Below are 52,275 nucleotides of genomic sequence, written 5' to 3'. Positions count from 1 at the left end.
TGTGTTAGGCCTGCCGCCAGCGTTCAATCTGAGCCATGATCAAACTCTTCAATTTAAGTTTGATGCTCGTGAATTAAACTTCGTAATGAATTACGTATGTTCACTCAGAGACTTGGTATTCATTTTTCGTCCGAGGACGTTAAGAATCCATGTCACTTTGAGTGCCCACACAGATTGTCTGATAAATTGTTAAAGAGCAGTTGCGACGCGCTTTAGCGCTCTGTCGCGAGGTCCCGTATAATACGTTTTCCTCATTCAGAGTCAAGCGCTTATTTTGCTTTTCTCTGTCGGCTTTCAACGTCGATTTCCGTCGTTAAATCCTCCTGACCCGGCGGTTTGTTTGCCGTTGTTCCGTGTCAGTGGAGGCGCATTATAGGGAGTAATTCTGAAGTGACAAGGATAAATTCAAAAAAAGAATTCAACCGCTCACTTTTCAACCAAACCAGGTGTTGAGCTTTAATTCTTGCCTGGTTTTTAAACAAAAACGAGCCCGTTGGGCCCGTTTTTGTCGTTTTGTGATTTACTGCACTGCCACAATACGGTCGTCTTTCACCACCAGCTCGACAGCTTTCCCCGGAACCAGCTCACCGGAAAGGATCTGCTGGGCTAACGGGTTCTCAATCTGCTGCTGAATAGCGCGTTTCAGTGGCCGCGCGCCGTATACCGGATCGTAACCGTTGGCGCTCAGCAACTTCAGCGCCTCATCGGACATCCGCACTTCATACCCACGCTCTTCCAGGCGTTTATACAAACGCTGCAGCTGGATCTGGGCAATAGAAGCAATGTGTTTCTCACCCAGAGGATGGAAGACCACCACTTCGTCGATACGGTTAATAAACTCCGGACGGAAGTTCTGGCTTACCACTCCCAGTACCAGATCCTTCATATGACCGTAGTCCAGTTCGCCAAACCGTTCCTGAATCAGATCGGAACCGAGGTTCGAGGTCATGATGACCACCGTATTACGGAAGTCGACCGTTCTCCCCTGCCCGTCGGTCAGACGCCCGTCGTCGAGTACCTGCAGCAGAATGTTGAACACATCCGGGTGCGCTTTTTCCACTTCATCCAGCAGAATGACGGAATAAGGACGACGACGCACCGCCTCGGTCAGGTAACCGCCCTCTTCATAGCCGACGTATCCCGGAGGCGCACCGACCAGACGCGAGACGGAGTGTTTCTCCATAAACTCGGACATATCGATACGCACCATCGCGTCGTCGCTGTCGAACATAAAGTTAGCCAGCGTTTTACACAGCTCGGTTTTACCGACCCCGGTTGGACCGAGGAACAGGAACGAACCAATCGGCCGGTTCGGATCGGATAGCCCAGCGCGGCTACGGCGAATGGCGTTCGATACCGCTTCAACCGCCTCATCCTGGCCAATCACCCGATGATGCAGCTCCTGCTCCATACGCAGCAGTTTGTCGCGCTCGCTTTCCATCATCCGGGAGACAGGGATACCGGTCCAGCGGGCCAGCACTTCGGCGATCTCAGCATCCGTCACTTTATTACGCAGCAGACGCATGGTTTTCCCTTCGGACTGAGTGGCAGCCGCCAGCTGTTTCTCCAGTTCCGGAATTTTGCCGTACTGCAGCTCGGACATCCGCGCCAGATCGCCGACGCGACGCGCCTGTTCGATAGCGATTTTCGCCTGTTCCAGCTCGGCTTTAATAGTCTGGGTGCCGGAGAGAGAGGCTTTTTCCGCTTTCCACTCTTCTTCAAGTACCGAGTACTGACGCTCTTTATCCGCCAGCTCCTCGTTGAGCATATCGAGACGTTTCAGGCTCGCTTCATCAGACTCTTTCTTCAGCGCCTGCTGTTCCAGTTTCAGCTGGATAATACGTCTATCGAGACGGTCCAGCTCTTCCGGCTTGGAGTCGATCTGCATACGAATGCTGGACGCCGCCTCATCGATAAGGTCGATGGCTTTATCCGGCAGCTGACGGTCGGCAATATAGCGATGCGACAAGGTCGCCGCCGCGACAATCGCCGGGTCAGTGATCTGCACGTGGTGGTGCAGCTCGTAACGTTCTTTCAGGCCACGCAGAATAGCGATGGTATCTTCTACCGTCGGCTCGGCGACGAACACTTTCTGGAAGCGACGTTCCAGCGCGGCGTCTTTTTCGATGTACTGACGGTATTCATCAAGCGTTGTCGCCCCGACGCAGTGCAGTTCACCACGCGCCAGCGCCGGCTTCAGCATGTTACCCGCATCCATCGCGCCGTCGGCTTTACCAGCGCCCACCATGGTATGCAGTTCGTCGATAAACAGAATGACGTTGCCTTCCTGTTTTGACAGGTCAGTCAGCACGCCTTTCAGACGCTCTTCAAACTCACCGCGGTATTTCGCCCCGGCCACCAGCGCCCCCATATCCAGCGCCAATACCCGACGGCCTTTCAACCCTTCTGGTACTTCGCCGTTGACGATACGCTGCGCCAGTCCTTCGACGATTGCCGTTTTACCCACCCCGGGTTCACCAATCAGTACCGGGTTGTTTTTGGTACGACGCTGCAGTACCTGGATGGTACGGCGAATCTCTTCATCACGGCCGATCACCGGATCCAGCTTGCCCTGCTCGGCTCGCTCGGTCAGATCGACGGTAAATTTCTTCAATGCCTGACGTTGGTCTTCGGCACCCTGATCGTTCACGCTTTCACCTCCGCGCATTTGTTCAATCGCCTGAGTCACGTTGGCGGTTGTTGCTCCGGCGGATTTTAAAAGGTCGGTCAGCGTACCGCGCGATTCAAGCGCCGCCAGAACGAACAGTTCCGACGAAATAAAGTTGTCCTTTTTCTTTTGCGCCAGCTTGTCGCAAAGGTTCAGGATCCGCACTAAATCCTGAGAAGGTTGTACATCGCCGCCGGTGCCTTCCACCTGCGGTAAACGGCTCAAGGCCTGCTCGATGTCAGTGCGTAGTTTCCCGGCATTGACGCCCGCCGAGGTTAATAAAGGACGTACCGATCCCCCTTCCTGATTCAGTAAGGCGCTCATTAAATGAAGAGGTTCGATGAATTGGTTGTCGTGCCCGAGTGCGAGTGACTGGGCATCGGCAAGAGCAAGCTGGAATTTATTGGTAAGACGATCCAGACGCATAACTCCTCCCATAAACAGGTCAAATTTGCTACTGGAGATTAAATGAGGTCATCCCTCAATTATTCAAGGTTAAAGACCTGAACTATGCGAAAAATAAGTTTGCCTTCTGGATCGTCTTGATTCTCTAGGTTATATCAGCCAAATGAAACTTGCCATACGACCGGTGGTCTTGTCGCGCCGGTAAGAGAAAAAATCATCCTTTTCGCTTAGCGTGCAGCGATCGCCGCCGAAAATCTGCTCAACGCCGACGTTTGCCAGACGCTGCCGAGCCAGTTGATAGATATCAGCAAAATATTTCTCGCCTGCCGGACGAAAAGCCCGGTGCGCGTTCTCGTCTTTCGCCATAAAGGCATCCCGGACTTCCGGCCCCACCTCAAATGCCTGCGGACCAATGGCCGGGCCCAGCCACGCCATCATGTTTTCGGCTTTATCGGCGAAACGGGCAACCGTCTCTTCCAGAACCCCTTCGCATAAGCCGCGCCATCCCGCATGCGCCGCGGCGACTTCGGTGCCGTCGCGGTTACAGAACAGGACCGGCAGGCAGTCGGCGGTCATCACCGCACAGACGGTGCCTGGCGTACGACTATAAGAAGCATCTGCGCGTTTCGATGGATAGGGTCCGCCGTCCAGCGTCAGAACATCGGTGCCATGAACCTGCTCCAGCCAAACCGGGTAAGACGGCAAGCCACCGGCAGCAAACATCCGCCGCCGGTTTTCTTCAACATGCTGCAGATTGTCTCCGCAATGGGCGCCCAGGTTGAGCGAGTCATAGGGCGGCAGACTCACGCCGCCAATGCGGGTCGAACTACAGGCCGCCACGCTGCGGGGCATCGGCCACTGCGGTACAATCAGTTTAGTCATAACCAGTCAATATCGTCCTTATGGGCTTCAAAATCGGCACGCATCGCCTCGATGAGCTCGACCATATCCTGTGGGATGGGCGCATGCCACTCCATTTCAATGCCGGTGATCGGGTGATACAGACGCAACATGGTGGCGTGCAGCGCCTGACGGTCGAATTTACGCAGCGCGGTGATGAACTCCTCCGACGCGCCCTTCGGCGGACGCGGCCGGCCGCCATATACCTGGTCACCCACCAGCGGATGGGTGATATGCGACATATGCACACGGATCTGGTGCGTACGACCGGTTTCCAGGCGCAGGCGCAGGCGGGTATGGATGCGGAAATGTTCCATAATGCGGTAGTGGGTCACCGCCGGTTTGCCCATCGGATGCACCGCCATATGGGTACGTTTCGTCGGGTGACGACTGATCGGCTCTTCCACTGTGCCACCGGAAGTCATATGACCGATGGCCACCGCTTCATACTCGCGAGTGATCTCGCGCAGCTGCAACGACTCCACCAGCCGGGTTTGTGCCGGAATGGTTTTCGCCACCACCATCAGACCGGTGGTGTCCTTATCCAGACGGTGCACGATCCCCGCGCGCGGCACATCGGCGATCGGCGGATAGTAGTGCAGCAGCGCATTCAGCACAGTACCGTCAGGGTTGCCCGCGCCAGGATGCACAACCAGATCGCGCGGTTTGTTAATCACGAGGATGTCATCATCTTCGTAAACGATATTGAGCGGAATATCCTGCGGCTGGAAGCGCGCCTCTTCTTCGATTTCGACATCGATAGCGATGTGCTCTCCCCCCAGCACTTTTTCTTTCGGCTTATCGCCAATGCTGCCATTGACTAATACGCGTTGGTCCAGGATCCATTCTTTTATCCGCGATCGCGAATAATCAGGGAACAATTCGGCCAAAGCCTGATCTAAGCGTTGACCGAGTTGATTTTCGGTCACCGTTGCGGTGAGTTGTACTCGTTGTGCCATATACAGCTTCTTCGTTTAACGTTGGGTTTTACGGCTTTGCCGTTTAATATAGTGTGCTATTGTAGCTGGTCTTAATCGGGAGCAGGAACAGAGATTCTCCCGCATAAACATTTTGAGGAAGTCAAAACGTCATGACGCGCATGAAATACCTGGTGGCAGCCGCCACACTGAGCCTGGCTTTGGTGGGTTGCTCCGGCTCTAAGGAAGAGGTGCCTGATAATCCGCCGAATGAAATCTACGCGACCGCCCAGCAAAAACTGCAGGACGGTAACTGGAAACAGGCGATAACGCAACTGGAAGCGTTGGATAACCGTTATCCATTCGGCCCTTATTCCCAACAGGTACAGCTGGATCTGATTTATGCGTATTACAAAAACGCCGATCTGCCGCTGGCTCAGGCGGCCATCGATCGCTTCATGCGTTTGAACCCCACCCACCCGAATATCGATTACGTCATCTATATGCGCGGCCTGACCAACATGGCCCTGGATGACAGCGCCCTGCAGGGCTTCTTTGGTGTCGATCGCTCTGACCGCGATCCACAGCACGCGCGCGATGCCTTCAATGACTTCTCCAAACTGGTGCGTGGTTACCCGAACAGCCAGTACGCCACTGACGCCTATAAACGTATGGTGTTCCTGAAAGATCGCCTGGCCAAATATGAGCTGTCGGTCGTGGATTACTACACCGACCGTGGCGCATGGGTTGCCGTCGTAAACCGCGTGGAAGGTATGATGCGTAACTATCCGGATACCCAGGCCACCCGCGATGCCCTGCCGAAGATGGAAAACGCCTATCGTCAGATGCAAATGAACGCCCAGGCGGACAAAGTCGCGAAGATAATCGCCGCGAACAGCAAGAACACCTGAGTCTGATTCATGGATCGCAAACGGCAGCCAGTGGCTGCCGTTTTTTTATACTTTATCCCGTCAAGCTGAAGCGGTTTAGCGCCGGGTTAACTCATCAAATATGGCCTGCTTTACCGGGTTCGACAAGTAAAATCTCACTTCTTCCTGCCCTGTCTCACAAAATGAATTCGTTGACAAAAAGTGACAATAAAATGTGATTTAGATCACGCTTTTTGACATTGGGAAAGGTATGCTGGATTCACCAAGACGGGAAAGACAAGAGGTAAAATTTATGACAATGAACATTACCAGTAAACAAATGGAAATTACTCCGGCAATCCGCCAGCATGTCGCAGACCGTCTCGCCAAACTGGATAAGTGGCAAACTCATTTAATCAACCCGCACATCATTCTGTCTAAGGAGCCGCAGGGTTTTATCGCTGATGCAACCATCAATACGCCAAACGGTCATCTGGTTGCCAGTGCGCGTCATGAAGATATGTACGCCGCCATTAACGAATTGATCAACAAGCTGGAACGGCAGCTGAATAAAGTGCAACACAAAGGGGAAGCCCGCCGCGCCGCAACATCGGTGAAAGAGGCAGGCTTTGTGGAAGAAGAAGAGTAATCCTTAACTTAAGTTGTGTCATGCCACGCGCCTTCGGGCGCGTTTTTTATTGACAGAGTGAAAACAGTACAGGTACTGTAATCCCCACTACCTCAAGGAATTTACCATGAAACGTGTCCCGTTCTTCTTCGCATTCTTTTTTACCTTCCCCTGACCGGGAGGCAATTCGTCGTATAAGAAAGAATGCGAAGACGAACAATAAGGCCTCCCACCCGGGAGGCCTTTTTTATTTGATAACAACAAAGGCAACATCTATGACCGAGGAAAACCCATTACTGGCGCTGCGCGATAAGATAAGCGCACTGGACGAGAAACTGCTTGCTCTGCTGGCGGAGCGCCGCGGGCTGGCTGTTGAGGTTGGTAAAGCCAAACTGGCCTCTCACCGTCCAGTGCGTGATATTGACCGCGAACGCGATCTGCTGGAGCGTCTGATGACCATCGGCAAGCGCCATAATCTGGATGCGCACTACATCACCCGCCTGTTCCAGCTGATCATCGAAGACTCCGTCCTGACCCAACAAACCCTGCTGCAGCAGCATCTGAATAAAATTAATCCGCATTCGGCCCGCGTGGCCTTCCTTGGCCCTAAAGGCTCTTATTCGCATCTGGCGGCGCGTCAGTACGCCGCTCGCCATTTTGAGCAGTTTATTGAGAGCGGCTGCGCGAAGTTCGCCGATATTTTTAATCAGGTAGAGACCGGCCAGGCCGATTACGCCGTGGTGCCGATTGAAAACACCAGCTCTGGCGGGATCAACGACGTCTACGATCTGCTGCAGCACACCAGCCTGTCGATCGTTGGCGAGCTGACGATCCCTATCGATCATTGCGTGCTGGTTAGCACCTCGACGGATGCCGATAAAATTCAGACCGTCTACAGCCATCCGCAGCCGTTCCAGCAGTGCAGCCAGTATCTGAGCCGCTACCCGCACTGGAAGATTGAATATACCGAGAGCACCTCGGCGGCAATGGAAAAAGTGGCGCAGGCGAACTCCCCGGCCGTTGCGGCACTGGGCAGCGAAGCGGGTGGCGCCCTGTATAGCCTGCAGGTGCTGGAGCACTGCCAGGCCAACCAGACGCAGAACATCACGCGCTTCCTCGTCCTGGCGCGCAAAGCGGTGAACGTCTCCGATCAGGTTCCGGCCAAGACCACGCTGTTAATGGCGACCGGTCAGCAGGCGGGCGCCCTGGTGGAAGCCCTGCTGGTGCTGCGCAACCACAATCTGATCATGACCAAACTGGAATCTCGCCCGATCCACGGCAATCCCTGGGAAGAGATGTTTTATCTCGATATTCAGGCCAACCTGGACTCGCTGCCCATGCGCAAGGCATTAAAGGAGCTGGCGGAAATCACCCGCTCCATGAAGGTCCTCGGTTGCTACCCCAGCGAAAACGTGGTGCCAGTGGATCCGGTTTAACGTTCGCGGAACGGTAATTTCTTCATCCCTGCCACCGCAACCGGCAGGGTGAAGATGGCGCCTGACAGCGGGTACTTCGCCAGCTCATCGTCCTCCATGTTTTCCCGGGTTGTGGTGATATAGAGCGTTTTCATATCCGCCCCACCGAAGCAGACCATTGTCGGACAACGAACCGGCATCGGGTAAGTCTCCAGCTCCTCGCCCTGCGGCGAGAAACGAGCAATCCGCCAGCCGTCAAACATCGCGCTCCAGTAACAGCCCTCCACATCGATCGCCGCCCCGTCAGGGATGCCTTCGCCCGGCTGGAAACGGCGAAACACCTCGCGTCGTCCAGGCTCACCCTGTTCATCCAGCGGCGTACGGTAGATCACGGCGTTCGGCGTATCAGAGGTATACATCCAGCGCTGGTCGGCGCTAAACGCCAGACCGTTGGCGCCATGGATATCACACTGGATCACTTTCGGCTTCAGGTCATTATCGACTCGCATCAGCAGCGCGCCGTTGTAATCCCCCGGCCCCCAGAAGGTGCCGGCATAAAAACGCCCCTCGCGATCGGTCCCACCATCGTTAAACCGCGCCAGCTCCGGATTGCTCGGATTATCACAGACTTTCCGCCGCAGCAGGCCGTGGGCGTCGGTCAGCCAGATGCCACTGCGTAATGCAACGATAAATCCGCCCTTCTCACGCAGGGAGAAACAGCCGACCTCCTCCGGAAACTGCAGCACCTGGTGTTCGCCGCTGCGGGTATCGTAGCGGTGGATTTCACACTCCATGATATCGGCCCAGTAGAGGGCCTGTTCAGCCTCGCTCCAGGTCGGGCATTCCGGCAGGTATCCGGTGTAGTCAAACAGCGGTTGTGGTTCAGCCATCGTTGTCATCCCTATAAAAAAAGCCAGCGGTCGCTGGCTTTATTGTATACATCTTTTTCGCTTTACTGCCGATTATCGTTCGCCTGACGCAGCAGCGTGCGGCTCTCGCTCTGGAAACGCTGAGCGTAATCGCCAAACCAATGTTCGACTTTACGGAAGCTGTCGATAAACGCCTGCTTATCGCCCTGCTCCAGCAGGCCAATCGCTTCGCCGAAACGCTGGTAATAGCGCTTAATCAGCGCCAGGTTATTTTCCGATGACATAATAATGTCGGCGTACAGCTGCGGATCCTGGGCAAACAGGCGCCCCACCATCGCCAGCTCCAGCCGGTAAATAGGTGACGAAAGCGCCAGCAGTTGCTCAAGACGCACATTCTCTTCTGCCAGGTGCAGGCCATAGGCGAAGGTGGCAAAGTGGCGCAGCGCCTGAATAAACGCCATGTTCTGATCGTGCTCAACGGCGCTGATGCGGTGCAGCCGCGCGCCCCAAACCTGAATTTGTTCGAGGAACCACTGATAGGCCTCCGGCTGGCGGCCATCACAATAGACCACCACCTGCTTCGCCAGGCTGCCGCTGTCCGGACCGAACATCGGGTGCAGGCCAAGAACCGGGCCCTGATGCGCTGCCAGCATCGCCTGCAGCGGCTCCGCTTTCACCGAGGCAAGGTCTACCAGAATGCAATCCGCCGGCAGCGGCGGCAGCCTGCCGATCGTCTCCACGGTGGTGTGAATCGGTACGCTGACGATGACCATGCCGGCATCGGCGACGATATCCGCCGCCCGGGCCCAATCGTCTTTTTCCAGAATACGCACCTGGTAGCCGGACAGCGTTAACATCTTCTCAAACAGACGCCCCATCTGCCCGCCGCCGCCGACGATGACCACCGGCCGCAGATTCGGGTGCAGGGTTTTGAAGCCTTTGTCGTTTTCGCTGGAATAGGATTCCCGCATCACGCGACGCAGAACATCCTCGATCAGATCCGGCGGTACGCCGAGCGCAGCCGCCTCTTCACGCCGGGAGGCGAGCATCGCCGCCTCGCGCTCCGGGACGTAAATCGGCAGACCATACTGGCTCTTCACCTCGCCGACTTCGGCCACCAGTTCCAGACGCTTAGCCAGCAGGCTAAGCAACGCTTTATCCACTTCATCAATTTGATCGCGTAACGCGGTCAGTTCAGCAACCATACTTTCCTCTTACACCAAACGGGCCGCCAGATGGCCGCGGAGATCCTTATCCAGTTCACGCAGCAGCGCATCGGTGGTTTCCCAGCTGATGCAGGCATCCGTCACCGAAACGCCGTATTTCATCGTCTCACGCGGCTGTTCAGAGGACTGATTGCCTTCGTGGATATTACTCTCGATCATCAGGCCGATAATGGAGCGGTTGCCATCTTTGATCTGTGCGACAACGGATTCAGCCACGGCTGGCTGGCGGCGGAAATCTTTATTGGAGTTCCCATGACTGCAATCTACCATCAGCGACGGTTTCAGTCCCGCCTGCGCCATCTCTTTTTCGCATTTCGCCACATCTTCCGGACCGTAGTTCGGCGCCTTACCGCCGCGCAGGATCACATGGCCGTTCGGATTACCCTGCGTTTGCAGCAGGCAGACCTGCCCGGCCTGGTTGATGCCGACGAAACGATGCGGCATCGCCGCGGCGCGCATGGCGTTGATGGCCGTCGCCAGACTACCGTCGGTACCGTTTTTAAAGCCGACCGGCATCGACAGGCCAGAGGCCATTTCGCGGTGCGTTTGTGATTCCGTGGTACGTGCGCCGATAGCAGACCAGCTGAACAGATCGCCAAGGTATTGCGGGCTGTTCGGATCCAACGCTTCCGTCGCCAGCGGCAGTCCCATATTGACGAGCTCGACCAGCAGACGACGCGCAATCTTCAGGCCGCCTTCAACATCAAACGAACCATCCATGTGCGGATCGTTAATCAGCCCCTTCCAGCCGACAGTGGTACGGGGTTTTTCAAAGTAGACGCGCATCACCAGGTAGAGGCTATCGCTGACCTCTGCGGCAAGAGCTTTAAATCGACGAGCATATTCAATCGCGGCTTCCGGATCGTGGATCGAGCAAGGGCCGCAAACCACCAGCAGGCGCGGATCGCGGCCGGCGATAATATCGGAGATAGTCTCACGGGCATGCGCAATCTGCGCTTCCTGTTCAACGCTTAGCGGGAATTCCGCCTTCAGTTGCTCCGGGGTCATTAACACCTGTTCGTCGGTAATATGTACGTTATTCAGCGCGTCTTTTTGCATGATTGCGATCCTGTGTAGCTCGTTTGCGATAAAGGGTGCCTCAGCGGGCATGGCGTAACGATACCACACAAAGTAAAGAATTCAATCCATATTCCGTAAATTTTAATTTACACAAACAAATTAATTGCCACTTAACTCAACAAAATTCGTACAAAAATGTTTACACAACCAAAATTCACAGCAAACTTGCGCGCTATCGCGATCGCGATTACGAAAAATCCTGGTGAGATTTGTCCCAAAGCAAAGGGCGCATGTAATGACGGGTTTTGTTAACAGTGGTATTCTGCGCCGGGCATCGGCAGCGGCTTTTCCCGCGCTATGGCGAATTTGACGGAAGCGTTAATGACAGTATTACACCGTCTTTTATTGACTGTATTTTTTCTCATCGCGGTATCTCCTGTTTTTGCTGCCGGACCTTCAGAACATGTTCGCGCTATTGTTTCCGGGATCGTGACCTACACCCGTTGGCCGGCATTAACAGGGGCGCCGAAGCTGTGCATTTTTGCCTCATCACGCTTCACCCATAGCCTGGCTCATGAAGATCCGGATGCCTTGCCCTATCAACCGGTGATAGTACGTAATAGTGAAGAAGCGTTAAAAACAACCTGCGATGGTTTTTATTTTGGCAGCGAATCGCCGACCCAACAGTCGGAATTAACTCGCCGCTATGGCCCGAAGCCGCTTTTACTCATCGCAGAACAAAATACGGATTGCTCCATTGGTAGCGCGTTTTGCCTGATCATCAACGACGACAGGGTCCGCTTCTCCGTTAATCTGGACGTTCTGACGCACAGCGGGGTCCGGGTTAACCCGGACGTCCTGATGCTTGCCCGGAAAAAACCACATGAATAAGGACTTTTCACAGACCGCGCGCCCGACATTTAAACGCGCGCTTCGTCGAATTAGCGTGATAAGCGTGGTGATCTCCATGACGCTGGTCTGGCTGCTGCTAAGCACAGCCTCAATCTTCACGCTCAAGCAGTACGCGCAGAAAAATCTAGAGCTCACTGCCGCGACCATGGGTCGCAGCCTCGAAGCCGCCCTGGTGTTTGGCGATAGCGCGGCGGCGGAGGAGACCCTTGCTTCGCTGGGGAAGCAAGGGCAGATTTCCCAGGCGATTGTGCTCAACGGCCAGAAGCAGCACTTCGCCGCATGGCGCCATGAACCGCTGGCCAACAAAGAACAAGTGAGCGGCCTTATCAGTCAATGGCTGTTTCCGGAGCCCACGGTGCAGCCCATCTGGCACCAGGGCAAACAAATCGGCGAGCTGCGACTGACCGCGCTTGATGAACTGATCAGCCACTTTCTCGGTATCTCGATTCTGGTACTGACCGGCAGCATTCTGCTCGCCTCATTCATCGCCCTGCTGCTGACCCACTCCCTGCACCGGGGGATCGTCACCGCCCTGCAGAGCATTACCGAGGTTGTGCACGATATTCGTGAAAACCGTCATTTCTCACGTCGGGTGCCCGAGGAGCGTATTGAGGAATTCCATCTTTTCGCCCAGGACTTTAACAGCCTGCTGGGGGAGATGGAGGACTGGCAGCGCCAGCTGCAGGCCAAGAATGCCCAGCTGTTGCGTAGCTCGCTTCATGACCCGCTGACCGGCCTGGCTAACCGCGCCGCCTTTCGCAACGCGCTCGCCGAACTGATGAAGAACGAGGTGGATCACCAGACCTCGGCATTACTGTTTCTTGACGGCGATAACTTCAAGCTGATCAATGACAACTGGGGGCACGCGGCAGGCGATAAAGTGCTGACGGAGGTCGCCAGCCGCCTGATGGCCTTCGCCGGAAAACGCCATCTGGCATGGCGTCTCGGCGGCGATGAGTTTGCCGTTCTGCTGCGTGAGGTGCGCTCGGAAGCCGAAGTGCAGGCTCTGTGCCAGGCGCTGTCGGAACAATTTCTTCCGCCATTCAACCTGCACAATGGCCATAGCGCCACGCTCTCGCTGAGCGTCGGTTATGCCCTGGCGTGGGAGCACGCCACCGCGGAATCACTGCAAGAACTTGCCGATCAGAATATGTATCGCATGAAAAACCAACGTATCCAGCAGACGCTGAAATAATAAAGGACTCATTATGCTCAGAAAATATTTCGTCCCCGCCCTGATGGCAGCGGCGCTTTTGACAGGTTGCCAGGCTCCTCAGGGAAAATTTACCCCCGAGCAGGTGGCGGCGATGAAATCTTACGGCTTCACTGAAAGCAATGGCGATTGGTCCCTGGGCTTATCCGATAGCATCCTGTTTGACAAGAATGACTACCGACTACGTCCCGACAGCCGCCAGCAGATCACCACGATGGCCTCGCGGCTGGCGGCGACCGGGATCACCCATAGCCGCCTTGAAGGCCACACCGATAATTACGGTGAGGATAGCTATAACGAAGCCCTGTCGCTTAAGCGCGCCAATAGCGTAGCCGATGCCTGGGCGGAAGGCGCCCATGTCCCGCGCAGTCATTTAGTCACCCGCGGCCTTGGCAAGAAATACCCGATCGCCAGCAACGACACGGCGGCCGGGCGCGCTGAAAACCGCCGGGTCACGGTGGTCATCAGCACGCCGTAAGCCTTCGCTTAATCGCTGGACTTCGCCATCCTCATTGCCGTTGCCGCGCGCCAGCGCAGGTAGTCAACGGCAATGAACAGCACCAGACTTGCCCCCATCAATGGCATGGCCAGACCCAGGGCTGACGCTATCCCCAGTACCAGCCCACGGGCAGGCCAGGCGAGCGACAGCCATGCCTGCAGCAGCGAATGCGCCGGATCCCAGACCGCCTGAGGCGGACGGCGGATCCACCACAGCCGGTAGCCCACGCCGATGGTGACGCACAGCGCGCAGCCGAACCCTACCAGCAGCAACTGATTCACCAGACCAAAGAGGACCCCCATGTGGAAATCGACGCCCCAGCGGGTGAGCTTCGCCATCAGCGGGAAGTCGGCGAACCGGGTGCGATCCACCACCTGCATCGTGGCGCCATCGATCGCCACCGCGTCCACCTGCGTCGGCCAGCGGCGGTCGATCTCATTTACCGTCCAGGCACGTTCCTTCGAAACCGGCGGACGGATCTCCAGCCGGCTGGCGTTCAGCCCCGCCTGACGGGCCACCGCCAGTACCAGGTCAAACTGCGCTGGCTGCAGCACTGACTGATGCTGCATGGCCATCCCGTCCATATGATGCCCGGCGTGGGGATCGTGCGCCATCGGCGCCTCACCGTGCAGCAGGGTATTCACCTGCGGCGTCCACCAGCCGAAAGCCGCCCGCATTTTATCCACATTACCGCCAGCCCATTGCGACCAGGTCAGGCCGGTGGCGGAGAAGAGCAGCATGCCCAGCAGGAAGCCCCAGCCCAGCGTCACGTGCAACCGACGATGATTCTGCAGGACGTTATTGATCCGCCGTTTTGGACGTGTCATCGCCCACAGGGCAATGCCACCCAGCGCGGCAACCCACATCCATGAGGCAGCCAGTTCGCTGTATAACCTCCCGCTGTCGCCCAGCAGTAGCGAACGATGCGCATAATCAATCCACTGGCGCAGCGGCAGGATGCCGCTGGTACCGTAGACCGTCATATCGCCCTTCACCCGCAGCGAGATCGGATCGACGAAAATGGCCCGGGATTCTGACTCGCCCAGGCTCGGGTCAACAAACATAATCCGGGTGGTCTCCCCCATCGCGGGGGCCGGCCGCACCGCCAGTAGCCGAAGATTACCCTGGGTCGCTTCTTCCGCCACTGCAATCTGGGCGCTGAGCGGCTGCGGGGTCCCGTCGGCAAGGCCATGCAGCGCGTCGTGATAGAGCCAGTTTTCCAGCTGCGGCGTCGCCACGTACAGCGTGCCGGTCAGGGCAGCGACAAAGATAAACGGTCCGATAAACAGTCCGATGTAGAAATGGAGGCGACGCAGCAGGTTTAACCATGCCGCGCGCGAGGTGCAGGTTGTCATACTCTTCCTTTTTTAAAGCAAAAGAGGTTATTGCGCCGTGCGCAGATTGATTTTTATTAAAGGGAAAAAGCAGACAGCCGCGGCGGGGCGCGGGTTTCAGGGTAGAGCCAGGGGAAGTAGTGCCAGTGTTTTAATACCGGGCGAGAAGCCGGCAGGCGAATACGCCGCAGGAGCATGGCGACGAACAGCGCCAGCGCGAAAAGCAGCCCCGGGACATGGGCTAACAGCACGCAATAGCCACACGCTTCGGCATGGTCCAGCGGCAGTTCGTGTCCGGTATGCATGGCGCCGTCTGTGCTATGCATCATCGCCATCTCGTGGTCGGGCATTTGCGCCATGCTCGCGGACGAGCTGTCCATCATCATGGCGTGGTGCATGCCGGGCATGGCGCTCATGGGGTCTTTTTGCAGGGAGATGGAGATCAGGGGGGCCACGACGATCAACAGGATCGCCAACAGTGCCAGCCAGGCGGCTCGCCGTTTAGGTGTCGTTTGCTGGAAACTGTTGCTGACCACCGCCCCTCCGAATAGAGGGCGTATTGTAAATGATTTACATCACGATGGTTACAACAAAGATAAAAAAAGGGCCAGCCATCTGGCCAGCCCTTCTGTCAGGATGTCGCGAAAGCGAATCTTAGTTAAGACGCTCTTTGATACGAGCAGACTTACCAGTACGCTCACGCAGGTAGTACAGTTTAGCTTTACGTACAGCACCACGACGTTTAACAGCAATGCTGTCAACTACCGGAGAGTGAGTCTGGAAGACACGCTCAACGCCTTCGCCGTTGGAAATTTTGCGAACAGTGAATGCAGAGTGCAGACCGCGGTTACGAATAGCGATAACCACGCCCTCGAATGCCTGCAGACGTTTTTTGGAACCTTCAACAACCCATACTTTCACTTCCACGGTATCACCCGGACGGAAGGAAGGTACGTCCTGCTTCATCTGTTCTTGTTCAAGTTGCTTAATAATGTTGCTCATAATTTAATCTCTTATCCTGGGTAAACTGATATTGGGGGCTCACGCCTGCCCATCATGTTTATGCTGCTGTTGCGCGTGTTCGCTTTTGAACTGCGCCAGCAACTTTGCTTGCTCTTCAGTCAGAGCCAGGTTTTCCAGAAGTTCAGGTCTTCTAAGCCAGGTGCGGCCCAGCGACTGCTTCAGACGCCAGCGACGTATCTCAGCATGGTTTCCCGACAGCAATACTGGCGGTACTTCCATCTCTTCTAACACTTCAGGACGGGTATAGTGCGGGCAATCCAGCAACCCATCAGCAAAGGAATCTTCCGTTGCCGAAGCTTCATGGCCCAGTACTCCCGGAATGAACCGGGAAACGGAGTCAATCAGCGTCATTGCCGGTAACTCACCACCGCTGAGAACGTAATCGCCGATTGACCATTCTTCGTCAATTTCGGTTTGGATTACGCGCTCGTCTATCCCTTCGTAGCGACCGCACACCAGAATCAGTTTCTGATTCGTTGCCAGTTCGCTGACGCCCGCTTGATCAAGCTTGCGTCCCTGAGGTGACAGATAAATCACCTTCGCGCCTTCACCTGCCGCGGCTTTTGCTGCATGAATAGCATCCCGTAAAGGTTGCACCATCATTAGCATCCCCGGTCCGCCGCCGTAAGGACGATCGTCCACGGTACGGTGCCGGTCATGAGCGAAGTCGCGAGGACTCCAGCTTTCGATGCTCAGCAGGCCATTTTTTACTGCCCGGCCAGTTACCCCGTAATCGGTAATTGCGCGGAACATTTCAGGAAACAGGCTAATTATGCCAATCCACATAGCGCCGTCTTTTACCGTTTATCCGGAGAATTTAAAAACCAGGATCCCAATCTACTTCGATAGTACGCGTAGTGAGATCGACTTTCTTGATAACCTGCCCATCGAGGAACGGAACCAACCGCTCCTTGATGCCAAATGCATCTTTCAGGTTTGCCTTGATGACGAGTACGTCATTAGACCCGGTTTCCATCATATCAATGACTTTACCGAGGCTATAGCCTTCCGTTGTCACTACCTGGCAGCCCATCAGGTCTTTCCAGTAGTAGTCACCCTCTTCCAGCTCCGGCAACTGCGATGAATCCACGATAATTTCGCAATTAGTCAGTAGATTCGCGGCATCACGATCGTCAACGCCTTTCAGCTTGATGATGATGTCCTGATTGTGGTGGCGCCAGCCTTCCAGCTCAACAACCTGCCACTGACCCGCCTTCTGGATTAACCAGGGCTGATAGTCAAAAATGCTTTCGGCGTCTTCGGTGGAGGAAAACACTCTGAGCCAACCACGGATACCGTAGGAAGAACCCATTTTCCCCAATACGATCGGATCAACAGGTGCTTGTGCGGTGTGTTGCTTGCTCATCATGACCACCGTGACAGATTAAGCTGCTTTGTTAGCGGCTTTGATCAGCGCGGCAACGCGATCGGAAACAGTAGCGCCCAGGCCAACCCAGTGAGCGATACGATCCAGATCCAGGCGAGTTTCTTCTTCCGCGCCGCTAGCGATCGGGTTGAAGAAACCAACGCGCTCGATGAAGCGACCGTTGCGTGCATTACGGCTGTCGGTGACAACAACCTGGTAGAACGGACGCTTTTTAGCGCCGTGACGTGCTAAACGAATAGTTACCATAACATCCTCTTGTGTGAATAAAACAACCGGGCCCCATCGAGGAACGGAGCCCGGTGTCATATTAAAAGCCCGAAAATTTTACTGATTTCTGTGCAAAAATCAATTCAAAACTATATACGCTAAATAATTCGAGTTGCAGGAAGGCGGCAAGTGAGTAAATCCCCGGGAGCGTACACAAGTACGTGACCGGGGTGAACGAACGCAGCCAACGCATCTGCGGCTTGAATTATGACGCGTATTAGCGGCCCGGGAAGCCTGGCGGCATCATCCCTTTCATCCCGCGCATCATCTTCATCATGCCGCCTTTCGACTTCATCTTCTTCATCATGCGCTGCATGTCGTCGAACTGCTTGAGCAGACGGTTCACATCCTGCACCTGCATCCCGCAGCCGGCGGCGATACGGCGCTTACGTGAACCTTTGATGATTTCCGGTTTGGCGCGCTCTTTCAGGGTCATCGAGTTGATGATGGCTTCCATACGCACCAGCACTTTGTCGTCCATCTGCGCTTTCACGTTGTCCGGGATCTGGCCCATACCCGGCAGCTTGCCCATCAGGCTGGCCATGCCGCCCATGTTTTTCATCTGACGCAGCTGCTCAAGGAAGTCGGTGAGATCGAAACCGTCGCCTTTCTTCAGTTTGGAGGCCAGCTTCTCGGCCTGCGCGCGGTCAACTTTGCTCTCGATATCTTCGATCAGCGACAGCACGTCGCCCATGCCGAGGATGCGGGAAGCGACGCGGTCCGGATGGAACGGCTCCAGCGCTTCGGTTTTCTCGCCGACGCCGAGGAATTTAATCGGCTTGCCGGTAATATGGCGAATCGACAGCGCCGCGCCGCCGCGGGCGTCGCCGTCCACTTTGGTCAGCACCACGCCGGTCAGCGGCAGCGCTTCGTTAAAGGCCTTCGCGGTATTCGCCGCATCCTGACCGGTCATCGCATCGACGACGAACAGGGTTTCAACCGGGTTAATGGCGGCGTGGACGTGCTTGATTTCGTCCATCATCGCTTCGTCAACGTGCAGACGACCGGCGGTATCCACCAGCAGCACGTCGTAGAATTTGAGTTTCGCTTCTTTCAGCGCCGCATTGACGATATCCACCGGCTTCTGGCCGACGTCAGACGGGAAGAAATCGACGCCGACCTGCTCAGCAAGGGTTTCCAGCTGTTTGATCGCCGCCGGGCGGTAAACGTCCGCGGAAACGACCAGCACTTTCTTCTTGTGCTTCTCGCGCAGGAATTTCCCCAGCTTACCGACGCTGGTCGTTTTACCGGCACCCTGCAGACCCGCCATCAGCACCACGGCCGGCGGCTGCGCGGCCAGGTCGAGCGTCTGGTTCTCTTCGCCCATCGCCGCCACCAGCTCGTTGCGGACGATTTTGACGAACTCCTGACCCGGGGTCAGGCTTTTATTGACTTCATGGCCGACCGCGCTCTCTTTCACGCGGCTGATGAAATCACGAACCACCGGAAGCGCAACGTCCGCTTCCAGCAGCGCCATGCGCACTTCGCGCAGGGTGTCTTTAATATTGTCTTCTGTAAGGCGTCCGCGGCCGCTAATGTTGCGCAGCGTACGCGACAAACGATCGGTTAAATTATCAAACATTGTCTCTCGCCTGAGGTGGAAACGGTCGGTCGCCGCAGCGACACGCAAAACGAATGTGGCGGAGTATAACACGACATCAATCTGAATGTGCTGCAACGGTTGGAGCAGAGGCCTGCTGACGTTATACTGCTTCTCTTTCTTATTTAGCCAACAGCCGACACCTATGCCTGTTTTTGCTCTACTCGCCCTTGTCGCCTACTCCGTCAGCCTCGCGCTGATTATCCCCGGCTTGCTGCAAAAAAACAGCAGCTGGCGGCGAATGGCGATTTTATCTGCGACTATCGCGTTGATCTGCCATGCTTTTGCGCTGGAAGCACGGATATTCCCCGGCGGCGAGAGCGGGCAAAACCTCAGCTTACTGAACGTCGGGTCGCTGGTCAGCCTGATGATCTGTACGGTGATGACTATCGTGGCCTCGCGCAATCGCGGCTGGCTGCTGCTGCCTATCGTCTATGCCTTCGCGCTGATCAATCTGGCCTTCGCCACTTTCGTGCCTAACGAATATATCACCCACCTGGAAACCACCCCGGGGATGCTGGTGCATATCGGCCTGTCGCTCTTCTCGTACGCCACGCTGATCATCGCCGCGCTGTATGCGCTGCAGCTGGCGTGGATCGACTACCAGTTAAAGAATAAAAAGCTGGCCTTCAGCAGCGAAATGCCGCCGCTGATGAGCATCGAGCGCAAAATGTTCCACATCACTCAGGTCGGCGTGGTGCTACTGACCCTGACGCTGTGCAGCGGCCTGTTCTATATGCACAATCTGTTCAGCAGCGAAAACATTGATAAAGCGGTGCTGTCGATTATTGCGTGGTTCGTCTATATCGTTCTGCTGTGGGGCCACTATCATGAAGGGTGGCGCGGACGTCGCGTGGTCTGGTTCAGCGTCGCTGGCGCCGGTCTGCTGACGCTGGCCTATTTTGGTAGCCGCGTGCTGCAGCAGTTCGTGAGCTAAGTCTTTTAAGGAATCCTACGTGGAACATATCTCCACCACCACGCTGATCATAACGCTGATCGTCATGGTGATTATCTCTGCCTATTTCTCCGGCTCCGAAACCGGCATGATGACGCTGAACCGCTATCGGCTGCGTCATATGGCGAAACAAGGCAACCGCCCCGCCAAGCGCGTGGAGAAGCTGCTGCGCAAGCCGGACCGCCTGATTAGCCTCGTGCTCATCGGCAATAACCTCGTCAACATTCTCGCCTCGGCGCTGGGCACCATCGTCGGCATGCGCCTGTACGGCGACGCCGGCGTCGCGATCGCCACTGGCGTGCTCACCTTTGTGGTACTGGTATTTGCCGAGGTGCTGCCGAAGACCATCGCCGCGCTCTATCCGGAAAAGGTCGCCTACCCCAGCAGCTTCCTGCTGGCGCCCCTGCAGGTGCTGATGATGCCGCTGGTGTGGCTGCTGAATACCATCACCCGCATGCTGATGCGCATGATGGGCATTCGCACCGATACCGTCATCAGCAGCGCTTTGAGCAAAGATGAACTGCGCACGATTGTGAATGAATCCCGTTCACAAATCTCCCGGCGCAACCAGGATATGCTGCTGTCGGTCCTGGATCTGGAAAAAGTCAGCGTTAACGACATCATGGTGCCGCGCAATGAGATTGTCGGCATCGACATCAATGATGACTGGAAATCTATCGTCCGCCAGCTGACCCACTCGCCACATGGCCGCATCGTGCTCTACCGCGATTCACTGGACGATGCCATCAGCATGCTGCGCGTTCGCGAAGCCTACCGTCTGATGACGGAGAAGAAAGAATTCACAAAAGAGATCATGCTGCGGGCGGCAGATGAGATCTACTTTGTTCCGGAAGGGACGCCGCTCAGCACCCAGCTGGTGAAATTTCAGCGCAATAAAAAGAAAGTGGGTCTGGTGGTCGATGAATACGGCGATATTCAGGGGCTGGTCACCGTCGAAGATATTCTTGAAGAGATTGTCGGCGACTTCACCACCTCCATGTCACCCACCCTGGCGGAGGAAGTGACCCCTCTTAACGACGGCACGGTGATTATCGACGGCAGCGCCAACGTTCGCGAAATCAACAAAGCGTTTAACTGGCACCTGCCGGAAGATGAAGCGCGCACCGTCAACGGTATCATCCTCGAAGCGCTGGAAGAGATCCCGGTCCCGGGCACCCGCGTGCGCATTGAGCAGTACGATATAGATATCCTCGACGTGCAAGACAACATGATCAAACAGGTGAAAGTGATGCCGGTGAAATCATTACGCGAGAGCGTCGCGGAGTAGCGCGAGCGAAGGAATTAACATCACGGTGGGCTGCGGCCCGCCGTTTTTTTATCTCGCGCCGGGAGCGGTGGCATAAAAAAACGGCCGCCCGCGGGCAGCCGTTGAGCAATGCAGCAGACGTTATTTCGCTTTCGCTACCGTCACCATCGCGGCGCGAATAGTACGGCCGTTCAGGGTATAACCTTTCTGCATCACGGCCAGCACGTTGCCCGCCGCCACGTCTTCAGATTCGACCATCGCAATGGCCTGGTGGACGTTCGGATCCAGCGGAACGTTGGTGTCGGCGATCACTTCCACGCCGAACTTACGCACCACGTCCAGCATGGATTTCAGGGTCAGTTCGATCCCTTCCACCATCGGCGCCAGGTCCGGATTAGCCTTGTCGGCCACTTCCAGCGCGCGGTCCAGGCTGTCGATCACCGGCAGCAGTTCATTGACGAATTTTTCCAGCGCGAATTTGTGCGCTTTCTCGATATCCTGCTCGGTACGGCGACGCAGGTTATCTTCGTCGGCTTTGGCACGCAGCATCACTTCACGTTCACGTTTCTGCGCTTCAGCCAGCTGGGCTTCCAGATTCGCAATTTTTTCATCGCGCGGATCCACCTGCTCAGCCGAAACTTCAGGCTCTACTGCCTCAACGTCGTCGTGCTGCTCCGTGATAATTTCTTCCGGGGCTTGCCCCTCAGGCGTTTTCTGTTCTTTACTACTCATGAATTTCTCCGCGTTTTTTTCGCATTCATCTCGCTAACTTCGCTTATTATGGGGATCAGTTTCCGGGTTTCAAGGGAAGCGGACAGATTGTCACTATTTCATTTAACGCAAGGACATCCAGATCATGAAGAACCATTTCAAGTGTATCGGCATTGTGGGACATCCTCGTCACCCCACCGCCCTGACCACACATGAAATGCTCTGGCGCTGGCTGTGCAGCAAAGGGTATGAAGTGCTGGTTGAACAGCAGATCGCCCATGAACTTCAGCTCAGCAACGTGAAAACCGGCACGCTGGCGGAGATTGGCCAACAGGCCGACCTCGCGGTGGTGGTGGGCGGCGACGGCAATATGCTCGGCGCGGCGCGGACCCTGGCCCGTTACGACATTAACGTCATCGGCATTAACCGCGGCAACCTCGGCTTTCTCACCGACCTTGACCCGGACAACGCCCTGCAGCAGCTCGCCGACGTGCTGGAAGGCCACTACATCGCCGAGAAACGCTTTCTGCTGGAGGCCCAGGTGTGCCAGCAGGATTGCCAGAAACGCATCAGCACCGCCATCAACGAAGTGGTGCTGCACCCCGGCAAAGTGGCGCATATGATTGAGTTCGAAGTCTATATCGACGAAGTCTTTGCGTTCTCTCAGCGCTCTGATGGCCTGATAATCTCCACCCCGACCGGCTCCACCGCCTATTCGCTGTCGGCTGGCGGCCCGATCCTCACCCCGTCGCTGGACGCCATCACCCTGGTGCCGATGTTTCCGCACACCCTCTCGGCGCGACCGCTGGTGATCAACGGCGACAGCACCATCCGCCTGCGCTTCTCTCATCGCTGCAGCGATCTGGAGATCAGCTGCGACAGCCAGATTGCCCTGCCGATCCAGGATGGCGAAGACGTTCTCATTCGCCGCTGTGATTATCACCTCAATCTGATTCACCCGAAAGATTACAGCTATTTCAATACATTAAGCACCAAGCTCGGCTGGTCGAAAAAATTGTTCTGATTTACATCGCTGCCTCTTTACTGGATAAAAAACCAGTCTATACTGTACGAAAACACAGTATTGGTTTTTCATACAGGAAGGCAGCTATGTTGGCGCAACTCACCATCAGTAATTTTGCTATCGTTCGTGAACTGGAAATTGATTTCCACAGCGGTATGACCGCCATCACCGGGGAAACCGGCGCCGGGAAATCCATTGCCATCGATGCGCTGGGGCTGTGCCTCGGCGGCAGAGCGGAAGCCGACATGGTGCGTCGCGGCGCCACCCGCGCCGACCTGTGCGCGCGCTTCGCGCTGAAAGATACTCCGGCCGCCCAGCGCTGGCTGGAAGAGAACCAGCTGGAGAGCGGACGTGAGTGTTTACTTCGTCGGGTGATCAGCGCTGACGGCCGCTCTCGCGGCTTTATCAACGGCACCGCCGTCCCGCTCTCGCAGCTGCGCGAGCTGGGCCAGCTGCTGATCCAGATCCACGGCCAGCATGCGCACCAGCTGTTGACCAAACCCGAACACCAGAAAACGCTGCTCGACGGCTATACCGGTGAGTATGCGCTCACTCAGCGCATGGCCGAGCATTACCGCCAGTGGCACCAGAGTTGCCGCGAGCTGGCCCTGCACCAGCAGCAGAGCCAGGAGCGCGCCGCCCGCGCCGATCTGCTGCAGTATCAGCTTAAAGAGCTGAACGAATTTAACCCGCTGCCGGGAGAATTCGAGCAGATTGACGAAGAGTACAAGCGCCTGGCCAACAGCGGCCAGCTGCTCAGCACCTGCCAGCACGCCCTGACGGTACTGGCGGACGGCGAAGAGGCCAATCTGCAGAGCCAGCTTTATACCGCGAAGCAGCTGGTCAGCGAGCTGGTGGGTATGGACAGCAAGCTTTCCGGCGTGCTGGATATGCTGGAAGAGGCGGCCATTCAGCTCAGCGAGGCCAGCGACGAGCTGCGCCACTATCACGACCGTCTGGATCTCGATCCGAACCGTCTGTTCGAACTTGAGCAGCGGATTTCCCGGCAAATCGCGCTGGCGCGTAAACACCAGGTAATGCCGGAAGAGCTGCCGGCGGTTTATCAGGCGATGCTGGAAGAGCAGCGCCTGCTGGACGATAGCGCCGGCTCGCTGGAATCCCTCAGCCAGCAGGTAGTCGAACATCATCAGCTGGCGCTGGAGACCGCACGTCAGCTGCACGCCCTGCGCCAGGCCAGCGCCGACGAGCTGACCCAGCTTATCACCGAGAGTATGCACTCACTTTCGATGCCCCACGGGATCTTCGCGATTGAGGTCGCTTTCGATGAACGCCATCTCACCGCCGACGGCGCCGATCATATTGAGTTCCGCGTCACCACTAACCCCGGTCAGCCGCTGCAGCCGATCGCGAAAGTGGCCTCCGGCGGCGAACTGTCGCGTATTGCGCTGGCGATTCAGGTGATCACCGCGCGTAAAATGGAAACCCCGGCGCTGATCTTCGACGAAGTGGACGTCGGCATCAGCGGCCCGACCGCCGCCGTGGTCGGCAAGCTGCTGCGCCAGCTGGGCGAGTCCACGCAGGTGATGTGCGTGACCCACCTGCCGCAGGTTGCGGGCTGCGGCCACCATCATTTCTTTGTCTGCAAAGAGACCGATGGCGAGATGACCGAAACCCATATGCAGCCGCTGGATAAGCGCGCTCGTCTGCAGGAGCTGGCTCGTCTGCTGGGCGGCAGCGAGGTCACGCGCAACACCCTGGCGAACGCGAAAGAGTTGCTTGCGGCGTAAACTTTTTGATTTTCACAGGGTCATAGTGAACAGCAAATTGCCTGCTGACCTGCAGCCGGAGGTTTCCATCGGCGCGAAGGTCTATTATTATCGGCATATTACAGATGAGCCACGTACTGCTCGGGCCCAAAAAGGAATCAAATCACTATGCGCTGTAAAACGCTGACTGCTGCCGCAGCGGTTCTTCTTATGTTGACCGCAGGCTGTTCCACTCTGGAACGAGTGGTTTACCGTCCTGACATCAACCAGGGTAACTATCTGGCACCTAACGATGTAGCAAAAATTCGTGTCGGTATGACGCAACAGCAGGTTGCTTATGCTCTCGGAACGCCAATGATGTCGGATCCGTTCGGCACCAACACCTGGTTCTATGTATTCCGTCAGGAGCCGGGCCACGAGAAAGTGACTCAGCAGACCCTGACCCTGACGTTCAACAGCGGTGGCGTGTTAACCAACATTGATAACAAGCCTGCGCTGACCAGTCAGTAAGGCCCGGAAAAGCAAAAAGCGCTCAGTGAGCGCTTTTTTTATGGCTGATAGCCGGTCTGCTGCTGTGGGTTACTTCGCAGCGCTTTTCTCTGCCCGCTGGCGACGCAGCTCTTTCGGGTCTGCGATCAGCGGGCGATAGATTTCGACCCGATCGCCGTCGTGAACTTCGTCATGCAGCTTAACCGGACGACTGTAGATCCCCAGCTTGTTCTTCGCCAGATCGATATCATCACGCAAGGCCAACAGCCCGCTGGCGATAATCGCCTGCTCGACCGTCGCTCCCTCATCCAGGGTGACTCGCTGCAAATACTGCTTTTCAGGCAGCGCGTAGGCGACTTCAACACGAATATTAGCTGGCACTGTAGACCTCTTTGGCGCGCGAAGTGAACGCCTGCACCATGTTGGCGGCCAGCTCTTTGAAGACCCGGCCAAAGGCCATCTCAATCAGCTTATTGGTAAACTCAAAATCGAGATGGAACTCGATTTTGCACGCCTCGGGGCTCAGCGGAATAAACTTCCAGCCGCCAATCAGTTTCTTGAACGGGCCATCCACCAGGCTCATCAAAATGCTCTGGTTGCTGGTCAGTGTATTCCGGGTCGTGAAGGTCTTACTGATGCCGGCTTTGGACACATCAACCGCCGCCGTCATTTGCGTCGGCCCGAATTCCAGCACGCGGCTACCGGTGCAGCCTGGCAGAAAATCAGGATAGGACTTCACATCGTTTACCAGTTGATACATCTGTTCCGCGCTGAAAGGCACCAGCGCAGTACGGCTAATCTGAGGCATAGCAGGTTCCACATTTAAACACAGTGCAAATAATATCATTTATCTGCTGCTAAAAAAAACGCTGTGCCGCAACTCGTGCTAAGATGCGCAGTACACCTCGCAGGATGCGATCGAGGTAACTGTGTATAAGACGATGACTTCAGGACATTATGACTAAGAAAAAAGCCCACAAACCTGGATCAGCCACCATTGCGCTGAATAAACGCGCCCGTCACGAATACTTTATCGAAGATGAATACGAGGCTGGTCTCGCCCTGCAGGGCTGGGAAGTCAAATCCCTGCGTGCAGGCAAAGCCAACATCGGCGATAGCTATGTCATCCTGAAGGATGGCGAAGCCTTCCTGTTCGGCGCCAACTTTACGCCCATGGCCGTGGCTTCCACCCACTATGTGTGCGACCCGACGCGCACTCGTAAGCTGCTGCTTAACCAGCGCGAACTCGACACGCTGTACGGCCGCATTAACCGCGAAGGTTATACCGTTGTCGCCCTGTCGCTGTACTGGAAGAACGCCTGGTGCAAAGTGAAAATCGGCGTCGCCAAAGGTAAGAAACAGCACGACAAGCGTACCGACCTGAAGGATCGTGAATGGGCGCTGGATAAGGCGCGGATTATGAAGCACGCCGGACGCTAACCCCCTCCCCTGAGGGCCAGCTCTCGCTGGCCCTTACGCTATATCCTTGTTGATGCTGCTTTTTCATCCACCCCGTTGAAACAATCCTGCGTAATGGGGCTGGTAACGACATTCATAAATCTGTTATACTTGACCTACACATTGGGGCTGATTCTGGATTCGACGGGATTTGCGAAACCCAAGGTGCATGCCGAGGGGCGGTTGGCCTCGTAAAAAGCCGCAAAAAATAGTCGCAAACGACGAAAACTACGCTTTAGCAGCTTAATAACCTGCTCTGAGCCCTCTCTCCCTAGCTTCCGCTCTTAAGACGGGGATCAAAGAGAGGTCAAACCCAAAAGAGATCGCGTGGATGCCCTGCCTGGGGTTGAAGCGTTAAATCTAATCAGGCTAGTTTGTTAGTGGCGTGTCTGTCCGCAGCTGGCAAGCGAATGTAAAGACTGACTAAGCATGTAGTGCCGAGGATGTAGGAATTTCGGACGCGGGTTCAACTCCCGCCAGCTCCACCAAAATTCTCCATCGGTGATTACCAGAGTCATCCGATGAAGTCCTGAAAGCCCGTACGGCGCAAGCCCTGCGGGCTTTTTTGTGTCTGCAATTTTTCCCACGACCTCCGAAGAGAACTCATTAAATCCGAACCTCTTAGGCCCATTGATAGGCCCAACGAAAAGCTCTGTTGTTTTCGCGCTACCAATTACCCGCCAACCCCCCTCTCAGAATTAGACCTCCCACAACATCTCGCGCAACCCTTATACACTCCGGCCGCGTCCGCGGCCGGAGGGATAGATTTACCCCTTGTCAGAATACGCGTCCAGCATGGCAAGGACCGCCCGACGCGCCGCATCGTCTGCGATATTGTCAGGCAGCGCATCAGCCCGCAGAGTGACATAAGCGTCAGCAGCTCTTCGAATGGCAATCCCGACGGAGTGACGATCGTGTGTTGCCAGGGTGGAAGTCAGCAGGCCATCGGGATCAATGCCGAGGGCTTCTATTCGGCGAACGCCGCGTTGCGGTAGATTGGCGCGACGGAACAGCATCGGCCCCAGCACTTGTTCCCGGAAGAAAGACAGCATCCCCAGCGCTTCGAAGAGTTCGCCCCTGCCCAGTTTAACCACGGCATAATGCAGCCAGATCCAGGCTCGGGACTCAAACCACTCCGGCGTCATGTTCGGCCAGTGCGCGCTAAATTTTGCCAGTTGTCGCTCGAGAGCATCATTATCACGGGTAAATAGCACGGCAGGCTCCTCAACGCGCTGAGTGAGCATGTCCAGGGTGATAAATTTCAGATCGACATGCAGAAGTTGCGGGCCAAACAGGCAGATCAGCAGGCGAGGCTCACCGACGTGTTCCCCGGTGAAAGCATGTAGCAGATGGCCGAGCGTTCCGGCGAACGCCATACGCTGAGCCATGATTTCGTCATAATAGAGAGGGTCGACCACCACCACAAAATCCAGATCGGAGTATTGATCAAACCCGCCATGGATAAACGAGCCGCCAGCGAGAAGGGAGTGGATCCGCGAATCAGACTGTAATTTAAGCTTCAGTTGCTCTGCAAAACTTCTGTGTAAATCGGGTAGCGTATTCAGCATACTTTTTCCTGTTCACAAAAAAGACAAAGCATTACAGAATATCGAGCGATTCATCAGCAGACCAGATATTTCTGCAGGAACCCTCCCCTCCCTGGCGGGGCTCCCGACGTGCTATATCGTAAGCAATACCTCCCTCAGACCAACTCGCTCATCCACTCAGCAAACGCCCGCACGGCGGGAGAGAGAAAGCGCTGGTGCGGATAGAGCAATGTGACGGGTACCGGGGGCAGTTGCCAGTCCGTCAGCACTTCCACCAGTCTCCCCTCCTGCAGGTGGCCAGCAACGATATTCTCCGCCAGCTGCGCCAGCCCGAAGCCCGCCAGGCACATTTTTATATAGAGCCCCGTTTCATTCACCGCGGCGTTGCCGCTGACGGGTACAGAAAAGGTCTCGCCGTGGCGAACAAAGCGGAACTCATCGGCCCGTCTCGCCTGGCCGGAAAAATAATGCACCGCCCGGTGCTTAGAGAGCGCCTCCGGTGACGACGGCACGCCATATTCCCTGAGATAGTCCGGCGACGCGCAGGTTACCCAGCGAAAGCGGCCCAGAGGGCGGGCCACCAGGCTGGAGTTGTTCAGCTCTCCCATGCGTATCACGCAGTCGACACCTTCCTGAATCAGATCGACCTGCCGATCGCTGACGCCGATCATCAGGTAGATATCGGGATAGCGCCGGTAAAAGTCCGGCAGATGCGGCATGACGATGAAATGCGCGATGCCCGCGGGCATATCAACCCGCAGGCGCCCCTGAGGCCGCGCGACAGACTCGCTCAGGCTGGATTCGCTATGTTCGATGAGGGCGAGAATTTCCCGGCACTGCGCCAGATACTGCAGCCCTTCCTGAGTGAGACTCACGCGCCTTGTGGTCCGGTTCAGCAGCCGCACCTTCAGGTATTGCTCAAGGTTTTTAATGGTACTGGTGACAGTGGAGGCAGGCAGGGAAAGGGTTTCCGCGGCGCGCACGAAGCTCCCTGCCTCCGCGACGCGCATAAACATCTGCATAGCCTGGATACGATCCACCTTCTTTCTCTCCTGAAGCAAGCAACTTACCGACAGACGGCATGATTATTCGTTAATTATGAATAATGAAAACAATTTACGCACCTTTTTGCGCTTAATAGCCTGGCGTATCGTTGCGCTATGGGTATCGCGTGAGGGGCCCAAAATGGCCATGCCCTCAATAAATATCCAGAGAATCATAACGTTAAATAACACGCATAAAGGAAAAACCATGTCCGTTCAGCCTGTCGAATTAAGTAAGGCCTATCGTTTATTGCAGGTCGGGTCCACCACCATGATTTCCGCAAAATATGATGGCGTCGAAAATGTCATGTCAGCCGCCTGGGTTGGGCTGGCAGGCGAGCGAAAAGTGGTGGCCTATATCGGCCCCCAGGCCTTCACTCGTCAGCTGGTGGAAAAGAGCGGCTATTTCGTGGTGCAGATCCCCGTAGTCAGCCAGATGGCAACCGTCCTTTACGCTGGCGGGCGCAGCTATGCCGACGCGCCGGATAAAAATGACTCCATCCCCTTCATTTATCAGCCGGGGTTCGACATCCCCCTCGTGGCAGGCTGCGCGGGCTGGCTGGTGTGCAAAGTGATGCCCTACCCGGACATTCAGCAACAGCACAATCTGTTTATGGGCGATATCGTCGCCGCCTGGAGCGATGATCGGGTATTCCGTAACGGACACTGGATTTTTGATGATGCGCCGGACGAGCTGCGGACCGTTCACTATGTCGCAGGCGGGCAGTTCTATGCTATCGGCAAAGGCAGCAAATTTGATCATGGACCGGGTCAGGACTGATCCTCCCCGGTCATGAAGATCACTGACGAGATGCCTGCCCTGCAGAGCGGCTGATACTCCGGCGCCAGACGCCGGGCGCCTGGCCATACTGGCGCTTGAAGCTGCGGTTGAAGGACTGCTGGGAGTCAAAGCCGAGGGCGATCGCCACGTTGAGGATCGGCTCGTTGCTGTGGGCTAAGCGTTCGACCGACTTTTGCAGCTTTTGCGCCCGAATATATTCTCCGAGGGGCTGCCCGGTATGTTCTTTGAAGATCCGCTGCAGGTGCCACTTCGAATAGCCGGATCGTCGGGCAACGGTGTCAATATCCAGACGGCTATCAAGATGGTTGTCGATCCAGTCGATCAGATCCTGAATGATGGCGCCAGTGTTCATCATGTTACCTCCGCGCAGCCGGTTAAAAGCATCTTTGTCAGTTGCATTTAAAGGTGGCCTGTTTTTACACAAAATGCAAGTTTTATTGTTACATTTAAATCCACGCCGGGATCGCGGTTTTTGTCTCCAGCCAGGACCGCACATAAAGTGCAACAATTATTCTTGCACTTAGTTAAGCGCCTTCCTACAATCGCCGCGATAGTGTATTCGAAATTGTTACAGTTTTGTGGCGATGATCGACACAAATGGCCTTAAGCCAGCCCGGACAAAGGAAGTGGCGCGGCCTCTCACGCTGCGTCTTGCCCGGCGGCTACAATTACCGGAATAAAAATAATGAGCCTGCAAAAAACCTGGGGAAACATTCACCTGACCGCGCTCGGCGCGATGATGCTCTCCTTTCTGCTCGTCGGCTGCGACGACAGCGTCGCGCAAAATGCCGCGCCTCCCGCCCCGACGGTCAGCGCCGCTAAGGTGCTGGTGAAGTCGATCAGTCAGTGGGATAGTTTTAACGGTCGCATTGAAGCGGTGGAGAGCGTTCAGCTTCGCCCTCGCGTCTCGGGATACATTGATAAAGTGAATTACACCGACGGTCAGGAGGTGAAAAAGGGCCAGGTGCTGTTCACGATAGATGACAGAACCTATCGCGCCGCGCTGGAGCAGGCGCAGGCGACGCTGGCGAGAGCCAAAACGCAGGCCAGCCTGGCGCAAAGTGAGGCGAACCGCACCGATAAATTAGTCCATACCAATCTTGTCTCCCGTGAAGAGTGGGAGCAGCGCCGGTCAGCCGCGGTTCAGGCGCAGGCTGATATTCGCGCCGCGCAGGCGGCGGTGGATGCCGCGCAGCTTAACCTCGACTTCACCAAAGTGACCGCCCCTATTGACGGCCGCGCCAGCCGGGCGCTGATCACCAGCGGTAACCTGGTCACCGCGGGCGACACCGCCAGCGTGCTCACCACCCTGGTCTCGCAGAAGACGGTATACGTTTACTTTGATGTCGACGAGTCAACCTACCTTCACTATCAAAACCTCGCCCGCCGTGGGCAAGGGGCGTCCAGCGATAATCAGGCGCTCCCGGTGGAGATTGGCCTGGTTGGCGAGGAGGGTTACCCCCATCAGGGCAAAGTGGATTTTCTCGATAATCAGTTAACGCCGAGTACCGGCACCATCCGCATGCGCGCGCTGCTGGATAACTCGCAGCGTCTGTTCACACCGGGGCTGTTTGCCCGCGTGCGTCTGCCGGGCAGCGCCGAGTTCAAAGCCACGCTGATCGACGACAAAGCGGTACTGACCGATCAGGACCGTAAATACGTTTATATCGTTGATAAAGATGGTAAAGCGCAGCGACGTGATATTACCCCGGGGCGTCTGGCAGACGGTTTACGCATCGTTCAGAAGGGGCTGAACCCTGGGGATAGCGTCATCGTCGACGGGTTACAAAAAGTATTTATGCCGGGTATGCCGGTGAATGCCAAAACCGTTGCCATGACCACCAGCGCCGCCCTCAACTGATCCCTAATCAGAGAATCCAACACATGGACTTTTCCCGCTTTTTTATCGACAGGCCGATTTTCGCCGCGGTGCTGTCGATTTTAATTTTTATCACCGGGTTAATCGCTATCCCGCTGCTGCCGGTGAGCGAATATCCGGACGTCGTCCCGCCGAGCGTCCAGGTGCGCGCGGAGTATCCCGGCGCCAACCCGAAAGTGATTGCCGAGACCGTGGCGACGCCGCTGGAGGAAGCGATCAACGGCGTTGAAAACATGATGTACATGAAATCGGTCGCTGGCTCCGACGGCGTGCTGGTCACCACCGTCACCTTCCGCCCGGGTACCGACCCGGATCAGGCGCAGGTTCAGGTGCAGAACCGGGTCGCGCAGGCGGAAGCGCGTCTGCCGGAGGATGTACGCCGTCTGGGCATCACCACCCAGAAACAGTCTCCGACGCTAACCCTGGTGGTGCATCTGTTTTCGCCAAACGGTAAGTACGACTCGCTGTATATGCGCAACTACGCCACGCTGAAAGTGAAGGATGAGCTGGCGCGCCTGCCCGGCGTCGGCCAGATCCAGATTTTTGGCTCCGGTGAATATGCGATGCGCGTCTGGCTGGATCCCAATAAGGTCGCGGCCCGCGGTCTGACAGCCTCGGATGTGGTGACGGCGATGCAGGAGCAAAACGTCCAGGTGTCTGCCGGACAGCTTGGTGCCGAGCCGCTGCCGCAGGAGAGCGATTTCCTGATCTCCATTAACGCCCAGGGCCGTCTGCATACCGAAGAAGAGTTTGGCAATATCATTCTGAAAACGGCGCAGGACGGCTCGCTGGTCCGCCTGCGCGACGTGGCGCGCATCGAGATGGGTTCCGGTAGCTATGCGCTGCGCTCCCAGCTCAACAATAAGGATGCGGTCGGGATCGGTATCTTCCAGTCGCCGGGGGCTAACGCCATCGATCTGTCGAACGCGGTACGCGCCAAAATGGCCGAGCTGGCCACCCGCTTCCCGGAAGATATGAAATGGGCGGCGCCGTACGACCCGACGGTTTTCGTGCGCGACTCCATCCGCGCGGTGGTGCAGACGCTGCTGGAAGCAGTGGTGCTGGTGGTGCTGGTGGTGATCCTGTTCCTGCAGACCTGGCGCGCGTCGATTATCCCACTGATCGCGGTGCCGGTATCGGTGGTAGGGACCTTCAGCATTCTCTATCTGCTGGGCTTCTCGCTGAATACCTTGAGCCTGTTCGGGCTGGTACTGGCTATCGGTATCGTGGTGGACGACGCCATCGTGGTGGTGGAGAACGTTGAGCGTAATATCGAAGAGGGGCTTGCGCCGCTTGCCGCGGCGCATCAGGCGATGCGAGAGGTCTCCGGGCCGATTATCGCCATTGCGCTGGTGCTGTGTGCGGTGTTCGTGCCGATGGCGTTTCTCTCCGGGGTCACCGGCCAGTTCTACAAACAGTTTGCGGTGACCATCGCCATCTCGACGGTGATCTCGGCCATCAACTCGCTGACGCTCTCCCCGGCGCTGGCGGCCCTGCTGTTAAAGCCGCACGGCGCGAAGAAAGACCTCCCTACCCGGCTGATCGATCGTCTGTTTGGCTGGATTTTCCGTCCGTTTAACCGCTTTTTCCTGCGCAGCTCGAACGGCTATCAGGGACTGGTGAGCAAAACCCTCGGACGCCGTGGCGCGGTGTTTGTGGTGTATTTGCTGCTGCTCTGCGCCGCTGGGGTGATGTTTAAAGTCGTCCCCGGCGGGTTTATTCCCACCCAGGATAAGCTGTATCTCATTGGCGGCGTGAAGATGCCGGAAGGTTCGTCGCTGGCGCGCACCGATGCGGTGATCCGCAAAATGAGCGAGATCGGGATGAATACCGAAGGGGTCGATTATGCGGTCGCTTTCCCGGGGCTTAATGCGCTGCAGTTCACCAACACGCCGAATACCGGGACGGTCTTTTTTGGCCTGAAACCGTTCGACCAGCGCAAACACACGGCGGCGGAAATTAACGCGGAGATCAACGCCAAAATCGCGCAAATCCAGCAGGGCTTTGGCTTCTCCATCCTGCCGCCGCCGATTTTAGGACTGGGTCAGGGTTCCGGCTACTCCCTGTACATCCAGGATCGCGGTGGGCTGGGCTATGGCGCGCTGCAAAGCGCGGTGAATGCGATGTCCGGGGCGATTATGCAGACGCCGGGGATGCACTTCCCGATCTCGACTTACCAGGCTAACGTGCCGCAGCTGGACGTGCAGGTCGATCGCGATAAGGCGAAAGCGCAGGGGGTGTCGCTAACCGATCTGTTCGGCACGCTGCAGACCTATCTCGGCTCGTCTTATGTCAATGACTTTAACCAGTTCGGGCGTACCTGGCGCGTGATGGCCCAGGCCGATGGGCCATTCCGCGAGAGCGTGGAAGATATTGCTAATCTGCGCACCCGCAATAATCAGGGCGAAATGGTGCCGATCGGCAGTATGGTGAATATCAGTACCACCTACGGGCCGGATCCGGTGATCCGCTACAACGGTTATCCAGCGGCGGACCTGATTGGCGATGCCGATCCGCGGATCCTCTCTTCTTCGCAGGCGATGACGCATCTGGAGGAGCTGTCGAAGCAGATCCTGCCGAATGGGATGAATATTGAGTGGACGGATCTGAGCTTCCAGCAGGCCACCCAGGGCAACACGGCGCTGATCGTCTTCCCGGTGGCGGTGCTGCTGGCGTTCCTCGTGCTGGCCGCACTGTATGAAAGCTGGACCCTGCCGCTGGCGGTGATCCTTATCGTACCGATGACGATGCTCTCCGCGCTGTTTGGCGTCTGGCTGACCGGGGGCGATAACAACGTCTTCGTGCAGGTGGGTCTGGTGGTCCTGATGGGCCTGGCCTGTAAAAACGCCATTCTGATCGTCGAGTTTGCCCGCGAACTGGAGATCCAGGGGAAAGGCATCATGGAAGCGGCGCTGGAGGCATGCCGCCTGCGTCTGCGCCCGATCGTGATGACCTCCATCGCTTTTATCGCCGGGACCATTCCGCTGATCCTCGGCCATGGCGCGGGGGCGGAAGTCCGCGGTGTCACCGGGATCACGGTGTTCTCCGGGATGCTGGGCGTAACGCTGTTCGGTCTGTTCCTGACGCCGGTGTTTTACGTGACGCTGCGGAAACTGGTGACCCGCAGGAAGCCGGTCCAGGAGGATCTGCCCGCCTAGCCTGCAGCAGATAACAAAAAACCGCCTTCACAATGAAGGCGGTTTTTTTTCGTCATCAGATAGGAATTAAAGCGCTTTCTTAAAGCGGGCGATCATTTCCGGCACCGGATCGCAGCCGCTGGTATCGGCGTTTTTGACCGCCTCCAGCGCGCTGGCCACGGTGTGACGAGCAAGGACGTTTAGCGAAGCCTGCTCTGCTTCATCGGCAATCGATTTGAAGTACCAACAGGCGTTGGCGCTGACCACGCAGCGAGCCGGAACTTCAGGACGCGACGCCCACAGCTTTTTATCTTCAATAACCGAAAGATAGATATCACGCAGGGTGATCTTGTCCGCCGGGCGGCCAAGATGAATAGAGCCGTTGCGGCCAAGCGTGGAGACGATGATGCCGTCACGAGTAAGCGGAACCATTAGTTTACGGATAAAGCTCGGGTTCGCTTCCAGGCCGTAGGCCAGAATCGCACTCGTCGAACGTTCACCCATCTGCTCCGCCATTGCTACGCTGAGAACCATCTGCAAAGCTGTCGGGAAGCGGTAATCTAACATGGTATTGTCCTGGGTTGCGGTGAATCTTGTTCTTTTTGGCACCGCAGAGGTGAATAATCAATGAACAACAATATAACAAATACGGGAATTTTTTTGAAGCAATCTGCGGTTAGCCTGCGAAGTAAATTTTCTGATTTCGTCGGCAAAGGCAGGCTGAGAAAACGCGCCCTTCCGTACCGGTTTTCCTGAACGGCAATCGCCTCACCGCTCCCCAGTGGCTGCCCCGTGTTATAGAAATCCGCTGCCATAACGGCAGCGGATCCTGCGGGGTGTTAGGCCGTTAATTCCAGCTCGGTTTCAAAGGTGGTCACCGGCACAAACGGCAGGTAAGAGATCCGCAGCCTCTCGGCCACCTTCAGGCGATGCCATCCGGCCGGCAGGCCGCCTGGTTTGAGTACGGTGATGGTGGCCTTTTCGCCGAAGTTCCACCGGTCATCGTAGACGCTCTCCAGCTCGTCGAGCGTCCACTCCCGGCCGCGCAGCGCCAGGCGGATCGCCTGCCGTGGGATAGCTTCGCCGTTGAGGGTCACGGCGATATCTTCCACCATCGACAGCCCCAGGCCACGGTAGTAAGGCAGACGAGCCAAAAAGCGCACGCCGATAATTTCCCCGTCGCGGGTGACGTTGTCGAACCCTTCACGGCAGATAATATGCTGATCAAACATGATAATGCTCCTTACTGGCCCAGCAGCGCCGGGGGTGGGGTTTCATCTAACAGGCGGCAGAACATCAGCTGCTGGCGGCGGACCTGCTCCAGGCTGTCCACCTCCTGCGCGTCTTCCACCCAGCGGTTACCTTCGTACTCGGAGCACACATATCCCTCATAGCCACCCTTCTGCAGCACGCGGAAGATCTCATCGTAGGGAATCGACCACTCGGTTATCTCGTCGGTCATCTCATAGAATTTGGCATGGATGTTGTGGATCCGCGGCATAAAATCGAGCATCCGCTTCGGCTCGAACGCCGCGTTGTGGCGCAGGGTTTCCGCCATCGCCAACTGCGGGCCCGGCCCCCATTTTTGCATCACATCCAGGATCACGTATTCGCTGAGCGTCCGGTCTTCATAGGCTTTCTCGATAAAGTCCGCCGCCGCCTGGGGACAACCATTACGAATAAAGCGTTCTTTCCACACCCGCGGGAAGCGGGCTAAAAACATCCCCATATCCGGCAGGAAACCCAGCGCCCGGGTATTGGCTTTTTCATAAGCTTCGGCATGGCGAATAATCCACGGATGATCGAAATGCAGCGGGGCGTGCACTTCCAGCAGAATCGTGATCCCTTTGTCTTCCGCATAAGGCGCCGCCGCCACCAGCACCTCCGGCGCCACGGAAACCAGGGAGCGGATATAGCGCATGCCCAGCCGGGCGGCAAAGTCGATGTCGTTTTGTACGCTGCGCACCTGCTCGTCAAACGGCATCGGCCGGTCTTTATATCGCTTATAGTCGAGCATAAAGTCATGGCATACCGGCACCGTATCATGGCGCTGCATCAGGCGATGCCAGTCGGCGATCGCCGCCTCCGGCATGCCGCATTCGGGCCAGCCGGCGAAGGTCTGTTCGCCGACGACTTCAATGCCGCGGGCGCCGAACGCCGCGCAGTGACCGATCGCCTGATCGAGTGACATTTTGCCGAGGTAGGTCTCATTCTGAAAACTATACAGGCTGACGCCGCGTTTTATTTTCTGAGTCATAAAAGTACCAGGTAAGTTGTTTAACAGGATAAGCCGGTCGCTTCGCGGGCGCGAGCCACCGAGGCCGCTGCGGGCAGCGACGGTTTATACTCCAGACCAATGGCCCCGTTGTAGCCCAGCCGTTGCAGCCTGGCGATCAGCGCTGGCCACTCGCCGCTGCGCGGATCCGGTTCGTTGCGATCCGGCGCCTGGGCTATCTGCACGTGCCCCACCCGATGCATTCTGCCGCCGAGCACCTCCTCCATCTCCTCTTCCATTACCATCGAGTGATAGACATCAAACAGCAGCTGCAGCCGTGGGCTGTCGACCGCCTCGATAATATCCAGCGCCAGCCGGGTATCGTTTAAGAACATCCCCGGATGATCGATGCGGGTGTTGAGCGGCTCCAGCAGCAGAGTGACCCCGGCGGCTTCCGCCAGCGTCGCTGCCTGACGCAGGATGTGGACCGCCTGCGCCCGCTGCTCGGCAATATCGACCCCTTCACGACTGAAGCCGGAGGCTACCACCAGCGGTGGCGACCCCAGCTGACGTGACACCGCCAGGCTGTCGCTCACTGCCGCCAGAAACTGCTCATGCTCCGCCGGATCCACCAGGCTGCGCCGGGGCTCCACCACGAAGCTCGACAGCGTCACGCCCGTCTCCTCCAGCGCCTGCGCCAGCGCTGCCAGCGGTTTATCGCGCCAGAGGTGAAACTCAACGTGGCTGAATCCCTGCGCTTTCGCCGCCCGGACCCGATCGCTGAAATCGGGATACTCTTCACGAAACAGCCATTCAATACATGCGGACAAATACATCCGACCCCCTTCTCTACTTGCCAGATCAAAACAAACAAAATTAGAATAAGAATTCTTATTCTGTTTCGGAGCGGCAGTGTGACGCCTTCCCCTCTGGCTTATCGGTCAACGGCAGGATCTGACGCGGCATAACCAGAATGAGTGCTCTAATTCTAATCTCTGATTGCTATAAATTGTCAATATTATTTAACAAGTATTTAACTAAATCTGAAGGTACATCATGCTCAATAACGCTTCGGCGGCCACAGTTCAGGCGCCTCCCTACACCAGCGAACGGCAGCGCACGCTGGCCACGCTGGTGGTTTCGATAGCGCTGGTGCTGGAGATCATCGACGTTTCAATCATCAATGTCGCCATCCCGGTGGTACAGCGCGACCTGCTCGCCAGCCCGCGGCAAATCGAATGGGTGGTCACCGGCTACCTGTTCTTTTTCTCCATTCTGCTGCTTACCGGCGGCCGTCTCGGCGATCTGTATGGCTACCGGCGGATGTTCATTAGCGGCCTGCTGGCGTTTGGCGCCGCGTCGGCCGGTTGCGGGCTGGCCACCAGCCCGGAAATGCTGGTCGCGATGCGTATTGTGCAGGGGGCCAGCGGGGCGATGATGGGCCCGCAAATCCTCTCCCTGATGCAGGTTCTGTATCGCCCGCACGAGCGTTTTCGGGTGATGAGTATTTTCGGCCTGCTCGGCGGCGCCGCCGGGATCCTCGGCCCGGTACTTGGCGGGATCATCATCGAAAGCAATCTTTTCGGCCTCAGCTGGCGGCCGATCTTTTTGATCAACGTGCCGGTGATCGCCATCGCCGTCGCTCTGGCGTGGCGGGTGCTCCCGGCGGTGCGCAGCCCGGAGGCGAAAGGCATCGATCCGCTGGGAACCCTGCTGGCGGTGGTGGGCGGCGGCGCGCTGCTGCTCACCCTGATCGAAGGCCCCGCCCTGCGCTGGCCGGCCTGGATGGTGCTGCCGCCGCTGCTGTCGGTCATCACGGTGTCACTCCTCTGGCGCCATCTGCTGGGACGCGAACGCCGGGGCGGCACGCTGTTGTTGCCGCCAGCCGTACTGCGCGACCGCTTTTTTCGCGCCGGGATTATCATCACCCTGCTCTATCAGCTGACCACCGCCTCGCTGCTGCTGGCCACCGCGCTGGTGCTGCAGAGCGGACTGGGCTTCAGCCCGTTCCACACTGCCCTGATGCATATCCCCTTCGCGCTTGGGGCGATGTTTTCCATCGCCGTCGCTGGACGCCGGCTGTCACTTCGTCTTGGGCGCAACGTGACGCTGGTTGGGGTGGCGGTACAGATGAGCGGCCTACTGCTGATGGGCTACGGGATCGCCGCAGCGCCGGGGACGCTGCCGCTGACCGCGCTGGGTCTTGGGTTCGGCCTGTGCGGCTGTGGGATGGGGCTTATCTCCGCCCCGCTGCCGGCCTTTGCTATGGCGGCGATACCGGTGGCCCACGCCGGCGCGGCGTCGGGATTATTTCGCACCGGCCAGCAGTTTGGCGCCGCCCTCGGCATGGCGACCCTCGGCGGATTCTATCTGGCGCAAAGCGCCTCCGCACCGGAGGCCTGGCGCGGGGCCTTTATCACCCTGCTGACCCTTGGCGCCCTGATCCTGCTGGCGATTGCCGCCCTCAGCCGCCTGCTGCCCGCCTCAGTGCTTCCCCCGGCGGGTAAGCCATGACCTATCGCGTCCGGCAATGGCTGCTATCATGAGGAACCATTTATCAGGACGCACCAGGCTGTAGTACCTATTTTCTGTACACCTGCAACGGGCATACGCCCGGAGAACAATAAAAGGTAAGAACTGATATGGATGAAAACATCGATGTACTGATTATTGGCAGCGGCCCGGTGGGCGCCGCCTTTGCCCGCCGAATTGCCGATCGCAGCGCCGCGCGGATCCTGGTGGTGGAGGCTGGCGAAGCGCTGACCCCCGCGACCGGCGTCAATATCCGTAACCTGGCGCCTGAGCAGCGGGAAGCGGCGTACGCCAGCGCCCGGGCGTTTCCGCTGGCCGCCCTGCCGGAGAGCCTGCCGGCAGACGCTCTGCAGGCGCGGCCGGGCACCCACCTCCTCGACCCGGCGTCGCCCCACAGCGGCATGCCGGCTGCAGCGCTCTCCACTAACCTCGGCGGCATGGGCGTCCACTGGACCTGCGCCTGTCCGCGGCCGGGCGGCAGCGAAGTCATTCCTTTTCTCGATCCCCGAGAGATGGCTGACGCCTGGGAATCGGCAGAGCATTATCTGCAGGTGACCCGCGAAGGATTTCCGGCCACCGCCATCGGCCGGCAAATCGTCGATGCCCTTAACCAGCACTTCGCCAGCGACCGTCCCCCGGCGCGGCTGGCGCAGCCTATGCCGCTGGCCTGCGCCGCGACGCCGGAGGGCAAACCGCGCTGGTCCGGCGTCGACGCGGTGCTCGGCGAGCTGGCGGAGGAAGAGACCCGCCGCCAGCGCGGGGTGGAGATCCGCACCGCCACCCTGTGCACCCGGATCCTCAGCGAGAACGGCGTCGCCCGCGGAGCGGAGATGCGCGATCTGCGCAGCGGTGAACAGTACGTGGTGACGGCCAAAGCGGTGGTGGTCGCCGCCGATGCGCTGCGCACCCCACAACTGCTGTACGCCTCAGGCATCCGCCCGCGGGCGCTGGGCCGCTGGCTCAACGATCAGCCACAGGTGATCGCCCTGATTGAAATGGACGCCCCGCCTGCCGTCGCCGCGCAGGCCAACCCGGTGCGCGACGGACGGGACAATGTCTCCGGCGTCACCTGGCTGCCGTTTCATGAGCCCGATTTCCCGTTCCACGGTCAGCTGATGCAGATGGATACCTCACCGATCGCCTTTACCCAGCCGCCGGGGAGCCCGACGAAGCCGGTGGTCGGTCTGGGGCTGTTTCTCGCTAAGGAGCTACGCGAGGAGGATCGGATCGTCTTCAGTGATAACACCGACGCCGTAGGGCTGCCGAAAATGCAACTGAACTATCAGTTAACCGACGGCGATCGCCGCCGGTTACAGCAGGCGGTGGCGGTGACCGAACGCGTCGGCGTCGCGCTGGGCCGCGTGGCGCCCGGTGGAGAAGCCATTATCCTGCCGGCAGGCACCTCGCTGCACTACCAGGGAACCTGTCGCCTGGGAGAAGCAAACGACGGCAGCAGCGTGGCCGATCGTCACTCGCGGGTCTGGGATTTTCACAATCTGTACGTCGGCGGCAACGGCGTGATCCCCACCTCAACCGCCTGCAACCCGACGCTGACCAGCGTCGCCCTGGCGATCCTTGCCGCGGATGATATCGTGGCGCGGCTGCTGTAGCGCCTCTGGCTTACCGGGGTAAAAGCGGCCCTGGTTCCCCGCGAAAGGCGACATCGGTCGCCTTTTTTATTGCCGCAAAACCACAACAACTCAATGGTATTTTTGTTTGTGATGGATCACATACGTAATCACAATTTTTCCCCGCGCCGTTCCTGCTCCTACTCTTAAATCCGCGGCGATTCCCGCCGCCACCTGTATCCCTGACCTGCATACTAAAAAACCGCGCCACCGCCGACGACAGGCGACCCGCGCGATAAAAGGAGAACGTCGTGAGCCATAGCCTGAATCCGCCCCACGCGCCGCAAGCCGGCGCGATCCAGGGCATCATCATCGCCCTGACCGCCTTTCTACCCATCCTGGCGATCGTTTCCCTGGCGCCGGCGGTCCCGACGCTGATCCAGCACTTCGCCGGCGTGCCTTATGTCGAAACCCTGGTACCGCTGATGCTCACCGCGCCCGGTCTGGTGATCGCCATCGCCGGGCCCTGCACCGGCTGGCTGGCGGATAAATTTGGCCGCCGTAAACTGCTGCTCAGCGCCACGCTGCTGTATGGCATCTGCGGCACAATGCCGCTCTACATCACCTCCCTGACCGGCATCTTTTGCAGCCGCCTCGGCGTCGGACTGGCGGAGGCGGTAGTGCTGACCATCGCTAACACCATGCTGATCGATTACTTTGACGACAAACAGCGCCGCTTCTGGCTGACGGTGCAGGGGGTAATTGGCCCGGCGCTGGCGGTGCTGGTGCTGGCCAGCTCCGGCTATCTGACCGCCCTGCGCTGGAACGGCGCCTTTATGATCTACTTTGTCGCCATCCTGTTGTTCCTGGCGATGTACTTCTGGATGTTCGAACCGGCTCAGGCGGCCCGTCCGCAGCACGCTGCCCAGGCGGCGCAGCATAATCAGTTTCCGTGGCCGCGAGTGATCACCCTCAGCGTGCTGACGTTTGTCTGCGCCATCATTTATTACGTGTACACCATCAATGGCGCCAACGCCTTTCATACTCTGCAAAATGCCACTCCGCAGCGTATCGGCCTGATTATGTCGCTGGTCAGCCTCGCCGTACCTGTCGGTTCGCTGCTGTTCGGTCTGGTCTCCCGCCGCTATACGCCGGAGCGCGTGCTCGCCATCATGCTCTGCCTGATGGGGATCGGGATGCTGGTGGTGGGCGAATCGCGGACGGTGATCGCCATGGGGATCGGCTCCGCCATCCAGCAGCTGGGGGCCGGAATGGCGATTAACGCGATGATTTACTGGGTAGGGTCGCTGATTCCGCCCGCCTACTGCGGCCGGGCGATGGGCGCCTGGTCCGGGGCCTTCTTCGCGGGCATGTTCGTCAGCCCGATTATTGTCGGCGCGATCCGCCTTCGGGCCGGGAACGATGTGCTGAGCGCCTTCCTGACGCTCGGCATCGCGGCGCTGGTTCTGGCCGCCGCGATATTTCTTTATACCTTCTCCCGTCATAGCCAGCGCCTGCGTCAGCATAAGCAGGCCAGCGCCTGGCAGTTAGCGAAGTAAGATCCCGCGGCTTAGCCGGCCTCGACGGGGGTGACCAGATAGCTCAGACACATCATGCCCAGATGGCGTTTGAGCTGTTCCCAGTCGCCCTCACCGGCAGCTTCTGCCGCCGACCCCAGGCCGAGGAAGCGGGCCAGCGCGGCATACGAAACCGTAAAGCAGAAGCGGGCGGCCTGTTCCGGCTCGGGGTGGCGGATCTCCGCCGCGGCATCGAGCAGCTGGTCGATAAAGGTCTGTTCGTTTTTCTGATAAGCGGCTTTACCAATCCCCGCCACGCGCTCATCATCCGCCCGCGCCATAAACGGCCGCAGGATCCCGGCATGGCGGCGCAGATACTCCGCCTGGACATCCATCAGCGCCGGAAGCCGCTGGCGCAGCGGCAGATTGCGCGCGTGCAACTGCTGGATCAGTTGCTGCCATTCGGCGTCCAGCTCCTGCATCACCTCCATCATGACGGCGATAAACAGATCTTCTTTGCCGCCAAAGCGGGCATAAATCGAGCCGACAGAAACGCCCGAGCGTTTACTGATTTCAGCAATGGTCAGCAGCTCAAAGGTGCCTTCATGCAGGATTTCACGGCTGGCGGCCATCAGCCGCTCCAGCGCCACCCGGCTCCGGTCCTGTTTCGGCTGGCGCATCGCGGGAAGATCGGTCATCGCAGTTCTCACCTCTTTATCCATAGAAAACCCCCGCAGTGTATTGCAGTTAGCAACCGCGCTGCAAATTACCCGCCCGACTCACCTGTGGGCCATGTGGCAAAAGTGTGATGGCGGTCATTTTCATTCTCTGATAAACAACTAGAATCATAATTCTAGTTCTATTTAATAATAACAACCACCACACAACCCAGGAGTTGCTATGCGTTTCTCTGTTTTCCTCGTCGGCCGTTCCACTGCCCCCGAGCAGGATCGTTTCGTGATGCAGTCACTGATCGATCACGCGCGCCAGGCCGAAGATCGCGGTTTCGATGCGGTCTTTATGCCAGACCATCACTTTACCGGCTATGCGCCGATGTCCAGCGATCCGTTTGTCTTCGCCGCGTACCTGGCGGGACAGCTGAAAAAGATCCACTTTGGCATGTCAGTCACCACCGTCCCGCTGCACCACCCGGTGCGCTTCGCCGAGCGCGTAAACCTGCTGGATCAACTCACCGAAGGCCGCCTGCTGGTGGGCATCGGCAGCGGCACCACGCCGGAAGAGATGATCGGCTTTGGCGTGAACTACAAGGACGCCTCCAGCCTGCTGCAGGAGAACCTCGATCTGGTCCAGCGGCTGTGGGAGAAAAACATTGAAGACGATCCGATCATCTTCGAGACCGGCCACTATAAGGGCGCGGTGGTCCAGCGCATCGTTCCTGCCCCCTGGCAAAAACCGTTTAACCGCATCATGCCGGTGGCCCTGCGTGAAACCAGCATGCAGCGCGCCGCCGACAACGGCTGGCCGGCCTTTATACCCGCGTTTACTCCGCCGATCCCGGCCAGCAACGATCCGTTTGGCCAGCTGACCCACTATTTCACCCGCTACCGCGATGCCCTGCTCAACGCCGGCCATAGCGACGAGGTGGTGAACCACTGCCTCTCGTGGACCACCCATACCTGGCAGTGCGTCCATATCGCCCCCACCGACGAGCAGGCCCGCGAGGAGATGCTGCAGATCATGGGCTGGTACCAGCAGGCCATCGACCGGGAATATGAGTACAACAAGCGGGCGGAAGAGTTTAGCGGCGTTACGCTGCACCGCCATCCGGACTGTTTCAGCGAAGAGTGGATCAAAACCTGGTGCCTGTACGGCAGCCCGGAGACCGTCGCCGAAGAGCTGGAACGCCACCAGCAGCTGGGCATCGGCAACGTGCTGCTCGGCTTCACCAACGGCCCGCTGACCGAGGAGCGCCTGCGCCTGAGCCAGCAGTCGATCTCGTTGTTCGCGGACCAGATCCTGCCGCGCTTTCGCTAATCCGACCGGGAGATCCTGCTATGAATAAGCCTGTTTTCTCGCGCCCGCCGCTGCTGATCGGTATCGGCGGCACTACCCGCCCGGGCTCCAGCACCGAGCGCGCCCTCGCCGCCGCGCTGGCCCATGCCCGCACGCTCGGCGCGCAAACCCAGCTGTTCGGCGGCGCTGAACTGGCGGCCCTGCCGCCGTTTAACCCGGAAGTGACCACCCGCACGCCGCAGGAGGTAGCGTTTGTGGAAGCCGTGCGCCAGGCCGACGGCATTCTGCTGGCCTCGCCGGGCTACCACGGCGGCGTGTCTGGCCTGGTGAAAAACGCCATCGACCTGCTGGAAGATTTGCGCGGCGACAGCCGGGTCTATCTCGATGGCCGGGCGGTGGGCTGCATCGTTACCGCCGCCGGCTGGCAGGGGTGCAACACCACCCTCGGCGCCATGCGCGGTATCGTTCATGCCCTGCGCGGCTGGCCGACCCCGCTGGGGGTAACCCTCAACACCGCCGGCGTGTCGCTGTTCGACAGCGAGGGCCGCTGCACCGACGACGCGGTCCAGCGCGCGCTGGCCACCGTAGCCGAACAGTCGCTGGCCTTCACCCCTGACTCCCTCTTACGGAGACATGCCGATGCCTGCGCTCAGTCTGTCGCTTAGCGTTGCCGAAAAAGTACGGCTCACCGCCGGGATGGGGATGTGGTCTACCCATCCTATCCCGCACTCCACGCTGGGATCGGTCACCTTGTCCGATGGCCCGATGGGGATCACCGGCGGCCGGGTTGACGAGCGGGATATTGCCCTGCTCAGCCCCTGCGGGCTGGCGCTTGGCGCCAGCTGGGACCGCCAGCTGGTCAGCCGGGTGGGCGGCGTCATCGGTCAGGAGGCGCTGCGCACCGGGACGCAGGCGCTGCTGGCGCCTAACCTGAACCTGTTGCGCAGCCCCCTTGCCGGCCGCGCGTTTGAGCTTTTTGGCGAAGACCCGCGGCATATCGCCGAGCTGGGCGCGGCGTGGATCGACGGCGTTCAGCGCCAGGGAGTGGGCTGCATCGTCAAACATATGGTCTGTAACGATTCAGAAACCGATCGGCGGACCATGAACGTGGTCGTCGATGAAGCCACCCTGCGCGAAGTCTATTTCTGGCCGTTCGAAGTGGCGGCCAGCCGCGGCGTCTGGGGCATGCTGACCGCCTATAACCGGGTGAACGGGATCTATTGCGCCGAGCAGCATCAGGCCATCAGCCAGTGGCTGAAGCGCGATCTCGACTGGAACGGGCTGGTGATGTCCGACTGGTTCGGCACCCAGAATGGCCCGGCCAGCTTCCGCGCCGGACTGGATCTGGAGATGCCGGGCCCGGCCCGCCATATGGGCGACCACCTGCTGCCTGCGCTGATGGATACCGACAGCGATGCCCGGCGTCTCGACGATGCCGCCGCCCGGCTGGCGCGGCTGGCCGAACGGGTCAGCCATCCTCTGCCGTGGGATGGCTCTGCGGCCGCCCAGGCGCAGCGGTGCCACACGCTGGAGGAAGCCGCGGCGGCGGGGTTTGTCCTGCTGCACAATCGCCAGCGGCTGCTGCCTCTCGACGCGCAGGCGGGACAGCGGCTGGCGGTGATGGGTCCCAACGCCACGACGCCCTGCTTCCAGGGCGGGACCTTTGCCAGAGTGGCGCTGATGCCGGGACTGATCTCCCCTCTGGAAGCCATTCGTCAGCGCTTCTCCGCCGCCGGGGTCGAGATAAGCTATGCCCAGGGGGTGGAGAGCGATTATCGCATCCCACCTCTGCATCATCTGCCGCTGCGCACCGCCGCCGGCGAACGCGGACTGGACGTTGCCTACGCCACCGCCGCCGGGGAGGTGGTTCACCGGGAGGTGCGCGATGCCTCCTCGCTGATCTGGTTTCGCGATATGCCGGGCGTCGGCGACATGCTGCGCCTGACCGAACGCGCCACCGTGACAGTAAGCTGCCAGTTCACCGCGCCGGTCAGCGGCCGCTACGGCTTCTGGATCGGCGGCACCGGGGAGGTCGCCCTGCAGCTGAACGGCGAACGCGTGGCGACCTTCAATGGCGAGGCGCTGGACGGGGATATCATGGGCAAGCTGATGCAGGCCCCCCATACTCGCCTTGAATTTCCGCTACAGGCCGGGGAATCCCTGACCTTCCGGGCCGAGATGGCGCTCGGTAGCAGTATCGCCCACGGCATCTGGTTTGGCTGCCAGCCCCCGCAAACCATCGATCTGCTGCAGCAGGCGGTCGACCATGCCCGGGCGGCCGACAGCGTGGTGCTGGTGATTGGCGAAACGGCCGATGCCGGTCTGGAGAGCATCGACCGGGACGCTACCGCGCTGCCGGGGCATCAGGTCGCCCTGATCCGCGCCGTCTGCGCGGCGAACCCGCGGACGGTGGTGGTGCTGAACGTTGCCCATCCGGTGGATACCGGGTGTCTCGCCGACGCGGCGGCGGTGATGGTCGTCTGGTATCCGGGCCAGGAGTTTGGCCCGGCGCTGGCCTCGGTGCTGGCCGGAGATCGTGAACCTGGCGGTCGCCTGCCGGTCACCTTCGCCCAGCGCCTGGATGACTATCCGGTACGCAGCCTGACGCCGGACGCCGCGGGCGACCTCTGGTATCACGAGCGCCAGCAGGTGGGCTATCGCTGGTTTAGCGCCCGCGAACGTCCCGCCGCCTGGGCCTTTGGCCACGGTCTGGGGTATGCCGATATCACCCTCAACGCCGCCGCGCTGACAGGCGACGAGGTGGACGGGCTGCAGCTGCGCTGCCAGCTGCAAAACCGCGCCGCCCGCGACGGGAAAGCGGTGGTCCAGCTCTACCTGCGGGGGCCGCAGACGGCATGGTCGGCGCTGGCGGAGTTTGCGGCAGTCAGCGTCCCGGCGCACGACGAAGCCACCCTGACCCTTGACCTGCCGCGTCACGCGCTGCAGCGCTGGCAGGTGCCTGCCCAGGAATGGCAACTGGCCAGCGGCCCCTGGCAGCTGGCGGTGGGTTTCGCCAGCGACGATATTCGGGCAACCTTCGATTTCGTGCTGACCCCCGACGGGAAAATCAGCCACCGGGGCTAAACCCGGATCGATGGCAAAGAGGGTCGGCAACGTGCCGACCCTCTTTTTTTGTCCATCCGCCAACCGGTTCGCGAAAAAAACCGCCCGGCGGCAGCGTACCGGCGGGCGGGGTTAAAATCCTCAGGTGGTCTGTGGTCAGAAGTTCCAGTACATGGAGGACTGCCAGAGAACCGCCGACTCATGCTTCGGTACCAGCGTCGGGTTATCCTGCCAGGTGATACCGTTGATCCAGTAAATGCCTTTGGTCAGGCGCAGAGCGTGCGACAGGGAGATGGCGTTGATGCTCTGCGGCGCCTCCATCCCGGCCTCGCCGACATAATCGCGGAACTTTTTACTGATAAAGGAGCGGGTATAGCCCAGCGAGGTCATATCCTGCTCGCGGCCGGGAAACAGGCCGATATCAAAGAAGGTGACCTGGAAGTCGCTGGTGTAAGCGTTGCGATCGTCCGGAGCATAGTCCGCTTTCACATCAAGATACAGCCCCAGCGGAAGCCCTTTTTTCGGCTGGGTCAGCTGCACAGTGTTGGCGACATAGAACGCGTAGTTACTGCTGCTGTCGCCGGGCTGGTCAAAATACTGGTAATGCGAGGTGTTGTAGATTGCCCCGGCGCGGAACCACAGCGAGCGCTGCGACTCGCCCGCCGGCTGCTTAAAGCCAAACTCATCCACCAGGATCGGGTTGGCGCCATCAACGTGCCATTTCAGGCCCGAGGGGTTCTGCTCCACGTCGTCGAGGTGCCCGGCAGGCGACATACTGCGGCTGACGGCAAAGTTGTTATAAAACTTCTTTTCGCTATCGCGGACGATGGCGGTGAAGGTCGGCGTCGGCGCGTTGAGACTGATCCCCACCTGCACCGGGATCACGCTGGTCGGCCCCAGCGCGGCTGAAGAAGAGTTGCCCCCCAGCACCATGCCGTAAAACTGGCGAATTAACGGATAAAAACCATATTGCAACTCCAGCTGGCCGTTTAATAAGGGTTGGTTCACCGCCAGCACCGCAATATTATGCAGCTCCGGATAACTGTCATGATAATTCGAGGTCGCCCACTGGGGAGAGAAAGTAAATTGCGCGTCTTTAGTAAACCCAATTCGGCTTAAATCGTAGGTGACGTTCAAAGACATATTTTGCGACCAGGTAAAACTTTGCCCGGCATATTGTTGCGGGTCGGCGGACTGGCCTTTCAGATCGTACATCACCATCGGGTTCCAGCTTAACTGAACGCCCCAGCCGCGGTCGGCCAGCGCGCTGCGAAAGCCGCCAATATCGCCGATAAGCGATTCGCAGGTCGACGGAGGGCTGACGACCTGCGCGGAGCGGGTATTCAGTTTATCCAGTTGCTCACAGGTCCAGGTATCCGCCAGCGCGGTACTGGAGAATATCGCCAGCGTCAGCGCCGAAAGGGGAAAAATTATTTTCTTACTTACGTCGGTACAGCAGAGACTCATAATAAACCCTCATTTTTATTTTTTGCAGGTAAGATGCGCCATATCGTGAAAAATAAATTCGTCACAATACGTTTATTAACAGGGATTAATTAGGCTGAAAGTTAACGCTAAATAAGGTGTAGGCTTTTTTAAATAATAACCTCCCGTTCCCGCCGGGAGGCCAGCGGGCGTATGGTGATATCTTCGTCAGGTGAAATTAGCGGGCCAGCGCGCGGCGGCCCCCCATCCGGGCGCTGGCGATGCCCGTCATACCGGCGATAGCCAGCGTCAACAGCGCAAACCACAGCAGGCTGTGCTGCAGGCTACCGGTAACGCCATTCAGCATGTTCATCAGTACTGGACTGATGAACATGCCGAGGAAAAAGAAGGTATGCCAGATGCCGATCCCCGTCGCGCGGTGCGGCGCCGGCAGGGTCTTCATCATCCAGGCCAGCATCAGGGGGATCAGCATTCCGTTACCGATTTGCGCGACGAACCCGGCCGCCACGCCGGCCAGCGGATTGCGGGCCACAGCGATAAACAACAGGCCGAAACCAAAAATGGCGTAAAACAGCAAAAACTGCCTGTCGATACGCTGCTTCGCGCTGCGGCCATACAGCCAGGCCCCCAGCGGCACCCCCACCCCAGCCATGGCGGTAGCGATGCCGATCTGGCTACTGGAGGTCAGCCCGAGCTGACTGAACACCAGGCTTATCTGCAGCGGCTCGAGAAAGTAGAGGATTGCGCTGCCAAGGGTAATCAGGCCGATCGCCGCCATTTTGCGCCGCGGAAAAGCGACGCCCTTCTCGTCAGCGATATTGTCCGCGCGATGGCGGAGTGCCGGTTCAGCGGTGAACAGACACAGGCCGATAAAGACCGGGATCGCCAGGGCATACAAATAGATCGGCCCATACCAGCCCAGGGTTCCCAGCAGGCCAGCGCCCAGCACAATCAGCGTCGACAGTACCGACCCCATGCCGCTCTGCACCGCCAGCCATTTACTGCGCGCCTCGCCGGCAAAGTAGTCGCCAATCAGCGCATTGGCGGTGGTGAGGATAAAAGCGTCGGCGATGCCCATCACCAGCCGCGCCAGCAGAATGGTATGCAGATCGTCGAGCATCACCGGTAGCAGGCCAAACACCGCGTACACGCCGGTGGCGGCGATCAGCAGACGGCGACGACTCAGGCGATCGCCCACCATTCCGGCCAGCGGCGCCAGCAGCGCCATGCTCACCGCCGGTAAGGTGATGATCATCGGCACCAACAGCTGAGCGTGCGGCTGCGCGGCAAAATGGCCGAACAGGATCGGCATCACCGGCAGCATGGTCAACGTCCCCATGATCGGCAGCAGGGCCGCCAACATCAATAACATCGCCTGTACGACCCCCGCCTCGCGCGGGGTTGCTGAAACCTTGTGCATCACCATTTTCCGCTCTCCGTCACTGCCCTTTATTTAGAATATGAATTACAGTTCTATTTTTTATCGATAAAGAAAGGCGTTTTGCGCCCCGGCATACTGGCTGACAACGCATTAGCGAACTCAGCACACATACCGTTCTACCCTACCGGATGCAGGTGGCGTGGACTGCGATTGCTATCACAATTAACACAATACATTCACATTAAATTAACATAACCTTCCGTAGTTTCAGGCGTCGACAATCGCCACCGCGCGGATAAACCCGGCCGAACCGCGGCGGATCTTGTAGGGAAAGCAGCTCACCCAGAAGCCGTAGTCGGGAAGCTGCTCCAGGTTGCTCAGCTTCTCCATTTGCCCATAGGCGATCTCCCTGCCGGCTTTATGCCCCTCCCAGATCAGCCCGGCGTCGCCGCTGGCCTGAAAGCGTTCGCGGGTAAAGTGGAAGGGTGCATCCCAGCTCCAGGCGTCGGTGCCAACAACCCGCACGCCCTGCTCCAGCAGCCACAGCGTCGCCGCCCGACCAATACCGCAGCCGCGCTGGAGATAGTCCGGCTGGCCGTAGCGGGCGCCGGCTGCGGTATTGATTAACACGATATCCAGCGGCGACAGGCAATAGCCTATCCGCGCCAGCTCGCGCTGCAGATCCTCCGGCTGCAGGATCGCCCCGTCGGCGACGTGGCGGAAATCCAGCCGGACGCCGGGGCGCATGCACCACTCCAGCGGCAGCTCATCGATGCCAAACGCCGGTTCGCCGCCGTTGGTGGTCGAGCTGTAGTGCCAGGGGGCGTCCATATGGGTGCCATTGTGCGGCGTCACGGTCAGGCGCTCGGAGGCCCAGGCCTCCTCTCCCGGCATCTGCGATTTTTCCAGTCCCGGGAACATCGCCGCCATTTCCGGCCACCCCTGCTGATGATCCTGATATTCAATGTTCGGCAGCAGCGGCGGCGGATCGGTCCAGGGATTGTTGTCCAGGGTGACGGAAAGATCGATCAGCCGACGCCCTTGTAAAAGATTGATCATGGTTTACTCCATTAACATCACAACGTGTTGATCCAGCACGCCAAACAGCGGCCGGCCATCGGGGGCGTGGGCTGCCATCGTCACCCGCTCCCCTGGGGACAAAAACGGCGTACGCGGTTCACCATGGGCCAGCATCTCCATGGCCCGCACCTCGGCGATACAGCTGGCGCCGCGGCTGGCGTCCGGCCCGGACACCGTGCCGGAGCCCACCACCGTCCCGGCGCGCAGGCGGCGGGTCTGCGCCGCATGGGCAATCAGTTCGCCAAAATGGAAATGCATCTCACTGCCTGACTGGCAGCCAAACGGCTCGCCATTGCGCATCACCTGCA

50 protein-coding genes, 1 other RNA gene and 1 other annotated feature (1 of these 52 only partly in view) are annotated in these 52,275 nt (G+C 58.3%); of the genes, 23 read left to right on the top strand and 28 right to left on the bottom strand.

Going from position 1 to position 52,275, the window contains the following annotated elements; translation table 11 throughout:
* Positions 1 to 520: 520 nt before the first annotated feature.
* From clpB to rluD, 3 genes are all read right to left on the bottom strand, one after another.
* Complete coding sequence (gene clpB / locus FHW76_RS18235) at positions 521 to 3,094, bottom strand: ATP-dependent chaperone ClpB (protein ID WP_008806080.1); 2,574 nt, start codon at positions 3,092 to 3,094, stop codon at positions 521 to 523.
* Between the two features lie 129 nt (positions 3,095 to 3,223).
* Complete coding sequence (yfiH, locus tag FHW76_RS18230) at positions 3,224 to 3,955, bottom strand: purine nucleoside phosphorylase YfiH (protein ID WP_008806081.1); 732 nt, start codon at positions 3,953 to 3,955, stop codon at positions 3,224 to 3,226.
* Positions 3,952 to 4,932 carry a 23S rRNA pseudouridine(1911/1915/1917) synthase RluD gene (gene rluD / locus FHW76_RS18225; RefSeq protein WP_012967426.1) on the bottom strand — a complete coding sequence of 327 codons (981 nt, stop codon included), beginning with the start codon at positions 4,930 to 4,932 and terminating at the stop codon, positions 3,952 to 3,954. Before rluD ends, yfiH begins: the two co-directional genes overlap by 4 nt.
* A 131-nt stretch (positions 4,933 to 5,063) precedes the next feature.
* Between rluD and bamD the strand changes: the two genes are divergently transcribed.
* The 4 genes from bamD to pheA all read left to right on the top strand — a co-directional run bounded on the left by bamD (position 5,064) and on the right by pheA (position 7,823).
* Positions 5,064 to 5,801, top strand: coding sequence for an outer membrane protein assembly factor BamD (gene bamD / locus FHW76_RS18220; protein WP_004145664.1), 738 nt, complete (start codon positions 5,064 to 5,066; stop codon positions 5,799 to 5,801).
* Positions 5,802 to 6,072: 271 nt separating this feature from the next.
* Positions 6,073 to 6,408 (top strand): ribosome-associated translation inhibitor RaiA, encoded by a 336-nt coding sequence (gene raiA, locus FHW76_RS18215; RefSeq protein ID WP_002914111.1) that lies wholly within the window; start codon positions 6,073 to 6,075, stop codon positions 6,406 to 6,408.
* A 105-nt stretch (positions 6,409 to 6,513) separates the two neighbouring features.
* Positions 6,514 to 6,638, top strand: a sequence feature (Phe leader region).
* Positions 6,515 to 6,562: a pheA operon leader peptide PheL gene (gene pheL, locus FHW76_RS18210; protein WP_100632159.1), complete on the top strand. Its 48-nt coding sequence runs from the start codon at positions 6,515 to 6,517 to the stop codon at positions 6,560 to 6,562. Its footprint overlaps the feature before it by 48 nt.
* 24 nt (positions 6,639 to 6,662) lie before the next feature.
* Positions 6,663 to 7,823, top strand: a complete 1,161-nt coding sequence (pheA, locus tag FHW76_RS18205) for a bifunctional chorismate mutase/prephenate dehydratase (RefSeq protein WP_012540845.1) — start codon at positions 6,663 to 6,665, stop codon at positions 7,821 to 7,823.
* Here pheA and FHW76_RS18200 read toward each other — a convergent pair.
* The 3 genes from FHW76_RS18200 to aroF all read right to left on the bottom strand — a co-directional run bounded on the left by FHW76_RS18200 (position 7,820) and on the right by aroF (position 10,956).
* Positions 7,820 to 8,692, bottom strand: a complete 873-nt coding sequence (locus tag FHW76_RS18200; RefSeq protein ID WP_012540844.1) for an SMP-30/gluconolactonase/LRE family protein — start codon at positions 8,690 to 8,692, stop codon at positions 7,820 to 7,822. The genes pheA and FHW76_RS18200 overlap by 4 nt on opposite strands.
* Before the next feature lie 62 nt (positions 8,693 to 8,754).
* Positions 8,755 to 9,876 (bottom strand): bifunctional chorismate mutase/prephenate dehydrogenase, encoded by a 1,122-nt coding sequence (gene tyrA / locus FHW76_RS18195; protein WP_008806085.1) that lies wholly within the window; start codon positions 9,874 to 9,876, stop codon positions 8,755 to 8,757.
* A 9-nt stretch (positions 9,877 to 9,885) separates the two neighbouring features.
* A complete protein-coding gene (gene aroF / locus FHW76_RS18190; RefSeq protein ID WP_022064802.1) occupies positions 9,886 to 10,956 on the bottom strand; it encodes a 3-deoxy-7-phosphoheptulonate synthase AroF in 1,071 nt (356 codons plus the stop codon).
* A 342-nt stretch (positions 10,957 to 11,298) separates the two neighbouring features.
* Between aroF and FHW76_RS18185 the strand changes: the two genes are divergently transcribed.
* The 3 genes from FHW76_RS18185 to FHW76_RS18175 are packed head-to-tail and all read left to right on the top strand — an operon-like array spanning position 11,299 to position 13,520.
* Entirely contained in the window at positions 11,299 to 11,808 is a 510-nt protein-coding gene (locus FHW76_RS18185) for a YfiR family protein (protein ID WP_012540842.1), read from the top strand.
* Positions 11,801 to 13,024 carry a diguanylate cyclase DgcN gene (gene dgcN, locus FHW76_RS18180; RefSeq protein ID WP_008806088.1) on the top strand — a complete coding sequence of 408 codons (1,224 nt, stop codon included), beginning with the start codon at positions 11,801 to 11,803 and terminating at the stop codon, positions 13,022 to 13,024. The genes FHW76_RS18185 and dgcN overlap by 8 nt, the downstream gene beginning before the upstream one ends.
* Before the next feature lie 13 nt (positions 13,025 to 13,037).
* Complete coding sequence (locus FHW76_RS18175) at positions 13,038 to 13,520, top strand: OmpA family protein (RefSeq protein WP_008806089.1); 483 nt, start codon at positions 13,038 to 13,040, stop codon at positions 13,518 to 13,520.
* A gap of 8 nt (positions 13,521 to 13,528) precedes the next feature.
* Here the strand turns inward: FHW76_RS18175 and FHW76_RS18170 are convergent, their stop codons facing one another.
* From FHW76_RS18170 to ffh, 7 genes are all read right to left on the bottom strand, one after another.
* Positions 13,529 to 14,896 carry a PepSY domain-containing protein gene (locus tag FHW76_RS18170; protein ID WP_183476883.1) on the bottom strand — a complete coding sequence of 456 codons (1,368 nt, stop codon included), beginning with the start codon at positions 14,894 to 14,896 and terminating at the stop codon, positions 13,529 to 13,531.
* Positions 14,897 to 14,952: 56 nt separating this feature from the next.
* Positions 14,953 to 15,411, bottom strand: a complete 459-nt coding sequence (locus FHW76_RS18165) for a DUF2946 domain-containing protein (protein WP_046622931.1) — start codon at positions 15,409 to 15,411, stop codon at positions 14,953 to 14,955.
* Positions 15,412 to 15,529: 118 nt separating this feature from the next.
* A complete protein-coding gene (rplS, locus tag FHW76_RS18160) occupies positions 15,530 to 15,877 on the bottom strand; it encodes a 50S ribosomal protein L19 (RefSeq protein WP_002914145.1) in 348 nt (115 codons plus the stop codon).
* Positions 15,878 to 15,916: 39 nt separating this feature from the next.
* Positions 15,917 to 16,684 carry a tRNA (guanosine(37)-N1)-methyltransferase TrmD gene (gene trmD, locus FHW76_RS18155; RefSeq protein WP_008806092.1) on the bottom strand — a complete coding sequence of 256 codons (768 nt, stop codon included), beginning with the start codon at positions 16,682 to 16,684 and terminating at the stop codon, positions 15,917 to 15,919.
* Positions 16,685 to 16,715: 31 nt separating this feature from the next.
* Positions 16,716 to 17,264 (bottom strand): ribosome maturation factor RimM, encoded by a 549-nt coding sequence (rimM, locus tag FHW76_RS18150; protein WP_008806093.1) that lies wholly within the window; start codon positions 17,262 to 17,264, stop codon positions 16,716 to 16,718.
* A gap of 18 nt (positions 17,265 to 17,282) precedes the next feature.
* The gene (gene rpsP / locus FHW76_RS18145) at positions 17,283 to 17,531 is read right to left on the bottom strand and encodes a 30S ribosomal protein S16 (protein ID WP_012540839.1); all 249 of its coding nucleotides are present in this window, start codon (positions 17,529 to 17,531) and stop codon (positions 17,283 to 17,285) included.
* Between the two features lie 238 nt (positions 17,532 to 17,769).
* Positions 17,770 to 19,134 (bottom strand): signal recognition particle protein, encoded by a 1,365-nt coding sequence (gene ffh / locus FHW76_RS18140; RefSeq protein ID WP_002914152.1) that lies wholly within the window; start codon positions 19,132 to 19,134, stop codon positions 17,770 to 17,772.
* 163 nt (positions 19,135 to 19,297) lie between these two features.
* On the opposite strand from ffh, the gene FHW76_RS18135 reads away from it, so the two are divergent.
* Both FHW76_RS18135 and FHW76_RS18130 read left to right on the top strand, forming a co-directional pair.
* A complete protein-coding gene (locus tag FHW76_RS18135) occupies positions 19,298 to 20,089 on the top strand; it encodes an inner membrane protein YpjD (RefSeq protein WP_002914153.1) in 792 nt (263 codons plus the stop codon).
* Positions 20,090 to 20,108: 19 nt separating this feature from the next.
* On the top strand, positions 20,109 to 21,395 hold the full coding sequence (locus FHW76_RS18130) for an HlyC/CorC family transporter (protein ID WP_012540838.1): 1,287 nt from the start codon (positions 20,109 to 20,111) through the stop codon (positions 21,393 to 21,395).
* A 120-nt stretch (positions 21,396 to 21,515) separates the two neighbouring features.
* On the opposite strand, the gene grpE is transcribed toward FHW76_RS18130, so the two are convergent.
* Positions 21,516 to 22,106 (bottom strand): nucleotide exchange factor GrpE, encoded by a 591-nt coding sequence (gene grpE, locus FHW76_RS18125; RefSeq protein ID WP_008806096.1) that lies wholly within the window; start codon positions 22,104 to 22,106, stop codon positions 21,516 to 21,518.
* A 124-nt stretch (positions 22,107 to 22,230) separates the two neighbouring features.
* Here grpE and nadK point away from each other — a divergent pair, with 124 nt between their 5' ends.
* The 3 genes from nadK to bamE all read left to right on the top strand — a co-directional run bounded on the left by nadK (position 22,231) and on the right by bamE (position 25,346).
* Positions 22,231 to 23,109: an NAD(+) kinase gene (gene nadK / locus FHW76_RS18120; RefSeq protein WP_002914158.1), complete on the top strand. Its 879-nt coding sequence runs from the start codon at positions 22,231 to 22,233 to the stop codon at positions 23,107 to 23,109.
* Positions 23,110 to 23,195: 86 nt separating this feature from the next.
* Positions 23,196 to 24,857 (top strand): DNA repair protein RecN, encoded by a 1,662-nt coding sequence (gene recN, locus FHW76_RS18115; protein ID WP_008806097.1) that lies wholly within the window; start codon positions 23,196 to 23,198, stop codon positions 24,855 to 24,857.
* A 147-nt stretch (positions 24,858 to 25,004) separates the two neighbouring features.
* Positions 25,005 to 25,346 (top strand): outer membrane protein assembly factor BamE, encoded by a 342-nt coding sequence (gene bamE / locus FHW76_RS18110; protein WP_008806098.1) that lies wholly within the window; start codon positions 25,005 to 25,007, stop codon positions 25,344 to 25,346.
* Between the two features lie 69 nt (positions 25,347 to 25,415).
* Here bamE and FHW76_RS18105 read toward each other — a convergent pair whose 3' ends face one another.
* A complete protein-coding gene (locus FHW76_RS18105; RefSeq protein WP_004145682.1) occupies positions 25,416 to 25,706 on the bottom strand; it encodes an RnfH family protein in 291 nt (96 codons plus the stop codon).
* Positions 25,696 to 26,133, bottom strand: a complete 438-nt coding sequence (locus tag FHW76_RS18100; RefSeq protein WP_008806099.1) for a type II toxin-antitoxin system RatA family toxin — start codon at positions 26,131 to 26,133, stop codon at positions 25,696 to 25,698. The genes FHW76_RS18105 and FHW76_RS18100 overlap by 11 nt, the downstream gene beginning before the upstream one ends.
* A gap of 149 nt (positions 26,134 to 26,282) precedes the next feature.
* Here FHW76_RS18100 and smpB point away from each other — a divergent pair, with 149 nt between their 5' ends.
* Positions 26,283 to 26,765: an SsrA-binding protein SmpB gene (smpB, locus tag FHW76_RS18095; protein ID WP_002914164.1), complete on the top strand. Its 483-nt coding sequence runs from the start codon at positions 26,283 to 26,285 to the stop codon at positions 26,763 to 26,765.
* 143 nt (positions 26,766 to 26,908) lie between these two features.
* Positions 26,909 to 27,271: a transfer-messenger RNA gene (gene ssrA / locus FHW76_RS18090) on the top strand.
* Positions 27,272 to 27,550: 279 nt separating this feature from the next.
* Here ssrA and FHW76_RS18085 read toward each other — a convergent pair.
* The gene (locus FHW76_RS18085) at positions 27,551 to 28,351 is read right to left on the bottom strand and encodes a nucleotidyltransferase domain-containing protein (protein ID WP_119866784.1); all 801 of its coding nucleotides are present in this window, start codon (positions 28,349 to 28,351) and stop codon (positions 27,551 to 27,553) included.
* Positions 28,352 to 28,485: 134 nt separating this feature from the next.
* Positions 28,486 to 29,370, bottom strand: coding sequence for a LysR family transcriptional regulator (locus FHW76_RS18080; RefSeq protein ID WP_183476881.1), 885 nt, complete (start codon positions 29,368 to 29,370; stop codon positions 28,486 to 28,488).
* Positions 29,371 to 29,581: 211 nt separating this feature from the next.
* Here FHW76_RS18080 and FHW76_RS18075 point away from each other — a divergent pair, with 211 nt between their 5' ends.
* Complete coding sequence (locus FHW76_RS18075) at positions 29,582 to 30,154, top strand: flavin reductase family protein (RefSeq protein ID WP_022065759.1); 573 nt, start codon at positions 29,582 to 29,584, stop codon at positions 30,152 to 30,154.
* 19 nt (positions 30,155 to 30,173) lie between these two features.
* On the opposite strand, the gene FHW76_RS18070 is transcribed toward FHW76_RS18075, so the two are convergent.
* The gene (locus FHW76_RS18070) at positions 30,174 to 30,527 is read right to left on the bottom strand and encodes a helix-turn-helix domain-containing protein (RefSeq protein WP_048268071.1); all 354 of its coding nucleotides are present in this window, start codon (positions 30,525 to 30,527) and stop codon (positions 30,174 to 30,176) included.
* A gap of 333 nt (positions 30,528 to 30,860) precedes the next feature.
* Here FHW76_RS18070 and oqxA point away from each other — a divergent pair, with 333 nt between their 5' ends.
* On the top strand, positions 30,861 to 32,036 hold the full coding sequence (gene oqxA / locus FHW76_RS18065; RefSeq protein WP_008806106.1) for a multidrug efflux RND transporter periplasmic adaptor subunit OqxA: 1,176 nt from the start codon (positions 30,861 to 30,863) through the stop codon (positions 32,034 to 32,036).
* A 23-nt stretch (positions 32,037 to 32,059) separates the two neighbouring features.
* On the top strand, positions 32,060 to 35,212 hold the full coding sequence (gene oqxB / locus FHW76_RS18060; protein ID WP_023298090.1) for a multidrug efflux RND transporter permease subunit OqxB: 3,153 nt from the start codon (positions 32,060 to 32,062) through the stop codon (positions 35,210 to 35,212).
* Positions 35,213 to 35,278: 66 nt separating this feature from the next.
* Here the strand turns inward: oqxB and FHW76_RS18055 are convergent, their stop codons facing one another.
* The 4 genes from FHW76_RS18055 to FHW76_RS18040 all read right to left on the bottom strand — a co-directional run bounded on the left by FHW76_RS18055 (position 35,279) and on the right by FHW76_RS18040 (position 38,242).
* A complete protein-coding gene (locus FHW76_RS18055) occupies positions 35,279 to 35,758 on the bottom strand; it encodes an Rrf2 family transcriptional regulator (protein WP_032736298.1) in 480 nt (159 codons plus the stop codon).
* 272 nt (positions 35,759 to 36,030) lie between these two features.
* Complete coding sequence (locus FHW76_RS18050; protein WP_012967411.1) at positions 36,031 to 36,423, bottom strand: DUF6379 domain-containing protein; 393 nt, start codon at positions 36,421 to 36,423, stop codon at positions 36,031 to 36,033.
* Positions 36,424 to 36,434: 11 nt separating this feature from the next.
* Positions 36,435 to 37,448, bottom strand: a complete 1,014-nt coding sequence (locus FHW76_RS18045; RefSeq protein ID WP_117112519.1) for a sugar phosphate isomerase/epimerase — start codon at positions 37,446 to 37,448, stop codon at positions 36,435 to 36,437.
* Positions 37,449 to 37,468: 20 nt separating this feature from the next.
* Positions 37,469 to 38,242, bottom strand: a complete 774-nt coding sequence (locus FHW76_RS18040; protein ID WP_012967409.1) for a TIM barrel protein — start codon at positions 38,240 to 38,242, stop codon at positions 37,469 to 37,471.
* Between the two features lie 220 nt (positions 38,243 to 38,462).
* On the opposite strand from FHW76_RS18040, the gene FHW76_RS18035 reads away from it, so the two are divergent.
* The 3 genes from FHW76_RS18035 (at position 38,463) to FHW76_RS18025 (ending at position 43,065) form a co-directional block, all read left to right on the top strand.
* Positions 38,463 to 39,920 carry an MFS transporter gene (locus FHW76_RS18035; RefSeq protein ID WP_023298093.1) on the top strand — a complete coding sequence of 486 codons (1,458 nt, stop codon included), beginning with the start codon at positions 38,463 to 38,465 and terminating at the stop codon, positions 39,918 to 39,920.
* 128 nt (positions 39,921 to 40,048) lie between these two features.
* Complete coding sequence (locus FHW76_RS18030; protein WP_183476879.1) at positions 40,049 to 41,548, top strand: GMC oxidoreductase; 1,500 nt, start codon at positions 40,049 to 40,051, stop codon at positions 41,546 to 41,548.
* A 269-nt stretch (positions 41,549 to 41,817) separates the two neighbouring features.
* A complete protein-coding gene (locus FHW76_RS18025; RefSeq protein ID WP_012967406.1) occupies positions 41,818 to 43,065 on the top strand; it encodes an MFS transporter in 1,248 nt (415 codons plus the stop codon).
* 11 nt (positions 43,066 to 43,076) lie between these two features.
* Here FHW76_RS18025 and FHW76_RS18020 read toward each other — a convergent pair whose 3' ends face one another.
* Entirely contained in the window at positions 43,077 to 43,721 is a 645-nt protein-coding gene (locus FHW76_RS18020; RefSeq protein ID WP_012967405.1) for a TetR/AcrR family transcriptional regulator, read from the bottom strand.
* A gap of 202 nt (positions 43,722 to 43,923) precedes the next feature.
* Between FHW76_RS18020 and FHW76_RS18015 the strand changes: the two genes are divergently transcribed.
* Genes FHW76_RS18015 through FHW76_RS18005 form a run of 3 tightly spaced genes read left to right on the top strand, consistent with a single transcriptional unit; the run spans position 43,924 to position 48,081 of the window.
* Entirely contained in the window at positions 43,924 to 45,018 is a 1,095-nt protein-coding gene (locus FHW76_RS18015; protein ID WP_014907086.1) for an LLM class flavin-dependent oxidoreductase, read from the top strand.
* 20 nt (positions 45,019 to 45,038) lie between these two features.
* Entirely contained in the window at positions 45,039 to 45,662 is a 624-nt protein-coding gene (locus FHW76_RS18010; protein WP_023323145.1) for an NADPH-dependent FMN reductase, read from the top strand.
* Positions 45,637 to 48,081 (top strand): glycoside hydrolase family 3 protein, encoded by a 2,445-nt coding sequence (locus FHW76_RS18005; RefSeq protein WP_100781487.1) that lies wholly within the window; start codon positions 45,637 to 45,639, stop codon positions 48,079 to 48,081. The genes FHW76_RS18010 and FHW76_RS18005 overlap by 26 nt, the downstream gene beginning before the upstream one ends.
* Positions 48,082 to 48,216: 135 nt before the next feature.
* Here the strand turns inward: FHW76_RS18005 and FHW76_RS18000 are convergent, their stop codons facing one another.
* The 4 genes from FHW76_RS18000 to FHW76_RS17985 all read right to left on the bottom strand — a co-directional run.
* Entirely contained in the window at positions 48,217 to 49,527 is a 1,311-nt protein-coding gene (locus FHW76_RS18000; RefSeq protein WP_023323147.1) for a carbohydrate porin, read from the bottom strand.
* 196 nt (positions 49,528 to 49,723) lie between these two features.
* Positions 49,724 to 50,926 (bottom strand): MFS transporter, encoded by a 1,203-nt coding sequence (locus FHW76_RS17995; protein WP_223168617.1) that lies wholly within the window; start codon positions 50,924 to 50,926, stop codon positions 49,724 to 49,726.
* Positions 50,927 to 51,154: 228 nt separating this feature from the next.
* Positions 51,155 to 51,946 (bottom strand): cyclase family protein, encoded by a 792-nt coding sequence (locus FHW76_RS17990; protein ID WP_064166556.1) that lies wholly within the window; start codon positions 51,944 to 51,946, stop codon positions 51,155 to 51,157.
* Positions 51,947 to 51,949: 3 nt separating this feature from the next.
* On the bottom strand, positions 51,950 to 52,275 hold the 3' portion of the coding sequence (locus tag FHW76_RS17985; protein ID WP_183476877.1) for a fumarylacetoacetate hydrolase family protein. Its footprint extends 658 nt past the window's final position; only the last 326 of its 984 coding nucleotides appear in the window; its start codon lies off the right edge, out of view; the stop codon is at positions 51,950 to 51,952.

Source organism: Klebsiella sp. RC2 (assembly GCF_014192815.1).
GTDB classification, from domain to species: Bacteria; Pseudomonadota; Gammaproteobacteria; order Enterobacterales; family Enterobacteriaceae; genus Klebsiella; species Klebsiella variicola.
This window is presented reverse-complemented; position numbering and strand designations above follow the sequence as displayed.

Bases quoted from the DNA above. Each gene is read 5' to 3' on its own strand.
- clpB (WP_008806080.1), bottom strand. From the start codon at position 3,094: ATGCGTCTGGATCGTCTTACCAATAAATTCCAGCTTGCTCTTGCCGAT.
- yfiH (WP_008806081.1), bottom strand. From the start codon at position 3,955: ATGACTAAACTGATTGTACCGCAGTGGCCGATGCCCCGCAGCGTGGCG.
- rluD (WP_012967426.1), bottom strand. From the start codon at position 4,932: ATGGCACAACGAGTACAACTCACCGCAACGGTGACCGAAAATCAACTC.
- bamD (WP_004145664.1), top strand. From the start codon at position 5,064: ATGACGCGCATGAAATACCTGGTGGCAGCCGCCACACTGAGCCTGGCT.
- raiA (WP_002914111.1), top strand. From the start codon at position 6,073: ATGACAATGAACATTACCAGTAAACAAATGGAAATTACTCCGGCAATC.
- pheA (WP_012540845.1), top strand. From the start codon at position 6,663: ATGACCGAGGAAAACCCATTACTGGCGCTGCGCGATAAGATAAGCGCA.
- FHW76_RS18200 (WP_012540844.1), bottom strand. From the start codon at position 8,692: ATGGCTGAACCACAACCGCTGTTTGACTACACCGGATACCTGCCGGAA.
- tyrA (WP_008806085.1), bottom strand. From the start codon at position 9,876: ATGGTTGCTGAACTGACCGCGTTACGCGATCAAATTGATGAAGTGGAT.
- aroF (WP_022064802.1), bottom strand. From the start codon at position 10,956: ATGCAAAAAGACGCGCTGAATAACGTACATATTACCGACGAACAGGTG.
- FHW76_RS18185 (WP_012540842.1), top strand. From the start codon at position 11,299: ATGACAGTATTACACCGTCTTTTATTGACTGTATTTTTTCTCATCGCG.
- dgcN (WP_008806088.1), top strand. From the start codon at position 11,801: ATGAATAAGGACTTTTCACAGACCGCGCGCCCGACATTTAAACGCGCG.
- FHW76_RS18175 (WP_008806089.1), top strand. From the start codon at position 13,038: ATGCTCAGAAAATATTTCGTCCCCGCCCTGATGGCAGCGGCGCTTTTG.
- FHW76_RS18170 (WP_183476883.1), bottom strand. From the start codon at position 14,896: ATGACAACCTGCACCTCGCGCGCGGCATGGTTAAACCTGCTGCGTCGC.
- rplS (WP_002914145.1), bottom strand. From the start codon at position 15,877: ATGAGCAACATTATTAAGCAACTTGAACAAGAACAGATGAAGCAGGAC.
- trmD (WP_008806092.1), bottom strand. From the start codon at position 16,684: ATGTGGATTGGCATAATTAGCCTGTTTCCTGAAATGTTCCGCGCAATT.
- rimM (WP_008806093.1), bottom strand. From the start codon at position 17,264: ATGAGCAAGCAACACACCGCACAAGCACCTGTTGATCCGATCGTATTG.
- rpsP (WP_012540839.1), bottom strand. From the start codon at position 17,531: ATGGTAACTATTCGTTTAGCACGTCACGGCGCTAAAAAGCGTCCGTTC.
- ffh (WP_002914152.1), bottom strand. From the start codon at position 19,134: ATGTTTGATAATTTAACCGATCGTTTGTCGCGTACGCTGCGCAACATT.
- FHW76_RS18135 (WP_002914153.1), top strand. From the start codon at position 19,298: ATGCCTGTTTTTGCTCTACTCGCCCTTGTCGCCTACTCCGTCAGCCTC.
- grpE (WP_008806096.1), bottom strand. From the start codon at position 22,106: ATGAGTAGTAAAGAACAGAAAACGCCTGAGGGGCAAGCCCCGGAAGAA.
- nadK (WP_002914158.1), top strand. From the start codon at position 22,231: ATGAAGAACCATTTCAAGTGTATCGGCATTGTGGGACATCCTCGTCAC.
- recN (WP_008806097.1), top strand. From the start codon at position 23,196: ATGTTGGCGCAACTCACCATCAGTAATTTTGCTATCGTTCGTGAACTG.
- bamE (WP_008806098.1), top strand. From the start codon at position 25,005: ATGCGCTGTAAAACGCTGACTGCTGCCGCAGCGGTTCTTCTTATGTTG.
- FHW76_RS18100 (WP_008806099.1), bottom strand. From the start codon at position 26,133: ATGCCTCAGATTAGCCGTACTGCGCTGGTGCCTTTCAGCGCGGAACAG.
- smpB (WP_002914164.1), top strand. From the start codon at position 26,283: ATGACTAAGAAAAAAGCCCACAAACCTGGATCAGCCACCATTGCGCTG.
- FHW76_RS18085 (WP_119866784.1), bottom strand. From the start codon at position 28,351: ATGCTGAATACGCTACCCGATTTACACAGAAGTTTTGCAGAGCAACTG.
- FHW76_RS18075 (WP_022065759.1), top strand. From the start codon at position 29,582: ATGTCCGTTCAGCCTGTCGAATTAAGTAAGGCCTATCGTTTATTGCAG.
- FHW76_RS18070 (WP_048268071.1), bottom strand. From the start codon at position 30,527: ATGAACACTGGCGCCATCATTCAGGATCTGATCGACTGGATCGACAAC.
- oqxA (WP_008806106.1), top strand. From the start codon at position 30,861: ATGAGCCTGCAAAAAACCTGGGGAAACATTCACCTGACCGCGCTCGGC.
- oqxB (WP_023298090.1), top strand. From the start codon at position 32,060: ATGGACTTTTCCCGCTTTTTTATCGACAGGCCGATTTTCGCCGCGGTG.
- FHW76_RS18055 (WP_032736298.1), bottom strand. From the start codon at position 35,758: ATGTTAGATTACCGCTTCCCGACAGCTTTGCAGATGGTTCTCAGCGTA.
- FHW76_RS18050 (WP_012967411.1), bottom strand. From the start codon at position 36,423: ATGTTTGATCAGCATATTATCTGCCGTGAAGGGTTCGACAACGTCACC.
- FHW76_RS18045 (WP_117112519.1), bottom strand. From the start codon at position 37,448: ATGACTCAGAAAATAAAACGCGGCGTCAGCCTGTATAGTTTTCAGAAT.
- FHW76_RS18040 (WP_012967409.1), bottom strand. From the start codon at position 38,242: ATGTATTTGTCCGCATGTATTGAATGGCTGTTTCGTGAAGAGTATCCC.
- FHW76_RS18035 (WP_023298093.1), top strand. From the start codon at position 38,463: ATGCTCAATAACGCTTCGGCGGCCACAGTTCAGGCGCCTCCCTACACC.
- FHW76_RS18030 (WP_183476879.1), top strand. From the start codon at position 40,049: ATGGATGAAAACATCGATGTACTGATTATTGGCAGCGGCCCGGTGGGC.
- FHW76_RS18020 (WP_012967405.1), bottom strand. From the start codon at position 43,721: ATGACCGATCTTCCCGCGATGCGCCAGCCGAAACAGGACCGGAGCCGG.
- FHW76_RS18015 (WP_014907086.1), top strand. From the start codon at position 43,924: ATGCGTTTCTCTGTTTTCCTCGTCGGCCGTTCCACTGCCCCCGAGCAG.
- FHW76_RS18010 (WP_023323145.1), top strand. From the start codon at position 45,039: ATGAATAAGCCTGTTTTCTCGCGCCCGCCGCTGCTGATCGGTATCGGC.
- FHW76_RS18005 (WP_100781487.1), top strand. From the start codon at position 45,637: ATGCCTGCGCTCAGTCTGTCGCTTAGCGTTGCCGAAAAAGTACGGCTC.
- FHW76_RS18000 (WP_023323147.1), bottom strand. From the start codon at position 49,527: ATGAGTCTCTGCTGTACCGACGTAAGTAAGAAAATAATTTTTCCCCTT.
- FHW76_RS17995 (WP_223168617.1), bottom strand. From the start codon at position 50,926: ATGCACAAGGTTTCAGCAACCCCGCGCGAGGCGGGGGTCGTACAGGCG.
- FHW76_RS17990 (WP_064166556.1), bottom strand. From the start codon at position 51,946: ATGATCAATCTTTTACAAGGGCGTCGGCTGATCGATCTTTCCGTCACC.